Raw genomic sequence first — 55,530 nt, 5'->3', positions numbered from 1 at the left:
GCCATCATGATCGAGCAGACCGGGCAGTTGTTCACCGAGATCACGGTCGAGGTGGCGCCGTCGCCGGCCGCGATCTCCTCGAGGATCAGCGCGAGCGACACGTAGTTCAGGCCGGCGCCGCCCCACTGCTCGGGCACTGCCACGCCGTAGCAGCCGAGCTGCGCGAGTCCCTTCAGCGCCTCGGAGGGGAAGGTGCCGTCGCGGTCCCACTGCGCGGCCTTGGGGGCGATCTCGTTCGCGACGAAGGTGCGCACGGCGTCGCGGATCAGCTTCTGGTCCTGGGTCAGCAGCATCTGCCGGAATTCCTGTTGGTGCTAGACGTCGACGTGGCGCCGCCGGGCGGTGACCTCGATCTCGATCTTCATCCGCGGGTCGATCAGCCCGACCACCATCGCGGTGGCCGCCGGACGCGCCGTTCGGAAGTACTCGCCGAAGACCGGCGCCAGACGCTCGAACAGCGCGGCGTCGGTCAGCAGGTAGCGCACCCGGACCACGTCGTCCAGCGTGCAGTTGCCCTGCGACAGCGCCTTGGAGATGTTGCGAAAGCACTGGTGGACCTGGGCCACCGGATCCTCAGCGATCGTCATCCGCGCATAGTCGAAGCCGGTGGTGCCGGACACGAACACGTCGTCGCCATCCGCCACCGCGCGCGAATAGCCGGCCAGCGCTTCGAAGCTCGAGCCGGATCCGAAGGTCCGTCGTTCGCTCATCGTCTGTGATCCATTGACGACGCAGCGCGCCCGGCTATGGGCCGGGCGCGCTGCGGCGGGGTCCCTGCGGGCAGGGGGTCAGAGCATCTCGATGGCCACGGCGACAGCCTCGCCGCCGCCGATGCACAGCGCGGCCACGCCCTTCTTGCCGCCGGTCTTGCGCAGTGCGCCCATCAGAGTCACCAGGATGCGCGCACCCGAGGCGCCGATCGGATGGCCGAGCGCGCAGGCGCCGCCATGGATGTTGACCTTGTCGTGCGGCAGGTTGAACTCCTTCATCGCGGCCATGGTCACCGCAGCGAACGCCTCGTTGACCTCCCAGAGATCGACGTCGCCGGCCTTCCAGCCGGCCTTGGCCAGCGCCTTCTCGATCGCGCCGACCGGAGCGGTGGTGAACCACTCGGGCGCATGGGCGAAGGTTGCGTGGGAGACGATCCGGGCGATCGGCTTGGCGCCCTTGGCCTTCGCGGTGGAGGCGCGCATCAGCACCATTGCGGCGGCGCCGTCGGAAATCGACGAGGCGTTCGCGGCGGTGATGGTGCCGTCCTTCTTGAACGCCGGCTTGAGCCCCGGGATCTTGTCCAGCTTGGCCTTGAAGGGCTGCTCGTCCTTGTCGATGACGGTGTCGCCGCCCTTGCCCTTGATGGTGACCGGCGCCATTTCCCAGGCGAAGCTGCCGTCGGTGTTGGCCTTGATCGCGCGCTCGGTGGAGGCGATCGCGAACTTGTCCTGGTCCTCGCGGCTGAACTTGTACTTCTCGACGCAGCTCTCGGCGAACACGCCCATCGCCTTGCCGCGATCGTAGGCGTCCTCGAGGCCGTCCATCGCCATGTGGTCGTAGAGCACCCCCTGGCCGTAGCGATAGCCCTTGCGCGCGCCGGTGAGCAGGTGCGGGGCGTTGGTCATGCTCTCCATGCCGCCGGCGACCATCACGTCGTGCGTGCCGGCCAGCAGCATGTCGTGCGCGAACATCACGGCCTTCATGCCCGAGCCGCACATCTTGGACAGCGTGACTGCGCCGGCCGACGTCGGCAGGCCTGCGCCCAGCGTGGCCTGGCGTGCCGGGGCCTGACCCTGGCCGGCCATCAGGCAGTTGCCGAACAGCACCTCGCCGACGTCCTCGCCCTTGACGCCGGCGCGCTCGACCGCAGCGCGGATCGCGACGGCGCCGAGTTCATGGGCGGCCAGGCCGGAAAAGTCGCCCAGCAGGCCGCCGATGGGCGTGCGGGCGGCAGAGACGATGACGATGGGATCGCTCATTGGGAATCTCCGTGAAGGATGTTAAAAACGGGATGGACCGCCCCGGCGCCTGAGGTTTCCGGGCGGGGGCGTGCCGACAGGCACAGGTCCTTGGGCGCGTTGGAGGATGCGCCAAACCGGGGCGCTTGTCGACCCGGCGGGTTCCATGGCCTGCGCGCCGATCTCATGCCGGCAGACCCGGCCAGATCGTCGCCGGCAGGCGGTGCCGCAGGCGAAGCGTGTCCGGATAGGGGAACACGTCGTCGAGGATTCCCGCGCGCACCCGCTGCTGCTTTTCCTGCCACCAGGCCGCGTCCAGCAGGTCCGCGTGATGCTTCATGAACACCTCGCGGATCTGGGGGTCGCCCAGCAGGAAGGTGCCGAACTCCTCCGGGAACACGTCGTGCGGACCCACCGTGTACCAGGGTTCAGCGGACATTTCGTCCTCGGGCGTGCGCGGCGCCGGAATCCGGCGGAAGTTCATGTCGGTCACGTAGGCGACCTCGTCGTAGTCGTAGAACACCACCCGGCCCTGGCGGATCACGCCGAAGTTCTTGTAGAGCATGTCGCCGGGGAAGATGTTCGCCGCGACCATCTCCCTGATCGCATCGCCGTACTCGATGATCGCGCGCTCGCGCTCGGCGCGGTCGGAGCGCTCGAGGTGCATGTTCAGCGGCACCATGCGGCGCTCGATGTACACGTGCTGGATCACCAGGTTGGGGCCGTCGTCGTAGATGATCGAGGGCGCGACGTTGCGCAGTTCGGCCTCGAGCGCGGGGTCGAAGCGCGAGCGGGGGATGGACACGTCCGCGTACTCCCAGGTGTCCGCCATGCGACCCACGCGGTCATGCAGCTTCACCAGCTGGTACTGCGACCGGATGAATTCGCGGGTCATCTCCTTGCCGCGCTTGTCCTTGATGATCTTGAAGACGTAGGGGAAGGAGGGCAGCGTGAACACGGCCATCACCAGTCCCTTGATGCCGGGGGCGATCACGAAGCGGTCGCTCGAGTGCCGCAGGTGGTCGAGCAGGTCGCGGTAGAACAGCGTCTTGCCCTGCTTGTGCAGGCCCAGCATGGTGTAGAGCTCGGAGTCCGGCTTGGTCGGCATCAGCGAGCTCAGGAACTGCACGTAGGCCGACGGCACGTCCATGTCGACCATGAAATAGGCGCGCGAAAAGTTGAACAGCGCCTCGACGCGCTCGGTGCCGAACAGCACTGCGTCGATGTACAGCCGGCCCCGGGAATCCTGCAGGATGGGCAGCGCCACCGGGAGGATTTCACTGTCGTTGATCAGCCGGCCGATCAGGTAGGCGCCCTTGTTGCGCATGAAGGGCGTGCGCAGCAGCTGGAACTGGCAGTCGGCGGCCGGCGCATAGTCCGGTCCCAGGTGCTCGCGCGCCGCCTCGCGCACCAGCCGGAGGTCGCGCTCGGCGTCCACGAAGGGGCAGGCGAAGCCGACGTCGATGATCGCCTGGCGCAGCGCGGCGGCCCAGCCGGCGTGGGTCGGGTAGTAGACCCGGTACGACATCGGGTCGCTGTCCAGATACTGCGTGGACACCGCAGGCCGCACGAAGATGATCTCGTTGTGGAAGTAGGAGCGGTCCAGCAGCTTGGTGCAGACCGTGTTGAAGAAGGTTTCTGCGAGCTCGGGGCGGCGGTGCTCTGCGAGCAGCAGCACGTAGTGGCGCTTGACCAGCGGCCAGAGCGCGTGCTCGAACTCGGTGCCGAATTCGGACTTGATCCGCTCCACCGCCTCGAGCGCGCGCAGGTCGTAGAAGTCGATGCGCTCGCGCGCGAGCTTGCGGATGCGGTGCCAGTCGCCGCCCTCGTAGCGGGTCTTGGCCTGCTGCGCGTTGTAGCGGAACAGCGCATAGTGGCGGTCGAACCCGGCGAGGATCGCGCGGGCGATCGCGTTGGCCTTGTCCCTGAGCATCGCTGGCCTGTCCTGGGGAGTGTCGGGGCGCGGTTCCGGCGGGGCCGGCGCGGGGTTCAAGCGGTTTCGGCGAAGAGTTCGCGGCCGATCAGCATCCGGCGGATCTCGGAGGTGCCGGCGCCGATCTCGTAGAGCTTCGCGTCGCGCCAGAGCCGCCCGGTGGAGTACTCGTTGACGTAGCCGTTGCCGCCCAGGCACTGGATCGCCTCGCCGGCCATCCAGGTGGCCTTCTCCGCCGCGTACAGGATGGCGCCGGCGGCGTCCTTGCGCAGGCTGCGCAGGTCGACCTTGCCTTCGCGGGAGCGGTCGCACTGGCGGCCCACTTCGTACACGTAGGCGCGGCAGGCCATCATCGTCGTGTACATGTCGGCAAGCTTGCCCTGCATCAGCTGGAACTCCCCGATCGGCTGGCCGAACTGCTTGCGCTCGTGCACGTAGGGCACCACCACGTCCATGCAGGCGCTCATGATGCCCAGCGGGCCGCCGGAGAGCACCGCGCGCTCGAAGTCCAGCCCGCTCATCAGCACGTTGACGCCGCGGCCCACGCCGCCCAGCACGTTCTCGGCGGGAACCTCGCAGTCCTCGAACACCAGCTCGCCGGTGTGGCTGCCGCGCATGCCCAGCTTGTCGAGTTTCTGCGCCACCGAAAATCCCTTGAAGGTCTTCTCGACCAGGAAGGCGGTCATGCCGCGCGGGCCGGCGGCCAGGTCGTTCTTGGCGTAGATCACCATCACGTCGGCATCCGGGCCGTTGGTGATCCACATCTTGCTGCCGTTGAGCACCCAGCGGTCGCCCTTGCGGTCTGCGCGCAGCTTCATCGAAACCACGTCCGAGCCTGCGTTCGGCTCGGACATCGCCAGCGCGCCCACGTGCTCGCCGGACACCAGCTTCGGCAGGTAGCGGCGCTTCTGCTCGTCGCTGCCGTTGCGGTTGATCTGGTTGACGCAGAGGTTGGAGTGCGCGCCGTAGGACAGGCCCACCGAGGCGGAGCCGCGCGAGATCTCCTCCATCGCCACCACGTGCGCCAGGTAGCCCATGTCGGTGCCGCCGTACTCCTCCGGAACGGTCATGCCGAGCACGCCGAGCTGGCCGAACTTGCGCCAGAGATCCATCGGGAACTGGTCGTCGCGGTCGATCTCCCGGGCGCGCGGCGTGATCTCGGCAGCGGTGAACTGCTGCAGCGAGTCGCGCAGCATCTCGACGTCTTCGCCGAGGTCGAAACGGAGTCCGGGAATCGTCAGCATGGAGTGCTCTCCTGTCGGGGGTGGCCGGCCTGTGCCAGCAGGGCGCGTGCGCGCCGTTCGTGGGTGTCGATCTCTGCGAGGGTCTCGCGCAGGTCCTGCAGCTGCTGCTCGAGGGTGCGGCGGTGGCGCGCCAGCACGTCCAGGAAGGCGGTCAGCTGGGCGACGGTGTCCGACGGGGACTCGTACATGTCGACGAGCTCCCGGACCTCGGCGAGCGTCAGGCCGAGCCGCTTGCCGCGAAGGGTGAGCTTGAGCCGGGTGCGGTCGCGCTGCGAGTACGAGCGTTGCCGGCCGCCGGTGCCGGTGCGCTCCGGCGCCAGCAGGCCGTGATCCTCGTAGAAGCGGATGGCGCGCGGGGTCACGTTGAACTCGCGCGCCAGCTCGCTGATCGTGAAGGTGGGCATCCGCTCGTCCGGTCCGGTCTGGTCGGTGCTTGACGTAAACGTCAATTCTAGCCCCAACGGAGCGCCCCGCAGGCGGCCCGGAAGGCAGCCGGCGCACGGCTGCGCGGCCGCGCGCCGGCTGCCTTCCGGGCGGGAGCTCAGGCGAAGACGCCCAGCTCCTCCAGCGCGCGATCTGCGGCCTGCGCCCAGCCGCGGTTGGCCGCGGGCGAGGCCGGGCTGGGATGCAGCACCTGGCCGATGCGGGGCGGAGAATCCAGCCCGGAGAGCGCGGCCTCGAGGCGCTTGCGCGCGAAGCCGCCGATGCCGATCGCCCATTCCGGATCGAGCGCGGCGATCGCCTCGCGCAGGTGCGCATCGCAGGCGGCCTGCAGCGGCGCGAGCTCCGCTGCGGGAAGCTGCTCGGGCGTGCGGTTGCGGCCCGATGCCTCGAGGAAGACCAGGGGGCACCAGTTGAGCACCAGGCATTCCGCGAAGAAGGCCTCCGCGCTGCCGAAGCGGGCCGCAGCCCAGCCCCACAGGCGGCGGCCGCTGACCTCGGAGCGCCGGCAGGCGAAGCCCTCGATCGGGCGCTTCGGGTGCTGCAGTGCGGGCGCGCGAACCTCGTCCTCGATGCCGATCCAGTCGCGCACCGCGGCGATCTCGCCGAAGGGGATGCCGGTCTGCATCATCCCGAAGGGGCCCGGGTTCATGCCGAGGAAGACCGCGCGCTTGCGGCCCGCGCCGAAGCGGCGCAGGTAGCGCTCGTAGGGCGCCCAGGCATAGGCCAGCGGGTTGTAGACGTGGGCGACCGGCGGGGCGAAACGCAGCGATTCGCAAGCCTCGGAGAGCGTGCGCGCCGCGGCGACGAGGCGGTCGGCGACCGCGCCGTCCGGGGCGGCGTCATGGGCGTTGGCGGGGGGCATGGCCGGGATCATACGAGAGCCGGCGGCGGGTCCGCGCGCGGGCGCCGGATGCGCGCCGTTGCCGGCAAGATCGGTGCAAGGGTGGTCATCGGCGGGGGTGCGTGTTAAAATTCGACCCTGATGCAGTGAAATCCTGTGGTTTTGACAGCAATTGCCGTTACTTGGCAATGATGCCCGGATCGATGGCCAGCAGGCCGCACGCTGCACCGTTTCGTTCAACGGCCTGAGAGTCGCTTGAGTTCCTTTGTGGTCCCCTTGGTGGGGCAGGCCGGACGGACGCCGAAAGCGTCCGGACCGGTCAGGCGGGCCAGCAGCAGAAAAGCCGCTCTGGCGCGCCGCCAACAAACAACCAACGCATGACCGACACGGACCGAAGTACTCCGCACACCCATTCCTCCATCCGATTTCGAGCCGCCACTCCCGACGACGGCGCGGCCATCTGGCGACTGGTGCAGGCCACCGGAACGCTGGAGCTGAACTCAGCCTACTTCTACCTGCTCTTCGCCACCGACTTCGGCGACACCTGCCTGGTTGCCGAGCGCGACGGCCGCATGGTCGGCGCGGTGGTCGGCTACCACCCCCCGCGGCACCCGGACACCGCCTTCGTTTGGCAGGTCGGCGTGCTGCCGGAGATGCGCGGGCACGGACTGGGCCTGCGCCTGCTCCAGGAATGGCTGGAACTTCCGGCCAACCGCTCCTGCAGATGGGTCACCGCGACGGTGGCCGACGACAACCCCGCCTCCCAGGCGCTGTTCCGGCGCCTGGCGCGGGAGCACGGCACCGCCTGCGAAGAACTGCCGCATTTCCGGCCCGGGCAGTTTCCGCACGATCACCCCGCCGAGCCGCTGTTCCGCATCGGCCCGGTGGAGCGTCGCACGCCCCGCAGCTGAGGCGTCGACGCCCGCCCCCAGGCGGCGCGATCCCGATCCGTCGGCTGGAGGCCACTCCGGCAATCCAAAGGAAGAGGAAACAAGGACATGAACACCTTCGAACGCCATGAATCGGAAGTGCGCGGCTACTGCCGCAGCTTCCCCGCCATGTTCTCCACTGCGAAGGGCGCGTGGATGACCGACGACAAGGGGCAGCGCCACCTCGACTTCTTCAGCGGCGCCGGCGTGCTCAACTACGGGCACAACCCAGAGCAGATCAAGCAGGCCCTGGTCGAGTACGTGATGCGCGACGGCATCACCCACACGCTCGACATGTACAGCGAGGCCAAGGAGGCTTTCATCCGCCGCTTCCAGGAGCTCATCCTGGCGCCCCGCAAGCTCGAGTACAAGCTGCAGTTCCCCGGCCCGACCGGCACCAATGCCGTGGAGGCCGCGCTGAAGCTGGCCCGCAAGGTCACCGGGCGCCAGGACGTGGTGGGCTTCACCAACGCCTTCCACGGGATGACGCTGGGCTCGCTGTCGGTCACCGGCAACGGCTTCAAGCGCGCCGGCGCCGGCGTGCCGCTCGGCCACTCATCCTCGGTGCCCTTCGACGGCTACCTGGGCCAGGACACCGACACGCTCGACTACTTCGAGGCGATGCTGCAGGACAAGGGCAGCGGCCTGGAGGACCCGGCCGCGGTGATCGTCGAGACGGTGCAGGCCGAGGGCGGCGTCAACGTCGCCGGCGTGGAGTGGCTGCAGCGGCTGCGCAGGATCACCGAGGCGCACGGCATCGTGCTGATCGTCGACGACATCCAGGTCGGCTGCGGGCGCACCGGCAGCTTCTTCAGCTTCGAGGAAGCCGGCATCGTGCCGGACATCGTCACGCTGTCGAAGTCGCTGTCCGGCTACGGCCTGCCGCTGGCGCTGGTGCTGATCAGGCCCGATCTCGACCTGTGGGCGCCCGGCGAGCACAACGGCACCTTCCGCGGCCATTGCCCGGCCTTCGTCACCGCAGTGGCGGCGATGGAGCAGTTCTGGAGCGACGACAAGCTCGCGCGCGCCGTCGAGCGCAAGGGCGAACTGGTCCGCGAGCGTCTTGGCCGCATGCTCAAGAGCCGCGGCCTGGCGGGCGTGGTGCGCGGACGCGGACTGATCAACGGCGTCGAGTTCGGCGATCCCGAGCTTGCGGGCAAGGTCTCCAGGGAATGCTTCCAGCGCGGCCTGGTGATCGAGACCGCAGGCGTCGACGACCAGGTGCTCAAGCTTCTGCCCAGCCTGACCATCGGCGAAGAGGACCTCGCCAAGGGGCTGGACATCATCGAGACCAGCGTCGCCGCCGTGCTGGACGCAGGCCTGCGCAAGGTGGCCTGAGGCCTTCCGCGACGCAGACCGGACATTCGACGAAAACTGGAGAGGAGCAAGCATGATCGTGAAGCACCTGGACGACGTGATCGGCACCGCCGCCGACGTGGACACCGAAGGCTGGGCTGCCCGCCGCCTCATCTACAAGGACGCGGGAATGGGCTACTCGGTGAACGACACCATCATCAAGAAGGGGGCGGAACTCGAGATGCACTACCGCAACCACCTGGAGACGGTCTACTGCATCGAGGGCGAGGGCCAGATCACCGACCTGGGCACCGGGCAGACGCACGACATCCGCCCGGGCACGCTGTACGCGCTGAACAAGCACGACCATCACATCCTCCGGGCGAACAAGGGCTCGCACATGCGCATGGTGTGCGTGTTCAACCCGCCGCTCACCGGCCGCGAGGTCCATGACGAGACCGGAGCCTATCCGCTGACCGACTGAGGGGGGACGTCCCAGTGATGAAGACGACCGACACTTCCGCCATGCGCGCGCCTGCAACGGCGCGCGCCGAGGACCGCTATCCGTCGCGCGTTTCGGCGCAGGCGCAGATCACCGACCGCAAGGATCCGGTGGTCTGGGGCCGCGCCGGCGACGGCCCGTTGAGCGAGGCCGAGCTGCGGTTCTACGAGGATCACGGCTACCTGAGCTTCGAGCAGCTGCTCGGGCAGGACGAGCTCGAGGCCTGCCTGGCCGAGCTGGACTTCCTGCGCCGCGACGAGGGCGTGAAGGACGCGCCCGAGGCGGTGGTCGAGCCCGGCAGCCGCGAGCTGCGCTCGGTCTTCGCGATCCACCGGCGCAGCGAGGTCCTGCGCCGGCTCTGCGCCCACCCGAAACTGGTGGCCATCGCCCGGCAGCTGCTCGGCAGCGAGGTGTACATCCACCAGTCGCGCATCAACTACAAGGGCGGTTTTCGCGGCAAGGAGTTCTACTGGCACTCCGACTTCGAGACCTGGCACGTGGAGGACGGCGTGCCCTCGATGCGCATGGTGAGCTGCTCGATCGGGCTCACGCCGAACACGCCGCACAACGGACCGCTGATGCTCGTTCCCGGCTCGCAGCAGCGCTACGTGTCCTGCGTGGGCGAGACGCCCGACGACAATTACCGGTCGTCGCTGAAGCGGCAGGAGGTGGGCGTGCCGGACGACGCCAGCCTCACGCGGCTGGTCGAGGAGTTCGGCATCGTCGCGCCAGTCGGCCCGGTGGGCTCGGTGACCTTCTTCGAGTGCAACCTGATGCACGGGTCCAACTCGAACATCACGCCGCTGCCGCGCAGCAACGCCTTCATCGTCTACAACAGCCTGGAGAACAGGCCGGTCGATCCCTTCTGCGGCCTGCCGCCGCGGCCGGATTTCATCGCGGAGCGCCGGGACTTCACGCCCGCCGGCGAGTTCCCCCCCGGTCCGATGAGGGCCTGCGGGGAGGGCTCATGAGCACGCGCTTCGGAACCCGCAGGGGCCTGCTGGCGCTGCTCGGCGTCGGCGTCCTGGCGCCCGCGGGGTTCGCCCGGGCAGCGACGACGCTGGACCGGATCCGCGAGTCGGGCGTCATCCGGGTCGGGTTCGCCAACGAGGCGCCCTACGCGTATGCCACTGCCGGAGGCGAGCTCACCGGCGAGTCGCCCACGGTGTTCAGGCATGTGATGAAGCGCCTCGGCGTGGCGCGGGTCGACGGCGTGCTCACCGAGTGGGGCGCGCTGATCCCCGGGCTCAAGGCAGGGCGCTTCGACGCCATCGTTGCCTCGATGTACATCACGCCCAGGCGCTGCCGGCAGATCCTCTTCGCCAATCCCACCTACGGGATCGGCGAGGCGCTGGTGGTGCCGGCCGGAAATCCGGAGGGCCTGCGCGACTACGCGGACGCGGTCGCAAAGGAGGCGAAGGTCGCCTTCGTCGCGGGCACGGCGGAGATCGAGCATGCGCGGATGGCCGGGCTGTCGCGCGGGCAGCAGCTGATCGTCCCGGATTTCGCATCGGCCTTCGCCGCGGTCAAGGCCGGCCGCGCATCGGCGGCCGCGCTGACCGCGCTGACCGCGGGCGTGCTCGCGCAGAAGGACGAGGCCGTGGAGCGCGCCGAGCCCTTCACCTTCGTCCACGAGGGCCGCAGCTACCGAGGCGAGGGCTCCTTCGGGTTCCGTCCCGAGGACACGGCGCTGCGCGACGCGGTCAACGAGGAACTCGCCGGGCTCATCGGCACCGAAGAGCACCTTGCGATGGTCGCCGAGTTCGGCTTCGACGCAACGAACCTGCCGGAGAAGACCGCCGAGCAGCACTGCGCGGGCGAATGAGGACCTGGGGGCCTCCGGCGACGGCGCGATCGGTTCCGTCGCGCGCGCAGGGGCGGCGGGGCGTGCCGTGGCGGGCCGGCCTGGACAACGTCCCCAAGGGCCAGTGGGAGGCATCGGTCGCGCTCAACCTCTCGCCATGGACCGCCTTCCGCGACGTGATCCTGCCGCAGGCGATCCCGCCGGTGGTGCCCGCGCTGGGCAACTACCTGGTGGCGCTCTTCAAGGAGACGCCGCTGCTCTCGGCGATCGCGGTGCTGGAGCTGATGCAGACCGCGAAGATCCTCGGCTCCGAGAGCTTCCAGTACACCGAGCCCATCACCCTGGTGGGGCTCTTCTTCCTGGCGTTCAGCCTGCTGTCGGCCGCCGCCGTCCGGCAGGTGGAGCGCCGGCTGCAGGCACGCACGAGGCAGGGCCGATGACCGGACCGCAGGATTCCCCCCAGCCCGCGAAGCCCATGGTGCGCTTCGATCGGGTCACCAAGCGCTATGGTCCGCTGACGGTGCTGGACCGGCTCGACCTGGAGCTCGCGCCCGGCGAGAAGGTGGCGATCATCGGACCGTCCGGTTCCGGCAAGACCACCGTGCTGCGCGCGCTGATGACGCTGGAGCGGATCGACGAGGGCGTCATCCACGTCGGCGGCGAGCCGCTGACCCACATGCGTCGCGGCGATTCCCTGGTGCGCGCCGACCAGCGTCACCTGCGCCGCATGCGCGGCCGCGTCGGAATGGTGTTCCAGCACTTCAACCTCTTCCCGCACATGAGCGCGGTGAGGAACTGCATGGAGGCCCCGGTCACCGTGCTCGGGCTCGGCCGCGACGAGGCCCGCGAACGCGCCGCCGGGCTGCTGCGCATGGTGGGCCTGGGGGACAAGCTGGACCACTACCCGGCGCAGCTCTCCGGCGGCCAGCAGCAGCGCGTCGCGATCGCGCGGGCGCTCGCGATGCGGCCCCGGGTGATGCTCTTCGACGAGGTGACCTCGGCGCTGGACCCCGAGCTGTGCGGCGAGGTGCTTGCGGTGATCCGGGCGCTGGGCGACGCGCACGACCTGACGATGCTGATGGTCACCCACCAGATGGGCTTCGCGCGGGAGTTCGCCGACAGGGTCTGCTTCTTCTGCGACGGCCGGATCGCCGAGCAGGGGAGCCCGCAGGAGCTCTTCGGGGCGCCGAAGAACGAGCGCACCCGGCAGTTCCTCAGCGCGGTGATGGCGGCGAGCTGAGGTTCCCGCCGGCCGGGCCCGCGGCGCGGGGCGCGGGCTCGATGGACAGCGCGATCAGCAGCTGTGCCGGCCAGTAGAGGCCCAGCACCAGCAGCGGCGCCAGCGGCAGGTCGGTATGGAAGCGGTCGATGGCGAGCAGCGCGTCCGACGCCAGGAAGAGCGCACCGCCGAGCGCTGCGCGGCGGGTCGCGGGAGTGCGCAGCGCGGCATGGCGCGCGAAGGCCTGCGCGGTCATCGCGCCCAGCATCGCGACGTAGGCGAGCACCGGCACGCCGAGTCCGGGCGGCAGCCTGGGCCAGAGCACCGCGAGGATGCCGGCCGCGATCGCAGCCACGATCGCGAACGGTGCGGCGCGCGCCGCGAAGCGCGCATCGCGGGTGAAGGCGCGCAGGTAGGCGACGTGCGCGAGCAGGAAGGCCGCCAGCCCGCCGACGAACAGCCCCTCGGGAATCAGCAGCACGTCGCCGGCCAGCGACAGCAGCAGCCCGGCGAGCACTGCGCGGGCGTAGGGGCCGCGAGCGCGGCGCGCCGCCAGCAGCAGGATCAGCACGGTCGTCAGCGGCTTGAGCGCCCACAACAGCCAGTCGATCGTCAGCAGCCGGGCGGCGATCGCCAGCGCGGCGCTTGCCGCGATCGCAAGGACGAGCAGGCGGGTGCGGGACGGATCGCTGCAGGGCGGGCCATAGGGTGCTGCGTCAGGAGGCGTCATCGGGGCGTCCCTGCCGGCGTCGGCGTCGGCGTCGGCGTGGGCGTGGGCGTCACCGTGCGGGCCGCGCGCCAGGCGCTCAGGACCGATGCCGCCGCCAGCCCGCCGAGCCCCAGCGCGGCCCAGGCCGGCAGCGCATCGGGGCCCGGCCAGGAGATCCACACGGCCAGGAGGGCGAGGATGACGAGCGTCCTGGCGAGTTCCATCCGGGCGGCGCCGGCCCTGCCTTCGAGCAGCGCGCCGATGACGGACATCGACAGCGCGATGAAGGCGAACCAGGCCAGCAGCGCGGCGGTGGTCGCCGTCGCACCGAGCTGCAGGAAGTACACCGAGCAGCCGAGCAGCAGTGCGAACTGGAAGGACGCATGCAGGCGCACGGCCGCCGGCACGACGGGGTCGAAGCGGGCGCGGACGGCTTCGTGCATGCCGGCCGTGGCGGGCGCAGTGGTGGCGGGCGCGGCGGAGGCGGCTGCGCCGGGCGCTGCCGCGAGGTCCGCGGGCTGCCAGCCAGGCGGGCGCACCCAGAGCTGCAGCTTGTCGCGCCAGCGCCGCGTGCGAAGGCTGTCGCGCGTCAGTTGCGCGTAGACCCCGAGGTTCGCGCGCAGCGGATCGAAGCTGCGCAACGGCTTGCGGGTTCCGTAGACCGGCGGATCTTCGTCGAGCTCCTCCTGGAAGCTGCCGAACATCCGGTCCCAGACGATGAGGATGCCGCCGTAGTTGCGATCGAGGTAGCGGTCGTTCACCGCGTGGTGCACGCGATGGTTGGACGGCGAGGCGAAGACCCGGTCGAACCAGCCCAGGCGGCCGACCTGGCCGGTGTGGATCCAGAACTGGTAGAGCAGGTCGATCAGCGCCACGGTGACAAACAGCGAGGGGGGAACCCCCGCGATCGCCATCGGCAGGTAGGGGATCCAGCCAAGGAACTCCCCGGTGGCGGTCTGGCGCAGCGCGGTCGAGAGGTTGTAGTCCTCGCTCGAGTGGTGCACCACATGCGCCGCCCAGGCCACCGCCACCTCGTGCATCCAGCGGTGGTGCCAGTAGTAGCAGAAGTCGTAGAAGAGCAGCGCCGCCGGCAGCGCCCACCATGCCTCCACCGGCCACTGCGCGAGCGCCAGGGACTCATGGGCAAGCGCGTAGATGCCCAGGCCCAGCACCCGGGTGAACACCCCGGCGACCTGCGACAGTGCGCCCAGTCCGATCGAGGTGATCGCGTCGTTGAGCCGGTAGGTGTTGCGGCCCCGCCGCCAGCCCCAGGCGAACTCGAACGCGATCAGCGCGAGAAACACCGGAGTGGCCAGGGTGATCACGGTTTCCTGCATCGCGCGAATATAGTCCGGTTTCACCCTCCTGGCATGCCGCCCCTGCGCTGGACGCGGCCGCGCCCAGGTGCGAGGATGCGACCCCGATTCCGCAACGAACCCAGGAGTACGCGACATGACCCTTCCCTCCTCGATGCGCTACGTCGATCACGGTGCCGGCGGCCCGCCCTCGGTGATTTCGGTGAAGACCGGGCCGCTCCCCGAGGTGCGCGCGGGCGAGGTGCTGGTCCGGGTCGCGTTCGCCGGCGTCAACCGGCCGGACGTCGCCCAGCGCGAGGGACGCTATCCGCCGCCGCCCGGAGCATCGCCGCTGCTCGGCCTGGAAGTGTCCGGCGAGGTGGTCGCGGTGGGCGCGGGCGTCGAGCGGTGGCGGCAGGGCGACGCCGTCTGCGCGCTGTGCAACGGCGGCGGCTACGCCGAGTATGTCGCGGTCCCCGCGGGCCAGGTGATGCCGGTGCCAAAGGGGCTGTCGATGCTGCAGGCGGCAGCGCTGCCGGAAACCTTCTTCACGGTCTGGGCCAACGTCATGGAGCACGGGCGGCTGGCGGCCGGCGAGACCCTGCTGGTTCATGGCGGCTCGTCCGGAATCGGTCTGACCGCGATCCAGCTCGCCAAGGCGCGCGGCGCGAAGGTGTTCGTCACCGTGGGCAACGCGGAGAAGGCGAAGGCCTGCGTCGAGCTCGGCGCGGATCTCGCGATCGACTACCGGCAGCAGGACTTCGTCGCCGAGGTGGCGGCGGCGACCGGCAAGCGCGGCGTCGACGTGATCCTCGACATGGTCGGCGGCGACTACATCGGGCGCAACCTGCGCTGCCTGGCGATGGACGGCCGGCTGGTGCAGATCGCCTTCCTGAACGGCTCGAAGGCCGAGGCGGACTGGATGCCGATCATGGCCCGTCGGATCACCTGGACCGGCTCCATGCTGAGACCGCGTTCGGCGCAGGACAAGGCGCGCCTGGCCGAGGCGCTGCAGCGCGAGGTGTGGCCGCTGCTCGAGGCGGGGCGGGCCCTGCCCTACGTCTTCCGCGAGTACGCGATGGAGGACGCGGCCGACGCGCATGCGTTGATGGAGAGCTCGGCGCACATCGGCAAGATCATGCTCCGCGTGACGGGCTGAGCTGAGTCGCGCCGGCTGCGAGCCGCTCCCAGGCGCGCAGCGCGCGCAGCTCGCGCACCTTCGAAGCCATGCCGAACAGCGCCGCGTCGCGCGTCCAGCGCGCGGCCGCTGCCTCGTCGCCACAGGATTCCCAGAGCGGGCCGGCCTGCGCGTACAGGTTCTGGCACCAGTCGAGCGCGCCGGTGAGCGCCAGGTGGCAGGCGGGCGACGCGGGATCCATCGTGCTCACATGCTCGAGCGCCGCAAGCGCTGCGACCAGGCGTTCGGCGTACGCTGCAGGCCAGCCGCGAACGCGCGTCTCGCGCAGCAGCCAGGCCATCAGCGCCGCATTGATGTGCGTGTCCTCGATGGTTCGGAAGGGCTTCACGTAGCGGTCGTAGCCGTCACCCGGGAGCAGGCTGCCTGCGGAAACCTCCACCTCGTCGAGCCGGATGCGGGCATGCGGCACCTCAGGTACGAAGGCGGCCGGCGGCATGGCTTCCACGATCACGCCAGGGGCGTCGGCCGGCACCGGGACCACCTTCAGGTTCGAGCGCGCGGCGGGCGCGTCAGCCGCCGGGCTCGCCTGCCCGACCACCAGCAGCAGCGTGCTGCCGGGGCCCAGCGTGGACCAGCGCTTGGCGCCCGTGATGGCAAGTCGGCCATTGCCTACGTCACGGAAGGTGGTGTGGATGTCACGCGGGCGGTTGCCGGTGGCCTCGGTGACGCAGAACGCGGCGACCACGTCGTCCGCCAGTCCCGGAACCAGGGCGCGCAGTGCCGCCTGGTAGGCGCTGGCGAACGCCCAGCCGGCCCGGTCGGCGGCCAGCCCTCCGGCAACCGAGAGGGCGAAGGGCGCGCGGTGGCGTGCGGCGAGGGCGCGGTGGACCGGCCACCACTGTCCGACGTCTTCGATCGGCGCGACGGCAGTCGGCTGCGCGGCGAGCGCCGCGCTGATCGGGTCGTGGTCGGGTCGTGGTCGCGGCGTGAAGTCGAGCAAGGCGTGCATCGGAGGCATCCGTGGGGAAGCGACGCCTTGGCGTCGGATCCCCCGATGCTACCGCCTCGACTCCGGCCGGCGTTTCACCGGCCCCCCGTGCCGGCAAGCCCCGCGGCACCGGCGGCGCGCCGGGCCTTCGCCTGCTCGAGCTCTTCGGCCTCGATCCGTGACAGTCGCCTGGACTCCTTCGACATTCCGAGCATCGAATACAGCACCGGCAGCACCAGCAGGGTAAGGCTGGTCGAGGTGATCAGGCCGCCGATGACGACCACCGCCAGCGGCCGCGTCACCTCGGAGCCCGGGCCGCTCGAGAACAGCATCGGGATCAGCGCGAGCATCGCCACCGTAGCGGTCATCATCACGGGCCTGAAGCGGTGCTCGCAGCCCTCGCGGATCGCTTCGGCCAGCGGGTGACCCTGATCGAGCAGCGAGCGGATCTGGCTGATCAGCACCACGCCGTTGAGCACCGCGATCCCCCAGAGGTTGATGAAGCCCACCGCCGCCGGCACGGACAGATATTCCCCGGACAGCAGGAGCCCGAAAACGCCGCCGATCGCGGCCAGCGGCAGCACCGTGATGATCAGCGCGGCCTGGCGCACCGAGTCGAACAGCATGAACAGCAGGAAGAAGATCGCCGCGATGGTCATCGGGATGATCACCGACAGCCGCTCGAGCGCCCGCTCCATGTTCTCGAACTGGCCGCCCCACTCGAGCCGGTAGCCCTCGGGCAGCGGGACGTCGCTCGCGATGCGCGCCTGCGCCTCGGCCACGTAGCCGCCGAGGTCGCGTCCGACCACGTTGGCGCCGATCACCAGGCGGCGCCGGCCGTCCTCGCGGGCGATCTGCGGCGGGCCGTCGACCAGCCGGATTTCGGCGACGTCGTTCAGCGGCACCAGCGCCCCGCCGGGCGAGCGCAGCAGCAGGCTGGAGACCGCCTCGACGTTGTTCCGGCTGGACTCCGGGTAGCGCACGAACAGGTCGTAGCGGCGCTCGCCCTCGAACACGGTCGAGGTGACGCGGCCGCGCACCGCGGACTCGATCAGGTCGTTGACGTCCTCGACGTTGATGCCGTATCGGGCGATCGCGCTGCGGTCGATCTGCACGGTCAGGTAGTTCTGCCCGGTGACCCGCTCGACGCGCAGGTCGGTCGTGCCCTGCAGGCTGGAGAGGACCCGGGCGATCGCGTCGCCCTTCTCGCGCAGCACCGCGAGGTCGTCGCCGAAGATCTTGATCGCCACCTGCGAGCGCACCCCGGAGACCATCTCGTCGACGCGCGCCGCGATCGGCTGGCTGATGGCGACCTCCACGCCAGGCAGCACCCGCAGCTTCTCGCGGATGGCGTCGGCGATGTCGTCCTGTGTCCACCCGTCCGGCCATTGGTCGCGCGGCTTCAGCGTGGCGATGGGATCGGACTCGTGGGGCAGGCCGGGGTCGGCGGACGATTCGCCGCCGCCCAGGCGCGAGACCACCCGCGCCACGCCGGGCACGGTGGCGATCGCGGCGAGCGCCTCGCGCTCGAGCTTCAGCGACTCGTCCAGCGAGATGTTGGGCGCGCGCACGATCACCGGCGTGAGCGAGCCTTCCTTCATCGTCGGGATGAAGGCGGTGCCCAGCAGTGGGATGCAGGCGATCGCCGCGGCCATCAGTCCGAGCGCGCCGAGGATCACCTTGCGTCCGTTGCCCAGGCTCCAGTCGAGCGCGCGCAGGTAGGGGTGCTTGATCTTGCGCAGCAGCCAGGTGTCCTCCTCCTTGCCCCCCTTGAGCAGGAACGAGGACAGCGCCGGCGTGAGCGTGAACGAGAGCACCAGCGAGATCGTCAGCGCGATCGCGATGGTGAGCGCCAGCGGCGCGAACATCCTGCCTTCCATGCCCTGCAGCGACAGCAGCGGCAGGAACACCAGGATGATGATGCCCACGCCGTAGAGCACCGGCTTGCTGACCTCGCTGGCCGCCTCGAGGATGTAGTGCTCCTTGCGCAATCCCAGGCTGGTGCGCGCCTTGCCCAGGCGCGCATACGCGTTCTCGACGACGACCACCGCGCCGTCGACCATCAGGCCGATCGCGATGGCCAGGCCGCCCAGCGACATCAGGTTCGCCGACAGGCCGATCTGGCCCATCACCAGGAAGGTCATCAGCGGCGTCAGCAGCAGCGTCGCGACGACGATCACGCTCGAGCGCACGTCGCCCAGGAACACGAACAGCACCGCGATCACCAGCACCACTCCCTCGACGAGCACCTTGGAGACGTTCAGCAGCGCGGCATCGACCAGGTCGGTGCGGTCGTAGAAGGGCACGATCTGCAGCCCGCCGGGGATCTCGCTCTGCGCGTTGATCTGCTCGACGCGCGCCTTGACCCGCTGCACCACCTCGCGCGCGTTGCCGCCGCGCTGCATCTGAACGATGCCGGCAACGGATTCGGTGACGCCGTCGCGCAGGATGGCGCCGCGGCGCACCTCCTGGCCGAAGCGCACCTCGGCCACGTCGCGCACGTAGACCGGCGTGCCGTTGACTTCCTTGAGCACGATGTTGCGGATGTCGTCCAGGCTCGCGATCAGGCCCTCGCCGCGGATCAGGTACTGCTCGGCGCGGACGGGCAGCGCGCCGCCGGAGGAGTTGGCGTTGTTGCGCGCCAGGGCCCCGTAGAGGTCCCGGATGGTGAAGCCGTAGTGGCGCAGGCGTTCGGGGTTCGCGATCACCTGGTACTGCCTGACGTAGCCGCCGTGCGAGTTGACCTCGGCCACCCCCGGGATCGAGCGCAGCAGCGGCCTGACCACCCAGTCCTGGAGGTCGCGCCGCGATTTCAGCTCGTCCACCGACAGCTCCCGGTCGCCGTCGGACGGATGCTCGAGGGTGTACTGGTAGACCTCGCCGAGGCCGCTGGAGACCGGGCCGAGCACCGGCGTCGCCCCCTCGGGCATGCGGTCGGCGACCTCGATCAGGCGCTCGAGCGCGACCTGGCGGGCGAAGTAGACGTCGGTGTCGTCAGTGAACACCAGCGTGATCAGCGACAGTCCGTTGCGGTTGAGCGAGCGCATCTCCACGAGGCCGGGCATGCCGCGCATCGCGTTCTCGATCGGCACGGTGACGAAGCGCTCGACCTCCGCGGGAGCGCGGCCCGGAGATTCGGTGCCGATCTGCACCTGGACGTTGGTGACATCGGGGAAGGCGTCCACCGCCAGGCCGCGCAGGCCCAGCACGCCGAAGGCGGCGACGGCGAGCGCGACGACGGCAACGACGATGCGCTGCTTGAGCGCCCACGCGATCAGGGAACGGATCATGTTGAAGGCTCCGTTCCGTCAGTTGCCGGCCAGCGCGCGCTGCATGCGGGCGTTGTTCAGGTGGAAGGCGCCGTCGATCGCGATGCGCGCCCCCTCGGGCAGCGGCCGCGCCAGCGGCCGCACACCGTCGCGCTCCGGCTCGAGCGTCACCGGCGTCAGCCGGAACGCATCGTCGCGCACCAGCACGAACACGTGGTCGACGTCGTTCTCGCGCACGACCGCGCTCGAGGGAACCACCTGCCGTTCCGACGACCTGCCCTGCACCAGCATGGTCATCAGCATCGAGGGCTTTAGGCGCTGGTCGCGGTTCTCCAGCACCGCGCCCACGCGCACAGTGCGCGTCTGCGGGTCGACGATGTCGGCGACGTACTGGACACTGGCTTCGAGCTGCTGGTTGTCCAGCGCGGGCACCTCCAGCCGCACCTTCTGCCCGCGCGTCACGAAGCGGGCGTCCTGCTCGGGCACCTCGGCCACCGCCCAGACCGAGCCGAGGTCGGACACCACGAACAGCACATCGGAGGGGCTGACGACCTGGCCCTGCGCCACTTGGCGGTCGATCAGCGTGCCCGAGAGCGTCGCGGTGATCGAGGCGGTCTGCTGGATCTGCCCGGTTTCCTCGAGGCGCCGGATCCGCTCCCGGGACAGGCCGAGCGCGCGCAGCTGGTCGGAGACCGCGCGCTTCTCGGCCGAGAACACCGTGAGCTCGGTCTGGCGGCGCTGCAGCTCCGCCGAGCCGATCACGTCGGCGGCCAGCAGCAGCTGGGCCCGCTCGACCGCCCTGGTCAGCTGCTGCTGCTGCGAGTTCGCGCGAAGGAAGGCGAGCTGGGCCTGGGCCAGCTCCGGGCTGTTGATCTCGGCGAGCACCTGGCCTGCGCGGACGCGCTGGCCGAGCTCGGCGTCGATCTGCGAGATGCGTCCAGTGATCGGCGCACCGATCCGCGCGGTGCGGTACTGGTTGACCTCGATGCGGCCGGCGATCCGGACGGTCTCCATGACCGTGCTGGTGCCGACCGCCGCGGTGCTGACGCGCGACCGCGTGGAGTCGTCGAGCGCGATCTCCATCGGGTCGGGTCTGGCGGCAGAGGCGGCGCTCGGCGGCGCTGCACGCTCGCCGCAGGCGGTGAGGCCGAGCAGGGCGGCGGCCAGAAGCAGGGGGCGAATTCCTTGGATCGTCATGTTGTCATCTGCCGACAATGCGTTCGAGGTCGGTGCGCGCGAGCTGCAGCTCGTTGCGCGCGGAGATCAGTTCGTTCCGAACAAGGCGGAACTGGCGCTGGGCGTCGAGGAACTCGAGGATTCCGCGCTCGCCGAAGCGATACGCTGCCTCGGCGATGCCGACCGTCGCGCGGGCACCCTCGATGATTCCGCCCTCCAGTGACTCGACGCGCACCAGCGCGGCCCGGTAGGCGCGCCAGGCGGCGTCGAGTTCGGCGGAGGCTTCGTGGCGGCGCTGCTCGAGCGCCCGCCGTGCGACGGTGACCTGAGCCTGCGCCTCGGCGATCGGCCCCTGCCGGCGGTCGATCAGCGGCAGCGTGAGCTGCGCGCCGATCCGGTTCAGGGTGAACGAAGGATCGCGTTCCTGAGACGCGCGCAGCGTGACCTGCGGGAGCACCGCGTTGCGTTCCCGCTCGACCCGCCGCTGCGCCTGCTCGAGCTCGGCCCTGGCCAGCGCGATCTGCGGGTTGGCGCGCTCGATCGCCTGCGCGTACCCGCGGTAGTCCTCCTCGTCGAGAGGCCGCTGGTCCGCCGGCTCGAGCCGGATCTCGAACTCCGGCGCGACCCAGGGGCCTGTGAGCCGGCGCAGGTCGGCCTTCGCGCTGAGCCGCCGCATCTGCGCATTCTCGAGGTTCTTGCGGGCGACCGCGGTCTCTCCTTCGGCACGCACCAGGTCGAAGCGGGGCGCCTCGCCGGTGCGCACCTGCAGGCGGATCCTCTCGAGGATCTGCTCGGTCAGCTGCAGATCTTCCTGGAAGGCAGCGACCGCCTCCTCGAGCCGGACGATCTCGAAGAATCGGATGCGGATCGCGGCGATCAGCTCTGCCTGCACTGCTTCGGTGCGCGCGCGTGCGACATCCACGGCAGACTCCGCCGCCTGTATCCGGGAAGTCCGCAGCCAGGGGTTCTCGATTGGCAGCCCGACCGACAGCAGCGTGCTGCTGCCGTCGCCGTCGGCCCCGCCTCTGGCGCGCAGCCGCCCGGGCTCGAGGGACAGTTCCGGGTTGGGCCGGGCGCGCGCGGTCCGGATGCCGGCGCTTGCGAGGTCTTCCCCCGCCCGGCTCGTGGCCGTCGCCGGGCTGCCCGCGCGGGCGCCCTCGATCAGCTCGGTCAGCGTGTACTGACGCGCCGATCCGGCTGCCGCTGCCGCGGCGGCGGAGTTCGGCGAGGGCTGTTCCGCGCGGCCAGGCGCTGCAAGGGCCAGCAGCAGGACCGAGGCGGACGCGGCACGCATCCACCGGTGCGCGACGGGGCGGGCTGGCCGTCCCGGGGGCGATAGAGAAACTGGCATGGAAGCAGTCCGTTGTTTCGAAGGTTCGAATCACACACGGACTCACCGAAGCAAGGACCGTGCTTGCTGACGGTCTTGCTTGCAGGCCTGCAGGCCTGCCGCTTCGCCGGGGCGTTGGCCCGGATTGACGACGAAGACGCGGGCGGATGAACCGCCGAAGCTACTCCCCGAGAGGCGCGGATCGCAGCCGCCGGCCGTCGGTCGCTCTTGCGACCGCTGCAGCCGGCGGTAGTGATCAGCGCGTTCTCGGTCGGGCCGCCGCGGAGCGGCTTACATGGGCCCGCGAAGGGGCCGGCCCCGGCGCAGTCATCGATGCGTCGTCAGGTCTGCACGAGCCGCCGATGCCTGGCAATGCTCATCAGCATGCCGGCGCCCAGCGCGAGCGTGACCTGCGCCGTGCCGCCGTAGGACATCATCGGCAGCGGCACGCCGACCACCGGGAGGATGCCGGACACCATTCCCATGTTGACGAAGGCGTAGGTGAAGAAGATCAGCGTCAGCGAGCCGGCCAGCAGGCGCGAGAACTCGGTGGAAGCCTGCGCGGAGATCACCATTCCGCGGGAAATCAGGAGCAGGTAGAGCACCAGCAGCACGCCGTTGCCCACCAGCCCGAACTCCTCGGAGTAGACGGCGAAGATGAAATCGGTGGTGCGCTCCGGGATGAACTCCAGGTGGGTCTGCGTGCCCTGCATCCAGCCCTTGCCCCAGACCCCGCCGGAGCCCACCGCGATCGTCGACTGGATGATGTGGAAGCCCTTGCCCAGCGGGTCGCTGGTCGGGTCGATGAGGGTCAGCACGCGCTGGCGCTGGTAGTCGTGCAGCAGCGTCCACAGCACCGGCGCGGCGGCTGCGGCCCCCAGCAGCAGCGATGCAATCACCTTCCAGCTGAGCCCGGCGAGGAAGATCACCGCGCCGCCCGCGGCCAGCACCAGCAGCGAGGTGCCGAGATCCGGCTGGCGCAGGATCAGCGCGACGGGGACGGCGAGCAGCGCGGTGGCGATCGCGAAGTCGTACCAGCGCTTCACGCCCTCGCGCCGTTCGAAGTACCAGGCCAGCATCAGCGGCGCGGCGATCTTCAGCACTTCCGAGGGCTGGATCCGGGTGAAGCCCAGGTCCAGCCAGCGCCGCGCGCCCTTGGAGATGTCGCCGAACAGGGCCACCCCGATCAGCAGCAGCACTCCCAGCAGGTACAGCGGCACCGCCGAGCGCATCAGCCAGCCGGGCGGCACGTTCGACGCCACCCACATCACCACGAAGGCCACGGCGAGGTTGCGCGCATGGCCTTCGAAGCGGCCGGGGAAGCCGAGCGAGGCCGAATACATTGCGACCAGGCTCAGCCCGAAGATGACTGCCAGGACCGCGGTCAGGGTGGGATCGAACGCCGTCAGCCAGGCGCGCAGGTGCTTGCGCAGGTCCAGTGTGTCCGTCATTGGCGGTTGACCTCCGTCGGCGAGATCGGCTCGGGGCCGATGCGCTCCGGCACGTCGCGCAGATCCTGTTCGTTCTCGCCCTCGGGCTGGGCAGCGGCCGCGCCGGGCTTCGCACCCGTTGCCGCGGCGCTCGCGGCGCTCGTGGCGGCTCCCGGCGGGTCGCCGGGCAGCTTGCCGAGCAGGTAGTAGTCGAAGACCTTGCGGGCGATCGGCGCCGCCGCCTGCGCGCCGAAGCCGCCGTTCTCGACGATGATCGCCAGCGCGAGCCGCGGCGCCTCGGCGGGCGCGAAGGCCATGAACAGCGAGTGGTCGCGATGACGCTCGGCGATCCGCCGGGCGTCGTAGCGCTCGCCCTGGCGGATGCCGATCACCTGCGAGGTGCCGGTCTTGCCGGCGGCCACGTACTCGGCGCCGCGGAAGGCGATCCGCCCGGTGCCCACCCGGTTGACCTCCACCATCGCCGACCTGACCAGCGCCAGGTGCTCCGGGGAGAGGCCGATGCTGCGGCTGGGCGCGCGCACGGTGAGGTTGCGCTCGCGGCTGACGGGGTCCTCGATCGAGCGCACGACGTGCGGCCGCATCACCACGCCGTCGTTGGCCAGGGTGGCCGTTGCGTGGGCGAGCTGCAGGATCGTGAAGGCGTTGTAGCCCTGCCCGATGCCTACCGACGGCGTCTCGCCCGGATGCCACTTCTTCTTGTAGCGCTTGAGCTTCCACTGCGACGACGGCAGGATCCCGGTGGCCTCGTGTTCCAGGTCGATCCCGGTGAGCTGGCCGAAGCCCCAGGGCGCCATGAAATCGTGGATCGCGTCCACGCCCATCTCGTAGGCCAGCTTGTAGTAGTAAGTGTCGCTGGAGACGACGATCGACTTGTGCAGGTTCACGGTTCCGTGGCCCGAGGGGCGGGAGTCCCGGAAGCGGTGATTGCCGAGCAGGAAGTAGCCGGGATCGCTGATCGTGAACTCGGGAGTGCGTGCGCCGGTGGTCAGCGCCGCCAGCGCCATGAAGGGCTTGTAGGTGGAGCCCGGCGGGTAGGTGCCGCGCAGCGGGCGGTTCAGCAGCGGGTTGTCCGGGTCCTCGTTCAGCGCCTGCCAGGTCGCCACGTCGATGCCGTCGACGAACAGGTTGGGGTCGAACACCGGCTTGGACACCATCGCGATCACGTCGCCGGTGCGCGGCTCGATCGCCACCAGCGCGCCGCGGCGGTCGCCGAACCACTCTTCGGCCAGCTGCTGCAGGCGGATGTCGAGCGAGAGGATCAGGTTCGCGCCGGCCACCGGCGGCGTGTGCGACAGCGAGCGGACCGTGCGGCCGCCGGCGGATACCTCGATCTCCTCGAAGCCGGCGCGGCCGTGCAGCTGGCGCTCGTAGGAGGCCTCGACGCCGATCTTGCCCATGTGCGTGCTGCCCGCGTACTCGGAGAGCCGTTCGCTCTCCTCGAGGCGGCGCTTGTCGTCGACCGAGATGCGCCCGATGTAGCCGATCACATGGGCGGCGGTTTCGCCCATCGGATAGGTGCGGAAGAGCCGGGCACGGATCTCCACGCCGGGGAAGCGATAGCGCATCGCGGCGAAGCGCGCGAGCTCCTCGTCGCTGAGCCGCGTGCGGATCGGGACGCTGTCCTGGTTGCGCGCCTCGGCGAGCAGCCGCTTGAAGCGCCGCCGGTCGAAGGCGGTGACCTCGAGGATCTGGGCGAGGTCGTCGATGGTGCGCTCGACGTCGGCCACCCGGCGCGGCGAGATCTCCAGCGTGTAGTCCGGCACGTTGTCGGCGAGCAGGACGCCGTTGCGGTCATAGATCAGTCCGCGCCGGGGCGGCACCGGCACCAGCGCAATGCGGTTGTCCTCGGCCTGCGCGTGGAAGTCCGGGTAGCGCACCACCTGCAGGTAGAAGAATCGTGCGCCCAGGATGCCGAAGCAAACCAGTACGATCACCCACGCGACACCCAGCCGGATCCGCAGCCGGTGGATGTCGCGCTCGGGGTTGCGCACCTCGATGTTCGCCATGTGCGTGGCTTCAGAGCGGGCGGTTCTCGTCGCGCTCGATGGCGCGGCGCTGCGGCGCCAGCAGCAGCAGTTCGGCGATTGGCCACAGCAGCGTCGTCGTGAAGCTCGACAGCAGGATCGGCCAGCCCGGCAGGCCGCTGCCGACCAGGATACGCACCAGGATCGCGATGAGCTGCGCGGCCAGGAAAAGCGGCAGCACGTGCAGCATCTTGCCGAAGGGGCCGAACCAGGGGACGCGGCGGTGCATGCTGAGCGCGCCGTAGGAGAGCAGGCTGTACGCCAGCGCATGCTCGCCGAGCAGCGCCGCGTCGTGGACGTCCATCAGCACGCCGAAGAGGAAGGCGATGCCGATGCCGACCTTGCGCGGCTGGTGGATGTTCCAGAACACCAGCACCAGCGCGAGGAAGTCCGGCGCCCAGGCGATCCTGCCCCAGGGGAGCAGGTCGAGGATGAACGCGAACACCAGCGAGAACGCGATGAACGCACGGTTCGCCGGCAGCAGCAGGTATTCGGGATCGGGACGCATGCCTCAGGAGCCCTTGCGCGAGCGCGCGTCGGCGGCCGGCTCGGGCGGCGGCGGGGGCAGTGCGCTGCGGTCGACCTGCAGCACCAGCAGCGCCCGATTGCGCTCGAGCCGCGACAGCGGGGCGACCAGCACCCGCGACAGCGTCGCAGACGATCCGGTCGGCTCCACGCGCAGCACCTTGCCCACCGGCAGCCCGGGCGGATAGACGCCGTCAAGCCCCGAGGTGACGATGGCGTCGCCCTCCTGGACGTCGCTGTCGACGCTGAGGAAGCGCAGTTCGAGCAGGCCGGGCGTTGCGCTCGCGAAGGCGATCGAGCGCTGGGCAGTCCGGGCGATCTCGACCGGGATCGCGGCGTTGCGGTCGGTCAGCAGCGTCACCTCGGCAGAGAGTGGCAGCGCGCGGGTGACCTGGCCGGCCACGCCGAGGGCGTCGAGCACCGGCTGGCCGGCGAGCACCCCATGCTGGACGCCGCGGTCGACGATCAGGCGGCGGGTGTAGGGATCGCGGGCGTCGTAGAGCACCTCGGCCATCACGGAGGGGATGGCGGAACGCTCGCGCGCGCCCAGCAGGGCCCGCAGCTGTGCGTTCTCCGCGGCGAGGTGGTCGGCCTGCAGCAGCGCCCGCGCGTTAGCGATCTCGATCCGCCGCAGTTCGGCGTTCTCGACGCGCATGCGATCGACGTCGCCGAAGTATTCGCTGGTCAGCCTGAGCAGGTCGCGCGGCACGAGGAGGGTCCGCTGCAGCGGGTAGAGGACGGTGCCGATGCCCTGGCGCAGCGCGCCCAGCGTGCCCATCCGCGCATCGGTCACCAGCAGCGCGATCGCCAGCAGGGCGAAGAAGGCGAGGCGAGCGTGCGCTGAGGGGCCCTGGTTGAAGAACGACGGGGGGCTGCGGTCCATCGGTCAGCCGGGTGTCCGGGACGGCCCGGGCACGTTCACTCGTTGGTGAAGATCGTGCCGAGCTTGTCCATGCGCTCCAGCGCCATGCCGCAGCCGCGCACTACGCAGGTGAGGGGGTCGTCGGCCACCAGCACCGGCAGGCCCGACTCCTCCATCAGCAGGCGGTCGAGGTCGCGCAGCAGCGCGCCGCCTCCGGTGAGCATGATGCCGCGCTCGGTGATGTCTGCGCCGAGCTCGGGCGGCGTCTGCTCCAGCCCGATCTTGACCGCGGAGACGATCTGGTTGAGGGGGTCGGTCAGCGCCTCGAGGATCTCGTTGCTGGAGATGGTGAAGCTGCGCGGGATGCCCTCCGAGAGGTTGCGTCCCTTGACTTCCATTTCCTTGACCTCGGAGCCGGGGAAGGCCGAGCCGATGGTCTTCTTGATGTTCTCTGCGGTCTGCTCGCCGATCAGCATGCCGTAGTTGCGGCGGATGTAGTTGACGATGGCTTCGTCGAACTTGTCGCCGCCGACCCGCACGGAGCCCTTGTAGACCATGCCGCCCAGCGAGATGACGCCCACTTCCGTGGTGCCGCCGCCGATGTCGACCACCATGCAGCCCGTGGGTTCGGACACCGGCAGGCCGGCGCCGATCGCGGCCGCCATCGGCTCTTCGATCAGGTAGACCTGCGATGCCCCTGCGCCCAGCGCCGACTCGCGGATGGCCCGGCGTTCGACCTGGGTGGACCCGCAGGGCACGCAGATGATGATCCGGGGGCTGGGCGAGAACAGCCGCGACTCGTGCACCATCCGGATGAACTGCTTGAGCATCTGCTCGGTGACGGTGAAGTCGGCGATCACGCCGTCCTTCATCGGCCGGATGGCCTCGATGTTGCCGGGGACCTTGCCGAGCATCTGCTTGGCTTCGGTGCCGACCGCCGCGATGCTGCGCTTGCCGCTGGGACCGCCTTCCTGGCGGATGGCGACGACCGAAGGTTCGTCCAGGACGATGCCTTTGCCGCGCACGTAGATCAGGGTGTTCGCGGTGCCGAGGTCGATGGCGAGATCGGTCGAGAAATACTTGCGCAAAAACCCGAACATCGCGGTTCCGTAGGTGGGTGAGAGACTGGAGGGAGACGCGCGCGAACGACGTTGCCGAGACGCGGGGGACTGCCGGAGAAAGTCAGGGATGATACCGTATAATTCGTCGACAACCGGGCTCCTGCCAGAGGGCATTCGTCGACGCGAGGTCGGCGTTCCGTCGCCCGGCCGCGGGTCGCCCGCATCCCGATTCCCCCGCTCCGCTCCGATCATGTCGCTATCCGTCGCCGACGTCCGTCGCATTGCACGTCTCGCCCGCCTCGCCCTGTCGGACGAGGAGGCCGTCGCCGCCCAGGCGAAGCTCAGCTCGATCTTCGGCCTGATCGAGCGTCTCCAGGCGGTCGACACCGAGGGGGTCGAACCCATGACCCACCCGCAGCCGATGACATTGCGCCTGCGCGCCGACGAGGTCACCGAGTCCGACCGCCGCGCCGATTTCCAGGCCGTGGCGCCGGCCGTGGAACAGGGCCTCTACCTCGTGCCCCGGGTGATCGAGTGAGCGTCGCACCGATGGACGTCGCGGGACTTGGGCTCGCCCGGCTGCGCCAGGCGCTGGACGCCGGCGAGACCAGCGCCGAAGCGCTGGCGGCCGCCTATCTCGAACGGATCGCGGCCAGCGAGCTGAACGCATTCATCGACGTGCGCCCCGATCTCACCCTGGCGCAGGCCCGCGAGGCGGACCGGCGACGCGCAGCGGGCGAGCGCGGGCCCCTGCTCGGGGTGCCGGTGGCCCACAAGGACATCTTCGTCACCCGCGGCTGGCGCTCGACCGCCGGCTCGCGGATGCTCGCCGACTACGTCAGCCCCTTCGACGCCGCAGTGGTCGAGCGGCTCGAGCGCGCCGGCGCGGTCTGCCTGGGCAAGACCAACTGCGACGAGTTCGCGATGGGCTCCGCCAACGAGAGTTCGCATTTCGGCCCGGCGCGCAACCCCTGGGACCCGTCGGCCATTCCGGGCGGCTCCTCGGGTGGCGCCGCGGCGGCCGTGGCCGCGGGGCTTGCGCCGCTGGCCACCGGCACGGACACCGGCGGCTCGGTTCGCCAGCCGGCGGCCATGTGCGGCATCACCGGAATCAAGCCGACCTACGGCCGGGTGTCGCGTTACGGGATGATCGCCTACGCATCCAGTCTCGATCAGGGCGGCGCGATGGCGCGCTCGGCCGAAGACTGCGCAGTGCTGCTGTCGGCGATGGCCGGCTTCGATTCCCGCGATTCCACCAGCCTCGACCGTCCCGACGAGGACTTCTCGGCCTCGCTCGAGCGCCCGCTGGACGGCCTGCGCATCGGCCTGCCGCGTGAATTCTTCGGTGCGGGCCTGTCCGCTGACGTGCGCGCGGCGGTCGACGCGGCGCTCGGCGTGCTGCGGGAGCAGGGCGCGCGGCTGGTCGAAATCTCGCTGCCGCGCACCGAGCTCGCCATCCCCGCGTACTACGTGATCGCGCCGGCCGAGGCCTCGAGCAACCTGAGCCGGTTCGATGGCGTGCGCTACGGCCATCGCGCGCAGCAGTACGGCGACCTGCTCGAGATGTACGAGAAGACCCGCGCCGAAGGCTTCGGCGCCGAGGTGCGCAGGCGGATCATGGTCGGCGCCTACGTGCTGTCGCACGGCTACTACGACGCCTACTACCTGAAAGCGCAGAAGCTGCGCCGCCTGATCGCAGACGACTTCGCCGCGGCCTTCGGCCAGGTCGACCTGATCGCCGGCCCGGTCTCGCCGACCGTGGCCTGGAAGCTCGGCGAGCATGGCGACGACCCGGTGCGCGACTACCTCTCCGACATCTACACGCTGCCTGCCTCGCTGGCGGGGCTGCCGGGAATGTCGGTGCCCGCGGGTTTCGGCGAGGGCGGCCGTCCGGTCGGCCTTCAGCTGATCGGCAACTACTTCGACGAGGCGCGGCTGCTCAACGTCGGCCATCGCTTCCAGTCGGTCACCGACTGGCATGCGCGCCGCTCGCCGGCGGCCGCGGCGTGATTCGCCGGGCGCGCTGGCTCTGGCTGCTCGCGCTGGCCTGGGCCGGGGGCTGCTCGATGCTGCCGCCGGTGATGCGGCCCGGCGTTCCTTCCGCGCCGATCGCCGACCGCGCCATCCACCTCGACGGCAGCTGCGCGCAGGCCGAGGACGACGGTTTTCGCGAGCGGGCCGTGCTGCGGGTCCGGGACAACCTCGTGCAGGCGCTGTCCTGGCAGCTCTGGGTGGGCCGGCAGGGCAGTTGCAGCTTCGAGCTCGCGGAGTTCCAGCAGACGCGCCGGCGCCCGCACGTGGAGCTGGCTGCGCGCGACGGCGGCAGCTGCCGGCTGATGATCTGGCAGGATCCGCGCCGCGTCACGCTGGCGCATGCCGGCTGCGAGCGGCGCTGCACGCCGGGAATCTACGACAAGGCCTGGCCGGTGATGTTCGACCCCGCCACCGGCGGCTGCGCCCGGCCCTGAGGGCGATGGCGCAGGCGCACCCGGCTGACCGCCGGGTCGGGCAAATGGATCTGGCAAATGGATCGCCGCGCTGGCGCGGCTTTCAGGGGCGACGCGCCCCGGATGCAAAGGGAACCTGACATGCAGTGGGAAGTCGTCATCGGGATCGAGACCCACGTCCAGCTCGCCACGCGCTCGAAGATCTTCTCGGGCGCTTCCACGGCCTTCGGCGCAGCGCCCAACACCCAGGCCTGCGCGGTGGATCTCGCGCTGCCCGGCGTGCTGCCGGCGATGAACCGCGCGGCGGTCGAGTGCGCGATCCGGCTGGGCCTGGCGGTGGGCGCGCAGATCGCGCCGCGCTCGGTGTTCGCGCGCAAGAACTACTTCTATCCGGACCTGCCCAAGGGCTACCAGATCAGCCAGTACGAAATCCCGGTGGTCGCGGGCGGCACGGTGCCGATCGCCTGGGAGCAGGACGGCCAGCTGCGCGAGAAGGCGGTGCAGCTGACGCGCGCGCACCTCGAGGAGGATGCCGGCAAGTCGCTGCACGAGGATTTCCACGGCATGAGCGGCATCGACCTCAACCGCGCCGGCACCCCGCTGCTGGAGGTGGTCACCGAGCCCGACATGCGCTCGGCGAAGGAGGCGGTGGCCTACGCCAAGGCGCTGCACGGGCTGGTGATGTGGCTGGGCGTGTGCGACGGAAACATGCAGGAGGGCTCGTTCCGCTGCGACGCCAACGTGTCGGTGCGCCCGTTGGGCCAGGCCGAGTACGGCACCCGCTGCGAGGTCAAGAACCTGAATTCCTTCCGCTTCCTCGAGCGCGCGATCGACTTCGAGGTGCGCCGCCAGATCGAGCTGATCGAGGACGGCGGGCGCGTGGTCCAGGAGACACGGCTGTACGACCCGGACCGCGACGAGACCCGCTCGATGCGCAGCAAGGAAGACGCGCATGACTACCGCTACTTCCCCGATCCCGACCTGCCGCCGCTGGTCATCGGGCCGGAGTGGATCGAGCGGGTGCGCGGATCGCTGCCCGAGCTGCCATCGGCGCTGCGCGCGCGCTTCGAGGCCGACCACGGCCTGTCCGCCTACGACGCCGCCACGCTGTCGGTCTCGCGCGGGGTCTCGAGTTACTTCGAAGACGTGCTGCGCGCGCTCGCGCCGGCCGGCGCGGACAAGGCCGCGGCCAAGCTCGCCGCCAACTGGGTGATGGTCGACGTGGCCGCGGCGCTGAACCGCGACGGCCTCGAGATCGAGGCCTGTCCGGTGCCGGCCGAACGCCTGGCGGCGCTGCTGCGCCGGATCCAGGACGGCACGGTCTCGGGCAAGCAGGCCCGGGAGGTGCTGCAGGCGCTGTGGGAGGGCGCGGCCGACGTCGATCAGGTGATCGAGTCGCGTGGACTGCGCCAGATCAGCGATGCGGGCGCGCTCGGCAAGATTGTCGACGAGGTGCTCGCGGCCAACCCGAAGTCGGTCGAGGAGTTCCGGGCCGGCAAGGAGAAGGCCTTCAACGCGCTGGTGGGCCAGGTGATGAAGGCCAGCAAGGGCAAGGCGAACCCGCAGCAGGTCAACGAGCTGCTGCGGTCGAAGCTGGAGGGGTGAGCGGATTCCCTCCGCTGCGGTACTTCTCGTCCAGCTCCACCTGCACGCCGGCGGCGACCTTGTTGAGCTGGTTGGCCAGGCCGACCACGGCCAGCAGCTCGCCGAACTGGGCGTCGGTCATGCCCTTGGCGCGGGCCGATGCGGTGTGGGTGCCCACGCAGTAGCCGCAGTCGTTGGTCATCGACACCGCCACGTAGACCAGTTCCTTGGTCAGCGGATCGAGCGCGCCCGGGCCCATCACTGCCTTCACCTGCGACCAGCTGCGCTCGAGCAGGGCCGGGTCGTTGGCCGGCACCTTCCAGATGTCGTTGACGTAGTCGGTGTTCCGGGCGGCGCGGATGTCGTCGTACACGGCGCGCACGCGCGCATTCGCTTGCCCGTATTCGATCTTCGGCCAGAGTGCCATCGCTGTCTCTTTATGAAGTGCTCGCGCCGTAGCGCATCCGGTACTCTGCGACGCGCTGCCTGTAAGGCGCCAGCGCCGAAGCCGCCTCGGAGCCGGAGTCGAGGAAGGTGAGCACGTCGTCCAGGCCGGCGATTGCGAACACCGGCAGGCCGTACTTCTGCTCGACCTCCTGCACCGCGGACAGCTCGCTCACGTTCTCGGCGTTGCCGCCGCGCTCCTGGCGGTCGAGCGCGATCAGTACGCCGACGGGTTCGCCGCCGTGGGCGCGGATCATCTCCACCGATTCTCGCACCGAGGTTCCCGCGGAGATCACGTCGTCGACGATGACCACGCGGCCGCGCATCGGCGCGCCGATCAGCACCCCGCCTTCGCCGTGGTCCTTGGCCTCCTTGCGATTGAAGGCGAAGGGCACGTTGCGTTCCTTGCGGGCGAGCGCAACCGCGGTGGCGCTGGCCAGCGTGATGCCCTTGTAGGCGGGGCCGTAGAGCATGTCGAACCGGACGTGCCCGTGGCGTTCCGCGTCGAGCAGCGTGCGAGCGTAGAACTCGGCGAGCGCGCCCAGCGTGGCGCCGTCGTTGAACAGCCCGGCGTTGAAGAAGTAGGGGCTGAGGCGGCCCGCCTTGGTGGTGAACTCGCCGAAGCGCAACACGCCGGCGCTGTGCGCGAACCGGATAAACTCGGCGCGCAACTCCCTCCGCAATTCCTGGGTCACTCGATCTCTCCGCTGAATCCTCAATGATACGGATCATCTCGCTTAACCTGAACGGCATCCGCTCGGCCGGGCGCAAGGGCTGGCTGGACTGGGCCGCGGCCCAGCAGGCCGACGTGCTCTGCGTGCAGGAGCTCAAGGCGCAGGACGCCGACCTCGACGACTCGATGCGCGTCGTCGACGGAATGCACGGCGCTTTCCACTTCGCGCAGAAGAAGGGCTACAGCGGCGTGGGGCTGTACGCGCGCCGCGCGCCGCTGGCGGTGCGGTACGGCTTCGGCCACGAGGAGTTCGACGCCGAGGGGCGCTACATCGAGGCCGACCTGGGAGCGTTCACCGCGATCTCTCTTTACCTGCCGTCGGGGTCGAGCTCCGACGAGCGCCAGCAGGCGAAGTTCCGCTTCATGGACGCCTTCCTGCCGCACATGGCGCAGCTTGCCGCGAGCGGGCGCGAGATCGTGCTGTGCGGCGACTGGAACATCGCGCACATGGAGCGCGACCTGAAGAACTGGCGCAGCAACCAGAAGAACTCCGGCTTCCTGCCCGAGGAGCGGGCCTGGCTCACGCGTCTGTTCGACGAGGTCGGCTGGGTCGACGTCTACCGCCGCCTCCATCCGGAGGCCACCGACGAGAGCTACACCTGGTGGAGCAACCGCGGCCAGGCCTGGGCGAAGAACGTGGGCTGGCGGCTGGACTACCAGATCGCCACGCCGGGCCTCGCGGCGGCGGCGCGGCGCGCGGCGGTCTACAAGGACCAGCGCTTCTCCGACCACGCGCCGCTGACGATCGACTACGACTTCGGGACTTGAGAGGGCGAGCTGCCGGGCTGCCGGGCTGCCGGGATGTCTGCGACCCGCGCCTGGGCCGGGACCGCGTAGCTCAGCGGCGCCAGCGCGGCCTCAATGTGCGTCAGCTGCGCCGCGCTGATCATCCCGCGCAGCAGCTTCTGGAAGCGCGGCTCCAGCGTTCCGGAGACGATGTATTGCCAGCGGTAGGCCTTGAGCAGCGTGGCGTTCACCTGCTCGGCGCGGGCGCCGTCCCGGGCCATGCCGCAGACATCCAGGAAGTACGCGGCATCGGCCTTGGCCTGCCCTTGCAGGATGCCGTCGACGCCGGCGACCAGCGCAATGAGATCGTCCACCGCCGCGTCTCGCTGTGCATCGTCCAGACTGGCGTCTTCACGTCCCCACTCGAGCTCGTCGATGATCGCGTGCTGGGACTCCTCCTTCCAGTGGAACAGGAACACGTCCTTGAACAGCGGCGACAGGTCCGTGGCGGCGTCGATGCTGGCGCGGTAGTGCGCCTGCGAGAACAGCTCGATGTTGCAGGTCAGCGCCAGGACGGCCCAGGTGCACTTGCCCAGCACGAACGCGGCCACGTCGTTGGGCGGCACTTCGAAGAGGTAGCCCGGCGGCATGCCGGCGCCCGCCAGCAGTTCGATGCGGCGGAACAGCTCCTGGTGCTTCAGCTCCTCGTCGGTGAAGCGAACGATGGCCTCCAGCGCGGTCTGGTCGCCGAGCCAGTGCTCGCGGCTCACGTCCAGCATCTTCGCGCTGATGAAGCGCTCGACCAGCCCGAACATGTTCGCGTAGGTGCGGCCCTGCACCTGGCTCAGGAAGCGGTGCTCGGCCGGGCTCAGGAACGGCAGCTCGTCGGCCAGCGACAGGCCGTCCGGAAGGAAGGCGTGGGACAGGTCGAAGGTGCGGCCTCGGATCACGTCGCGGTCGATGTCCCACCGGATGCGCTTGGAGACTTCGATGGTCCTGGCGTAGCGGGGGACGTCGAGGGTGTAGGGGGTGGCTTCCATGGTGTCTCCTTTCTGGTCGGATCCGTCTCGTCGACGTGTTCCAAGGATTCACCCTTGCGCGCGGCCGCGCATGAGGCGGATGCCCCACGCGCCCGGCGGGCGGAGATCGCAGGCGAAAAAACGTGGGACCGACGACCCAGGCGCGCGACAATTGCGCATGGCTGCCACACGGAGTCCACTCCGTAACCTGCATCAGAGCCTGCGCTTCTGCACTGCGGCCGATGGTGTCCGCATCGCGATCGCTTCGATCGGATCCGGCCCGCCGCTGCTGCGTGCCGCGCACTGGCTGAGCCATGTCGAGCACGACCTGAACAGCCCGGTATGGCGGCCCTGGCTGGCCGAACTCGCGCGCGATCACCGCTACATCCGCTATGACCAGCGCGGCTGCGGCCTGTCCGACAGTGCGGTGGCCGATTTCTCGCTCGAAGCCTGGGTCGGCGACCTCGAGGCCGTGATCCGCAGCCTGGGCCTGCGACGCTTCCCATTGATCGGCATGTCGCAAGGCGGTGCGGTGGCGATTGCCTACGCGGTGCTCAACCCAGACAAAGTGTCGCGCCTGGTGCTGCTCGGCGCGTACGCGCGCGGCGCGCTGCGGCGCGCCACCAGCGACGCCCACCGGCTGGAAGCCGAGACCCTGGTGAACCTGATCCGCCTGGGCTGGGGGCGCGACAACGCCGCCTTCCGCCAGGTGTTCACCAACCAGTTCATCCCCGGCGGCACCCCGGCGCAGCACCAGTGGTGGAACGACCTGGAGCGCCTGACGGCGAGCCCGGAGAGCGCCGCGCGCACGCTCGAGGCGTTCCATCGCATCGACGTTACCGAACTGGCGCGCCGGCTTCGAGTGCCCACGCTGGTGCTGCACGCACGCGGCGACGCGCGCGTGCCGTTCGACGAAGGGGTGCGCCTGGCGGCACTGATCCCTGAGGCGCGCTTCGTGCCGCTCGACAGCGACAACCACGTGCTGCTGGACACCGAGCCCGCGTGGCCCGTCTTCCTGGACGAAATGCGGTCGTTCCTGGGCCCCGTGACGGCCGATGGCGCCGATGGCGCCGGTGATGCGACGCTGACGCCGGCCGAACGCGAAGTGCTGCACCTCGTGGCCCTCGGCCTAGACAACACGGCCATCGCGCAGCAGTTGGGCAAGAGCGAAAAGACGGTTCGCAACCAGGTGTCGAGCATCCTCGAGAAGCTGGGCGTGCACACGCGGGCCGGCGCGATCGTGTACGTTCGCGACCGGGCGCCCTGAGTTGCCGGGTGGCCGCATGCAGGCAGTCCCCGGTTCAGCCGCTACCTGCAGTCAGACGCACCATTCCATGGGGCCGGCCATTCCGGGCATCGACGATCCACATCCAGGCATGTCTATCCTCCGAACCACGCTCCTCGTCCTCCTGCTGGCCCTGCCGCTGGCGATCGCCGCCGTCGCCTGGGCGGTGCTGTCCGATCGCCCGGCGGTGGACCGACCGGTCGCGTTCACGCCGGCGCACGTCGAGCGCGCCCGGGAGATCCTTCGTCGCCACGACCCGCGCTGGCTGCCGGTCGGCGTGCCGCGCACGATCGGGCTCGCCGCGGAGGACGTCGACCTGGCGCTTAACTACCTTGCGGATCGCCATGCCGGTGCCAGTGCGCGCGTCGTGCTGCGCGCAGGGACGGCGGTGCTCACCGCCACCCTGCCGGTGCCGCCCAATCCGCTGGGGCGCTTCCTCGACGTGACCATGGTGCTGCGCGAGGGCGCGACGCTGCCGGTGGTCGAGTCCATGCGCCTGGGCCGGCTGCCGGTGCCCGCCAGGCTGGCCCGGCCGGTGTTCGACGAGGCACTGCGACGCCTGGTGACGCCCGAGGGATACCGGGTCGCCGTCGAGGCGGTGCGCAAGGTGGCGATCGCCGACCGCGGGCTCGCCGTGACCTACGTGTGGCAGGAAGGCCTGGCATCGCGCCTGCGGGCCGAGCTGGTTCCGGCGGCCGAGCAGGCGCGGCTGCGCGCGCACCACGAGCGGCTCGCGGCCATCGTCGGCGCCGGCCCGCGCGGGCGGCCCATCGGGCTCGACGCGCTGCTGGGCCCCCTGCTGGGCTTCGCCGCGCAGCGCAGCGAGGCGGGCGACGCGGTGGCGGAGAACCGGGCGGCGCTCCTCGTGGCGGCCTTCTACGCGAACGGCCGCGGGCTGCAGGTGCTCGTGCCGGCCGCACGCGGCTGGCGGCCGTCCGCAGCGCGCGCGGTGACGCTGGCCGGCCGCGAGGATCTCGCGAAGCACTTCGCGGTGTCCGCCGCGATCGCCGCGCACGCCGGCGTGCCCCTGTCGGACGCGATCGGTCTCTACAAGGAGCTGGAGGACTCGCGCAACGGCAGCGGCTTCGCCTTCGACGACCTCGTGGCGGACCGGGCGGGAACGCGTTTCGGCGAGCTCGCCGCCGGCGACCGGGCCTCCGCAGCCGAACTGCAGCGGCGGGTCGCGGCGGGCCTGGGCGGCGCCGACCTGCTGCCGCCGGTGGACGACCTGCCGGGGCCGATGCCGAAGGACGCCTTCGAGCGGCTCTTCGGCGGTGTCGATTCCCCGGCGTACCGGGGCGTGATGGACGACGTCGAGCGGCGCATCGCGGCGCTGCCGCTGTACCGCTGAGCCCGGGCCTCGCCGGAAGAAGACCCGCTCCAGGGCAGGGAGCGGGGCGGGTCGGCGCCGATCGGCGGCTGACCTCAGGCGGCTGCCAGGAAGTCCAGCAGGTGCCGTACCACTGCCTCGGGCTGCTCCTGCTGCACCCAGTGCCCCGCGGCATCGATGAGATGGCAGCCGAGCATCCGCGAGCACGCGCTGCGCTGCATCCGCTCCAGGCCGCCGGGGCGCTGGTGGATGCCCCAGTCGCTGGCCCCGGCGATGAACACTGAAGGCACGTCGATGCTGCGGCCAGAGAACAGCTGCAGCTCCGTCGCTTGCGCGGGGTCGAGCGAGCACCGGTACCACTGCAGCCCGCCCTGGAAGCCGGTGCGACCGTATTCATCGGCGTAGACCCCGAGCTCGTCGTCGGGCAGCCAGCGGCACGCGGCGATCGCCTCGGGCGTGGGCATGTGCGGCGCCACCGTCTGCGCCATGTCCAGCGCCCGGTCCATCACGTAGTAGTCGGGCAGCAGCGCATAGGCCTCGGCGCCGGTCGAGGCCAGGGGATGCGGCCGGTTGTGCGGCCAGTCGGCGCTCTTGACGTGGTAGTAGGCGCGCAGGAAGGCATGCAGGCCCTGCGGGCAGTCGAGCATGTCGCGCTCCGCCTCCCGCGTCGAGTAATAGGCCTGGTAGTGTTTGCGGGGCCGTGGCAGCGCGGCCAGCGCAGGGTCGAGCGCGGCGAGGGTGGCCGGCGGCCGGATGTCCGCGTCTTCGCGCCCGGCGGTGTCGAAGGGCAACGGCGGAGGGCCGGCGAAGGGCGCGCTCATCAGCGCCACCGAGCGGAACACGTCCGGGCGCACCAGGGCGCACCAGGCCGCCACCGGCGAGCCGAAGTCGTGGCCGATCACCGCCGCCACCTCGCGCAGCCCCAGCGCGCTGACCAGCGCCAGCGCATCGCGCACCAGGTTCAGCGTCCTGAACGACGCGAGGTCACCGTCGTAGCGTCCGTCCCAGCCGGTGGTTCGTCCGTAGCCGCGCTGGTCGGGGGCGATCACGCGGTAGCCGGCGGCGGCCAGCGGCAGCATGACCTGGCGCCAGCTCCAGGCCAGCTCCGGGAAGCCGTGCAGCAGCAGCAGGCATGGCCGGCCGGGCTCCTCGTGACCGGCCTCGAGCAGGTGCATCGTCAGGCCGTTGACGCCGTGCACATGGCGCGAGCGGATGCCCGTGGGAAGCGGAAGCGGCGGCAAGGCAGGGGAGGGGGTCGGTTCGGGCATCCGGGGATTCTCCCGCGAACCCGGCGCCGGAGCGCGGCGCCCCCCGCCATGCCGTTCCGATCCGGCGGCGCTAGACTGGGACAGGGCGTCCATGAACAGCCGCCCCGAAGGGCGGATGGTGTCCGCGGCCACCCACGACTACGTCACCGCGGTTGCTGCCTGGCGTGTCGGTGCCGGTGTCCGAGGCGGTCGGCCAGGGGCGCTGGACGCCTTTCGACGCGGCTTGTTTCGTGCGCGCCAGCGGCGCGACCTTACTGGCGCCTGCCGGTTCAGCGCACCGCCTGCCCCATGTTGGATCGGTATGGCGGCAGCGACCCCAGCGCGCGCCCGGTGGCCTTGGCGTAGAGCGGCATCACCTTGTCGAGGTTGCGGCGGATCTCCTCGATCCGGGTATCGTGCGCCGGGTGGGTGGACATCCACTGGGGCGGCTGGCTCTTGCCGGCCGCGGCCATCTTCTCCCAGAGCGTGACGCCGGCGCGCGGATCGAAGCCGGCGCGGGCCGCCAGGTCCATGCCGACCAGGTCGGCTTCGGTCTCGTCCCCGCGCGAGAACTTGAGCATCGTGTACTTGGCGCCGGTCTGCGCCACCATGCCGCCGAGGTCACCGTAGCCCAGCCATTGCGACAGGATCGAGGCGCCGATCGTCACCCCCTGCGCGATCGCGGACTTGGCCGCGCGCTCGCGGCCGTGCTCGCGCAGCGCGTGGGCCACCTCGTGGGCCATCACCATGCCCACCTCGTCGTCGGTGAGCTTGAGCGTGTCGAGGATGCCGGTGAAGAAGGCGATCTTGCCGCCTGGCATGCAGAAGGCGTTCACCTGCTTCGAGCCGATCAGGTTGACCTCCCACTTCCACTGCGGCGCCCGCTCGTTGAAGCGCGCTGCGTGCGGCGTGATCCTGGCGGCGATCCGGCGCAGCCGCTGCAGCTGCGCATGGCCGTCGGGCGCAAGCGCTCCCTGGGAGGCCGCTTCCGAGAGCAGGCTGCGGTACTGCGTGGCCGCTTCGCGCTCGAGCCGTTCGGCGGAAACGAGGCGAGAGACCGTGCTCTGCCCGCCCACCGCGATGCCGTCGCGGGTCTCGGCGCCGGCCTGCGCGCGCGCCACCGGCGCGACCGACACCAGAGAGGCGAGCGCGAGTGCGGCGACGCGGATTCGGAGGGCTTTGCGGATCATCCTGCCGGGGCCTGCAATGGGGAGGGCATTGGCCCGATGGTAGCGGATCGGCCGGCTCAGGGCCGCTGCTAAACTGGCCCGGATGCCGCCCCCGACGACCAACCCGTCCGCCACACCGTCCCCGCAGCCGCGCGCCCCGCGCAACCCCTACCTGGACGTCTTCGCGAACCGGCGCATCGCGGCGATGCTGCTGCTGGGCTTCGCCAGCGGCCTGCCGCTGGCGCTGTCGGCGGGCAGCCTGCAGGCCTGGCTCACGGTGGAGGGCGTCGACATCGCCACCATCGGCTTCTTCGCGCTGGCCGGACTGCCCTACACCTTCAAGTTCGTCTGGGCGCCGCTGGTCGACCGTTTCGAGCCGCCGGGGCTGGGGCGCCGCCGCGGCTGGCTGGTGCTCACGCAGATCGGGCTCGCGCTGGCCTGCCTGGTGATGTCGGGGCTGGATCCGGGCCGGTCGGTGATGGCGATGGGTGTCTGCGCAGTGGCGATCGCCTTCCTGTCCGCCTCCCAGGACGTCGCCTTCGACGCCTACCGCAGCGACCTGCTCGGCGATCGCGAGCGCGGCGCGGGCGCGGCGGTGTCGGTGCTCGGCTACCGGCTCGCGATGCTGGTGTCCGGCGGGTTGGCGCTGATCCTGGCCGATCAGTGGCTGGGCTGGCCGGGCACCTATCGGCTGATGGCGGCGCTCTTCGCGCTGATGGCGGTGGTCAGCGCGTTCTCGCCGCGGGTCGCGCCTGCGCAGGGCGTGGCGAGCGACGTGCGCCGCGAGCTCGTCGGCTTCGTCTCGATGCTGGTCGCTGGCGGCGTGGTCTGGTTCGCGCTGCGCGCCCTGCCCTGGGGGGCGCTCGAGGCGGATCGCTTCGGCCGCCTCGCAGTGCTGTCGTTCTGTCTGCTCGCGTCGTTCGCGGCCGCGCTGAAGGCCGCGCGCTGGGCCGGCTTCCCCTCGTTCATCGCGCCCTGGGATGCGTTCTTCTCCCGCGATCGCGCTGTGGCGCTGCTTGCGCTGATCGTCCTCTACAAGCTGGGCGACGCGTTCGCGGGCACGCTGTCCACCGCCTTCCTGATCCGCGGCGCCGGCTTCAGCCAGACCGAGGTGGGCGCAGTGAACAAGGTGCTCGGGCTGGGCGCGACCATCGTCGGCGCGCTCGCCGGCGGCGCCTGGCTGGCCCGGCACCCGCTCTACACCGCGCTGATGGTCTTCGGCGTGCTGCAGGCGGTATCCAACCTCGGTTACTGGCTGCTGTCGGTGGCGCCCAAGAACTTCACGCTGATGGCGGCGGCGATCGGCCTGGAGAACCTCTGCGGCGGCATGGGCACCGCAGCCTTCGTCGCCTTCCTGATGGCGCTCACCGACCGGCGTTTCTCGGCGGCGCAGTTCGCGTTGCTCTCCGCGCTCGCGGCCGTGGGGCGCGTGTACGTGGGCCCGGCCGCCGGCGTGATGGTGGAGGCGCTCGGCTGGCCCACCTTCTTCATGTGGACCGTGGTGGCCGCGCTCCCCGGTCTGTTGCTGCTGCGGTGGCTTCGCCGCACAATCGACACGCTGTCACGACCCGCCGGGTCGTCGGAGGAGACGACATGAACGATCTGACCCGGGGCGCAGCGCTCGCCCCCGAACAGGCATCGGCCGGAATGGATGCCTTCTGGATGCCCTTCACCGCCAACCGCCAGTTCAAGGCGGCGCCGCGGCTGCTGGCGCGCGCCGAGGGCATGCACTACTACACGCCCGAAGGGCGCCAGGTCCTGGACGCCCAGGCCGGCCTGTGGTGCGTCAATGCCGGCCACTGCCGCAAGCCGATCGTCGACGCCATCGCCCAGGCCGCCGCGTCGCTCGACTTCGCGCCCACCTTCCAGATGGGCCATCCGATGGCCTTCGAGCTGGCCGAGCGGCTGGTGGCGCTGGCCGGCAAGCCCTTCGACCACGTGTTCTTCTGCAACTCCGGCTCCGAGGCGGTCGACTCCGCGCTGAAAATCGCGCTCGCCTGGCACCGGCTGCGCGGCGAAGGCCAGCGCACCCGCCTGATCGGCCGCGAGCGCGGTTATCACGGCGTGGGCTTCGGCGGCATCTCGGTCGGTGGCATCGTCGGCAACCGCAAGATGTTCGGCCCGCTGCTGCCAGGGGTCGACCACCTGCCGGCCACATTCAACCTGAAGGAGCAGGCGTTCTCGCGCGGCCAGCCGCAGTGGGGCGCCCACCTCGCCGACGAGCTCGAGCGCATCATCGCGCTGCACGACGCCTCCACCATCGCCGCGGTCATCGTCGAGCCGGTGGCGGGCTCGGCCGGCGTGCTGGTGCCGCCGGTGGGCTATCTGGAGCGCCTGCGCGAGATCACTTCGAAGCACGGCATCCTGCTGATCTTCGACGAGGTCATCACCGGCTTCGGCCGGATCGGCAAGCCCTTCGGCTGGCAGCGTTTCGGCGTGATCCCCGACCTGGTCACCACGGCCAAGGGCATCAACAGCGGCACGGTGCCGCTTGGTGCCGTGTTCGCGCGCGAGGGCATCTACGACGCCTTCATGCAGGGCCCGCAGGGGGCGATCGAACTCGCCCACGGCTACACCTACTCGGCGCATCCGCTGGCCTGCGCTGCAGCGCTCGCCACGCTGGACGTCTACCGCGACGAGGGCCTGCTGACCCGGGCCGCCGAACTCGAGACCTGCTGGGAGGACGCGCTGCACTCGCTCAAGGACGTGCGCAACGTGATCGACATCCGCAACATCGGCCTGATGGGCGCGGTCGAACTCGCCCCGCGGCCCGGCGCGCCGGGCGCGCGTGCCTACGAGGCGCACGTGAAGGCCTTCTTCGAGGAAGACCTGCTGGTGCGCTACACCGGCGACATCGTCGCGCTCTCGCCGCCGCTGATCGTCAGCCGCGAGCAGATCGACCGGATCGCGGCGGGACTGCGCAGCGTCCTCGAGCGCATCGACTGAACATCCACCAATCCGTTTCCCTGAACGAGGCAAGCTTTTCCATGATCGATGACCGGGCGCTCGACGTCCTCTTCCGCAACGCACGCACCGCCAATTCCTTCCTCGACACCCCGGTCACCGACGCCCAGCTTCGCCAGGCCTTCGACCTGATGAAGATGGCGCCCACCTCCGCCAACTGCCAGCCGGCGCGCTTCGTGTTCCTGCGCAGCGCCGCCGCCAGGGAGCGCCTGCGCCCGGCGCTGTCGGCCGGCAATCTTGCCAAGACCATGTCGGCGCCGGTGACCGCGATCATCGCGCACGACATGCAGTTCCAGGAGCACCTGCCGAAGCTGTTCCCGCACGACCAGACCGCCAAGTCCTGGTTCGACGGCGACGCGAAGAAGGCCGGGCGAGAGCTCACCGCGTTCCGCAACGGCACCCTGCAGGCGGCCTACTTCATGCTTGCCGCGCGCGCGGTCGGCCTGGACTGCGGGCCGATGTCCGGCTTCGACAATGCCGTGGTCGACGCCGAGTTCTTTCCGGACGGCCGCTTCCGGTCGAACTTCCTCTGCAACCTCGGCCAGGCCGACCACTCGAAGACCTTCCCGCGCAGCCCCCGCTTCGCGTTCGACGAGATCTGCCAGGTCCTGTAGGCCCCGGAGGGGCGCCCGCGCCGCGGCCTGCGCGTCCCCTCTTGAAAGCTCGCGCCATCGCTCCAAGATTGAGGTCATCGGTTCGTGCAACCGTAATCCTGAAGGAGAGATGAAGATGAGCCGCCTGTCCGTCTACGATCCGTTCGCCGAAGTGTTCCCCGAGCTGTTCCGTGGTCTCGTGGCCCCTGCCAAGGCCGCAGCCGGCCAGGCCCTGGAGGTCAGGGTCGAGGTGAAGGAGTCCCCCTCCGAGTACAACGTCAGCGCCGAGCTGCCGGGCGTCGCCAAGGAGGACATCCACGTCGAGATCGACGGCAACCGGGTGTCGATCAGCGGCGAGGTCAAGCGCGAGAGCGAGCAGAAGGAAGGCGAGCGCGTGCTGCGCAGCGAGCGCTACTACGGCTCGGTGGCGCGCAGCTTTTCGCTGGCCAACGAGATCGACGAGTCCAAGTCCGAGGCGAAGTTCGACAACGGCGTCCTCACGCTGAAGCTGCCCAAGAAGGCGGCCGCCGGCGGCCGCAAGCTCTCGATCAGCTGATCCCGGGCGGGGGCCGCCGACGATCCTGGCGGCGGCCCCGTTCCGCCGCTTTCGCGCATCGGGAGTAAAGTCGGGCGCCACCAGCCTGCAGAGGAAGCCCCGACCATGAGCGCAGCCACCCTGAGGCAAGAGGCGCATGCCTCGCCCGGCGCGCCGCTTCCGCCGCCGCTGGAAGCGGTCGCCCTGTCGATCACCGGAATGACCTGCGCGGCCTGCGCGGGCCGGGTCGAAAAATCGCTGAAGAAGGTGCCCGGCGTGAGCGACGCCGCGGTGAACCTGGCCACCGAAGTGGCCACCGTGCGCTTTGGCGCCGGTACGGTCGATGCGGCCGCGCTGGTCGCCGCGGTCGAAAAGGCCGGTTATGGCGCAGCGCTGCGCGACGAGAATGCGAAGCCCTCAGCGCAGGAGGGCGGACGCGGCGGCCTCGCGGTGCTGGTGGCCGCGCTGCTATCGGCGCCGCTGGTGCTGCCGATGCTGCTGCAACCCTTCGGAATCCACGCGATGCTGCCCGGCTGGTGGCAGCTGCTGCTCGCCACCCCGGTGCAGTTCGTGCTCGGTGCACGCTTCTATTCGGCCGGCTGGAAGGCGCTGCGGGCCGGCTCCGGGAACATGGACCTGCTGGTGGCCATCGGCACCACCGCCGCCTACGGGCTCTCGGTCTACCACCTGCTCCAGTGGACATTCCCGAGCGCACACGCGGCGCACAGCGCAATGGCGCCCCACTACTACTTCGAGGCCTCGGCGGTCGTCATCACGCTGGTGATGTTCGGCAAGTGGCTGGAGGCGCGCGCCAAGCGCAAGACCACCGAGGCGATCCGCGCATTGCAGGCGCTGCGCCCGGACCGCGCGACGCTGCTGCGCGACGGCGTCGAGCAGGCCGTGCCGGTGGCGGTGGTGATGGTCGGCGACTCGGTCGTCGTGCGGCCCGGCGAGCGGATTCCGGTCGACGGCGAGGTGCTCGATGGCAGCACCCACGTCGACGAATCCTTCATCACCGGCGAAAGCAACCCGGTGGCGAAGTCGCCCGGCGACCGCGTCACCGGCGGTTCGATCAACGCCGACGGTCTGCTGCTGCTGCGCACCACCGCGGTGGGCGCGGAGTCGGTGCTCGCGCGGATCATCCACATGGTGGAGGAGGCGCAGGCGAACAAGGCGCCGATCCAGCGCCTGGTCGATCGCGTGAGCGAGGTCTTCGTGCCGGCGGTCGTGCTGGTGGCGCTGGTCACGCTGCTGGGCTGGGGCCTGGGCGGCGGCGACTGGACCCGCGCGATCCTCAACGCGGTGGCAGTGCTGGTCATCGCCTGCCCCTGCGCGCTCGGCCTGGCGACGCCCACCGCGATCATGGCCGGCACCGGCGTGGCCGCCAAGCACGGCATCCTGATCAAGGACGCGCAGGCGCTGGAAACCGCGCACGCGGTGTCGGTGGTGGCATTCGACAAGACCGGCACGCTGACCGTGGGCCGTCCGTCCCTGGTGGCGCTGGTGCCGGCGCAGGGGATCGACGAGATCGGCGTGCTCCGCCTGGCGGCGGCGATCCAGGCCGGCAGCGAGCATCCGCTGGCGCGCGCAGTGCTGGAGGCCGCGGCCACGGCGCAGGGGGCAGGCGCGGGGGCCGGGGCGGGCGGGGCGCTGGCGGCGCGCGAGATCCGCGCGATCCCGGGGCGCGGCGTGCGTGGCGAGGTGCAGGGCGTCGAGGCCTGGGTGGGCAGCCGGCGCCTGATGGATGAGATAGGCGTGGCGGTCGGACCGCTGGAGGAGGCGGCCCGGGTGCTCGAGGCCGAGGGCCGGACCGTCTCCTTTGTCGCCTGGCGGGCCGCCCAGGGTGACGGCGAGGCCGCCCCGGCGGGCCTGCTCGCCTTCGGCGACGCGCTCAAGCCCGGTGCGCGGCTTGCGATCGAGCGGCTGCGCCGGCGCGGCATCCGCACCGTGATGCTCACTGGCGACAACCCCGGCGCTGCAGCAGCGGTGGCGAAGGAACTGGGCCTCGACGAGGTGCGCGCGCAGGTGCTGCCGGAGCAGAAGGCCGAGGCGGTGGCTGCGCTGCGTGTCGGCGCGCACGGCGGCCGGCCGGCGGTGGTCGCGATGGTTGGCGACGGCGTCAACGATGCGCCCGCGCTGGCTGCCGCCGACGTCGGCATCGCCATGTCCACCGGCACCGACGTTGCGATGCACACCGCGGGCATCACCCTGATGCGCGGCGACCCTTCGCTTGTGGAAGATGCGATTGCGATTTCACAGCGAACCTACTCTAAAATCCGCCAGAATCTCTTCTGGGCGTTCGTCTACAACGTGATCGGTATCCCGCTTGCCGCGTTCGGCAAGCTCGATCCGGTGCTGGCGGGCGCAGCGATGGCGTTCTCGAGCGTCAGCGTCGTGAGCAACGCGCTGCTGCTCAGAAGGTGGAAGCCGGGCGGCACCGCAGGCGCGGGGGCGCGGCAATCAGGCTCGATGACAGACAAGGAGAACACGGTGGGGGACACTCGATGAAGCACAAGGCGTTGAAGATCGTTCACGACGAGCACCAGGCCATCGGGGCCATGCTCCAGACCTTGCGGATCCTCAGCTCGCGGCTGAGCGAGAAGGCGAAGGCCGAGGATTTCGAGCTGGTCCGGGCGATCCTCTTCTACATCGACGAGTTCCCCGAGAAGCGGCATCACGCCAACGAGACCAATGCGCTGTTCCCCCGCCTGCGCTTGCGCTCGCCGGAGGCGGCCGAGGTGCTCGACCGCCTTGAAAGGGAGCACTCCCATAGCCAGGCCTCGGTGCGCGAGATCGAGCACCTGCTGCTGGCGTTCGAGCAGATGGGCGAGTCCCGTCACAAGGCCTTCTCGGACGCGCTCGAGCACTTCATCGAGTTCTACGCGCACCACATGCAGGTCGAGGAGACGGAAGTGCTGCCGCTGGCGGACCGTCTGCTCAATGGCGACGACTGGGATGCCGTCAACGCGGCCTTCGAGGAGCACCGCGATCCTCTCACCGGGCACAAGCCCTCCGAGGAGTACCAGGCGCTGTTCGAGAAGATCCTCGAGCGCGCGCCGGCCCCCATCGGGCTGGGCAAGCCGGCCTGAGCCTCAGGCCGCCGCCGCCGCCGCCCGGCCGGGCGCGCGGCGGCGCACCCGCAGCCTGAAGCCGTCCGGCTTCAGCGTCAGGGTTTCGCGGATCGCTGCCGTCGGCCGGCCGTCCGCGCACTCGAATTCCAGCCTCTGCAGGATCAGCGCCAGCGCGAGCTTGGCCTCCATGATCGCGAACTGCCGTCCGATGCAGGAGCGTTGGCCGTTGCCGAAGGGCTTGTAGGCCGCCGACGGGATCTTCGCCTCGTTCTCCGGCAGGAAACGGTCGATGTCGAAGCGCTCCGGGTCCGTCCAGACCTTGGGGTCGCGATGCAGCGACGGCAGCAGCACGGTCACCTGGCGGTTGCGCGCGATCGGGTAGCGGCCGCCCAGCAGCGTGTCCTCGAAGGGCGCCACCGCGAAGGCGGGCGCGGTCGGCCACAGCCGCAGCGTCTCCTTCAGGATGCGGTCGATCACGTCGAGGCGGCCCAGGTCGTCGTACTCCGGAGTCCGCCCGCCGGCCAGCACCGCGTCCACCTCGTCGCGCGCCTGCGCGAGCACTTCGGGGTGCTCGAGCAGCAGGCGCAGCACGAAGGACAGCAGGCCGCTGGTGGTCTCGTGGCCGGCGATCAGGAAGGTGATCACCTGGTAGCGGATGTTGGCGTCGTCCAGCCCTTCCTTGCTCACCGGGTCCACCGCTTCGAGCATCAGTCCCAGCAGGTCGCGCGACTGCACCGGATGCGCGCGGCGCTCGCGGATCACTTCGTCGACCAGCGCGTGCATCTCGGCGATGTCGCGGTCGTAGCGGCGATTGCTCATGAAGCGCGCGCGCGTCAGCCACCGGTGGCGGGTGAGCCGGCCCATGGTCTCGTCGAGCACCCGCCCCATCGCCTGCAGGAAGGGATGCAGCTCCGCGCTGGCGAAGGACTCGAAGCGGTAGCCGAAGCCGCACAGCGCGATCGTGTCCAGCGTCAGCCGGGTCATGTCCTCCGAGACCTCGATCGGCGCGCCGGCGCTCGCCTCCCACTTCGCGACCAGCTGGCCCGCGACGTCGAGCATCGCGTCGAAGTAGGCGCGCCGCGCCCGCTGCGCGAAGGCCGGCACCAGGATGCGGTGCGCCTTGCCCCAGTTCGGCTCGTCCTGGTGGGCGGTGAACAGGCCATCGCCGGCCAGCGCGCGCAGGATGGACAGCGGCGGCTTGACGATCTTGCGGAAGCGCTTCTCGTCGCAGAGTTCGGCGGCCAATGCAGCGGAAGTGACGAAGGGCACCCGGAAGCCGGCGAAGTCGATCTCGAAGATGCCGTCGAAGTCCGGCGCCACGCCCATCAGGTGCTGGGTGAGCCGTCCGCGCGGCAGCTGCAGCAGGTTGCCCAGCACCGGCAGGCGCGGCGGGGTGGGGATGGGCTCGGCGGCGACGTGCAGGGAGGGCGTGGCCCCGGAAGTGCTCGATTGCATCGATTGGCTCTTGGCGTGCGGTGTTGGGGGAGCGGCCGGGCAGCGCTCGACGCGATGGAATCTATCCTACGGTGTAGGGGTGGTCAATCGACCCGCAAAGGCCACGGTGGCACAATTCTGGCCGACATGAATCCGCCCGACCCCATCCCCGCGCCCCGCGCCCCGCTCACCCCGGCGCGCATCCACGAGGCGGCGCTGGCGCTGATCGACGCGCACGGCATCGAGGGGCTCAGCATGCGGCGCCTGGCCGCGGCGCTGGGCGTCGACCCGATGTCGATCTACCACCACGTCCCGGGCAAGCAGGCGCTGCTGCAGGGCGTGTTCCAGGCGGTGCTGGAGGAACTGGCGATCCCGCGCCGCGGTGCGGGGGGATGGCAGTCCGTGCTTCGGCAGCTCGCCAGGCGATTCCACGCGCTGGCCCGCCGCCATCCGCGGGTGGTGCGCGCGCTGCTATCCAGCGCGCAGGCCACCGCGCGCGAGCGCGAAATCCACGCCGTCATCGACGCCTGCCTGGCCGAGGCCGGGTTCGAGGTCGACGACCGTACCCGGCTCGCCTGGTCGATCTACACCTATGCCACCGGGCTGGCCGGCGTGTCGGCCCGCGAGCCCGCGGCCGACCTCGAGTTCAGCATCGACCTGATGATCGCGGGAATCGAGACCCTCGCTGCGCGGCGCAGGGGGCACGCGGGCCCGGTGGCCGATCACGAGGCCGCCGGCCGCTAGGCCGGCGCCCGCCGGACCCCGAGCCAGGCCATGCCCGACGCCACCATTGCGCCAGCGAACCAGGGCGAGCCCGAGACTCCCGTGCCGACCTCGAGCCAGGCCATGCCCGACGCAGCCCCCGCGCCGACGAGCCCATCCAGCGCCCCGCCGCGGGGCAGCGTCGCCGAGGTGTTCCTCGCCTTCCTGCGGCTGGGGCTGGTCTCCTTCGGCGGTCCGGTGGCGCACCTGGGCTACTTCCGGGAAGCCTTCGTCGAGCGCCGCCGCTGGCTGTCCGCGCAGGCCTACGCTGACCTGGTCGCGCTGTGCCAGTTCCTGCCCGGTCCGGCGAGCAGCCAGGTGGGCATCGCGCTGGGCCTGTCGCGAGCCGGAGTTCCCGGCGCGTTGGCCGCCTGGGCCGGCTTCACGCTGCCGTCGGCGATCGCGCTGGCGCTGTTCGCGCTGGGCATCGCGGCCTGGGGCGGGGGGCCGGCGCCCGGCCTGCTCCAGGGACTGGAGCTCGCGGCCGTCGCGGTGGTCGCGCTGGCGGTCTGGGCGATGGGGCGCACGCTGTGCCCGGATGCGCCGCGCGCCACGCTGGCTGCCGCGGCGGCGGCGGCAACGCTCGCCTGGCCGGGCCCGATGGCGCAGGTTGGCGTGATCGTCCTGGCGGCCGCGCTGGGGCTGCTGCTGTTCCGCCAGCCGGCCGCGGAGGATTCCGGCCATGAGCTGCCGGTCAGCGTGGGCCGCGGGCTGGCACTGGCGTCGCTCGCGCTGTTCGCCGCGCTGCTGTTCGGGCTGCCGCTGCTGGCGGCGGCGCGCCCCGGCTGGGCGATCGAGATGCTCGACGCCTTCTACCGCAGCGGCGCGCTGGTGTTCGGCGGCGGCCACGTGGTGCTTCCGCTGCTGCAGGCGGAGGTGGTGCCGACGGGCTGGGTCGGCGCCGAGGACTTCCTGGCCGGCTACGGCGCCGCCCAGGCGGTGCCCGGTCCACTGTTCACCTTTGCCTCCTACCTGGGGGCTGTCGCCCACGGCTGGGCCGGGGCAGCCGTGGCGCTGATCGGCATCTTCCTGCCCTCCTTCCTGCTGGTGTTCGGCGTGCTGCCTTTCTGGGAAGGGCTGCGCCGCCGTCCGGGGGCGCGCGCGGCGCTTGCCGGGGTGAACGCGGCGGTGGTCGGCCTGCTGCTGGCGGCGCTCTACGACCCTGTCTGGACCGGCGCGGTGCGCGGCCCGGGGGATTTCGCGCAGGCGCTGGGCGCCTTCGTCGCGCTGGCCTGGTGGCGGGCGCCGCCCTGGGCGGTGGTGCTGGGCAGCGCGCTGCTCGGCTGGCTCCGGGTGGCCTGGGCCTGACCGCCCGGGAGCGGATCGAACCCTGCGCGGCTCACGGCGCCGCGGCACGTGTCGAAAATCATCGCTATGGACGATGACCGGGGCGGGGCTCTGCCGGACAATGCCCGTCCAATCCTTCCACCCACTGGCGGTTCGATCCCGCCATCAACGAGAGCCGAACACCGATGGATTTCAACCTTCCCACCGAGCTCACCGAGTTCCTGAAGAACCTCGACCGGTTCATCGACCAGGAAATCCGGCCCTTGCAGGCCAAGGACGACAACGAGCGCTTCTTCGACCATCGCCGGGAGTGGGCGCGCACCGACTTCGACAATGACGGCCTGCCGCGCCCCGAGTGGGAAGCGCTGCTGGTCGAGTGCAAGAAGCTCGCCGACAAGGCCGGCTTCTGGCGCCTGCCGCTGCCCAAGGAATTCGGCGGCCAGGAGATCGGCAACCTGTGGATGTCGGTGATCCGCGACCACCTCGCGTCGAAGGGACTGGGCCTGTTCAACGACCTGCAGAACGAGCACTCCGTGGTCGGCAACTTCCCGATCATCGTGATGCTGCGCGACTTCGGCACGCAGGAGCAGAAGGACAAGTTCATCACCGGCCAGCTGAACTTCGAGACCCGCATCACCTTCGGCCTGACCGAGCCGAACCACGGCTCGGACGCCACCCACATGGAGACGAAGGCGGTCCGCGAGACCCGCAACGGCGTGTCCGGCTGGCTGATCAACGGCGAGAAGATGTGGACCACGGGCATGCACACGGCGACGCATTGCGCGCTGTTCGCACGCACCTCTGGCAAGGCCGGCGACGCGCTGGGCATCACCTGCTTCCTGGTGCCCACCGAAACCCCGGGGGTGAAGATCGAGGAGTACATGTGGACCTTCAACATGCCCACCGATCACCCGCGCGTGAGCTTCACCGGCGTCTGGGTGCCGGACACCACCATGTTCGGCAAGGAAGGCCACGGCCTGCCGCTGGCGCAGTCCTTCGTTCACGAGAACCGCATCCGCCAGGCTGCCAGCTCGCTGGGCGCAGCGCAGTTCTGCGTCAACGAGAGCGTGAAGTACGCCCGTGAGCGCAAGCCCTTCGGCGAGGAGCTGGCCCGCAACCAGGGCATCCAGTTCCCGCTGGTCGAGCTGGCCACGCAGTGCGAGATGCTGCGCCTGCTGATCCGCAAGACCGCCTGGGAAATGGACCAGATGCCGCACCCCGAGGTCGCCAAGAAGCTCTCGGACAAGGTGTCGATGTGCAACTACTGGGCCAACCGCCTGGTGTGCGAGGCGGCCGACCGCGCGATGCAGGTCCACGGCGGCATCGGCTACTCGCGTCACAAGCCCTTCGAGCACATCTACCGTCACCATCGCCGCTACCGGATCACCGAGGGCTCCGAGGAGATCCAGATGCGCAAGGTCGCGGGCTTCCTGTTCGGCTACATGGGCCCGAACAAGTTCTGAGCCTTGGCTGACTGATGCGTGCGCGGGCGCCTTCGGGCGCCCGCGCCGTTTCTGCGCCCCTGGTCGCCCCGCAGTCTCCGCGCAGTCTCCGCGCAGTCTCCGCGCAGTCGTCAGCGCAGTCGTCAGCGCACCAGTCCCAGCCGCCGTCCGATCGCCACCGCCTGGGTGCGGCTGCGCGCGCCCAGCTTGGCGTTGATGTTGCGCAGGTGCGAGCGCACCGTGTTCTCGGACACGAACAGCTTCTCGGCCATCGCGTTGTTGGAGTAGCCCTCGGCCAGCAGCTGCAACACGCGGATCTCGCCCCGGGTGAGCGGATCCGCGGGCGGCGCCTGCGCAGCTGGCGGCTCTTCTTCCGGCAGCGGCCCGAAGGCCTGCAGCAGCCGGTCCAGGTACTGCCCGAAGAGGGGCGATGCGCCCTGCGCCCGGCCAGCGACGGACTGCGCATGACGCTGCACCAGCAGCCCGGCGCCCGGGCCTTCGTCGACCACCAGCCGGATGAATCCTTCGGGCGCCGCCTGCGCCAGGACCTCGCCGATGGCGGCCAGTGCCGCCGCCTCGCTTCCCGAGCGCAGCAGCGCCATGGCGCGCAGCAGCCGCAGCTTCAGCACGCGGCGCAGCCGGTTTGCCGACAGCGCGGTGGCGATCTCCCGCTCGAGCCCGGCCAGCGCGCGCTCGGCCTCCGCGCCCGAGCCCGCCACCGCCTGGCGCAGCCGCGCGAGCGCCAGGTAGTCGGTGTCGTGCGCCAGCAGCCGCATCCGGTCCACCCGCTCCCACAGCCCGGGCGTGCCGGCCCGGTCCAGCTCCATCCCCGCGGCGCTGGCGTTCCCCTGCAGCATCAGCATCCGCGCCCGCTCCAGCCGCGCGCTGGCGACCACGCGCGGCAGCGTCTTGCGGTGCCCCAGGTACTCCAGTTCGGTGAGCAGGTGCAGCGCCTGGTCGACGTCGCCGCGATGGAACAGCAGACGCGACAGCAGCACGTGTCCGAGGATCATCTGGTCGGGCAGAGCGATGTCGCGGATCAGCGGCACGTAGATGTGCAGCAGGTGCGCAGCCTGGTCCAGCTCGCCGGCCTCGTAAAGCGTGCTCGCGTACAGCACGCTGGCCATCGCGTTGCTGTTGGCGTGGGTGCCCGGCAGCCTGCGCGTCCCGGTCACTGCGAGGTGGAAGCGCGCCGTCGCCTGGCGCAGCCGCCCCTCCATCAGGTCGATGATCCCCTCCACCGACTCCGAGTACATCATCCCGAACGCGCTGGCTTCGCGTCCCTGCGCTGCGCGGGCCCGGTCGAGCAGGCGGCGCGCTTCCTCCTGGGGCCCGGTGACCGACAGCACCGATGCCATCGTGTTGATCAGCACGCCGTCCGCGAAGGGGCTCGACGAGGGCAGCCGGGCCAGGCAGGCCTGCCCAACGTCGCGCGCCTGCTCCATCTCGTCCATGTTCGCCAGCAGCACCGGCCGCAGCACCGCGAGCTGGGCGGCGATCCCGGGGTCGGTGGCATCGGCGGGGTCGATCCGGTCGAGCAGCGCGAAGGCCTCGGTGGGGCTGCGCGTGAAGGCCTGCGCCCAGGCGCGCGCCAGCTGCAGATCGGCCCGCCCGCGCAGCTGCTCCTCCGGCAGCGCATCGAACCAGCGCGACAGCAGCCGCATGCGGCCCTGGCCCAGCAGATCCTGCGCATGCCGGGACAGCAGCGCCGCTGCGCGCGAATGCTCGCCGCCTTCGAGCGCATGGTCGATCGCGGCGACGAAGCGGCCATTGGCTTCGTACCAGCGCGAGGCCGCGTCGTGCATCCGCGGCGCCTCGTCCGGCAGCTCGCGCGCGAGCCGGTCGCGCAGGAAGTCGGCGAACAGGCTGTGGTAACGGTACCAGCGCTCGGGGCGCTCCAGCCGGGTGAGCGGGATGTCCGCCGACTCCAGCGCGCGCAGCATCGCGTCGCTGTCGATTCCGGGCACCAGCGCGTCGCAGACCGGCGCGCCGAGGTGGCGCAGCACGCTGGTGCGCAGCAGGAAATCCCGCACCGCCGCCGGCTGCCGCGCCAGCACGTCGTCGGCGAGGTAGTCGGCCAGCGCGCGGTCGCTGCCCGAGAAGCGCTCGATGAAGGCCTCGCTGCCGGCGCCGCGGCCGATCGCAATCGACGCCAGGCGCAGAGCAGCGGGCCAGCCTTCGGTCTTGCGGTGCAGCGAGAACAGCTGCTCCGGCGGCAGCGGCGCGCCGCGCTGCAGGCTCAGGAACTCGGCGGTCTCCTCCAGCGTGAAGCGCAGCCCTTCGGCATCGACCTCGAGCAGATGGCCCTGGGCGCGCAGCCGGCCGAGCTGCAGGTCGGGGAGGTCGCGCGCGGCGATCACCAGCTGTCCGCGCCGCGGCAGTTGCTCGACGATCTTGCGCACCAGCCGCAGGACCGCGGTCTCCTGGATCGTCTCAAATTCGTCGAGGAACAGCGCGAAGGGCACATCGAGCGCGGTGAGGCGATCGATCGCCTGCAGCGCCGCGTCGCTGGCGGGCGGGCCGGAGTCGATGCGGCCGCCGGCGTCGGGCGCGGGGTCGTCCTGGGCGATCTGGCCGACGGCCGCCACCAGGTACTGCAGGAAGCGGGAGACGTCGTTGTCGCTGCTGTCCAGCGTGAGCCAGGCGGTGGCCACGTCGCGGCTGCGCAGCAGCGCGTGGTACTGGGCCAGCGCGGTGGTCTTGCCGAAGCCTGCCGGCGCGCGCACCAGGATCAGCCGCGCGGCGGCGGCGCCCTCGAACAGCTCGCGCAGGCCGTCGCGCCGCACCTGCACGGGCAGCGAAGGCGGGTCGAGCTTTGCCGACAGCAGGGGGCCGGCCGGCGGGCGCATTGGATTCATCGGTGCTGTCGCGGACGCCGCCGCGGGCGGTGACGGGCAGGGCAGGATGCGCGCATGCCGGGCGCGCAGGCGGGGACGACCGGTCCATTTTCGCATCGCCGCCAGCGGCGCCCGCCGCCCGCGGGTCCGGAAGCGGCGGCATGCGCCGCCTCGCTTGGTTACCATCGGACGCATCGACATCGACATCGACGCCACCGGCCGCCGCTCGCGCAGCGCAGGCCAGGGGCGCGCCAACCAACGCAAACAAGGAGCAACCCACATGCCGATCGATCTCGACTGCATTGGCCGCGAGGCCGGACCCGCCGAAGTGGCCTGGACCTCGCGCGACGCGATGCTCTACGCGATCGGCGTGGGTGCGGGGCAGGACGATGCGTTCGCCGAGTTGGCCTTCACCACCGAGAACACGGCCGGCGTCGCCTTGCGCATGCTGCCGGCCTATGCGGTGGTGGTGGTGCAGAACGCGGTCACCGCGCGGCCCGCCTTCGGCGACATCGACCGCACGAAACTGGTCCACGCGGAGCAGGGCTTCGTGCTGCACCGGCCGCTGCCGGTGGAGGGCCGCGCACGGGTCACCGGCAAGGTCACCGCCATCCAGGACAAGGGCTCCGGCG

49 protein-coding genes and 1 pseudogene (2 of these 50 cut by a window edge) are annotated in these 55,530 nt (G+C 70.6%); 25 read left to right on the top strand and 25 right to left on the bottom strand.

What is annotated here, in order from left to right; all coding sequences use genetic code 11:
• The 7 genes from HNQ70_RS16895 to HNQ70_RS16865 all read right to left on the bottom strand — a co-directional run.
• Window positions 1-293, bottom strand: the 5' end (the start) of a protein-coding gene (locus tag HNQ70_RS16895; RefSeq protein ID WP_183969840.1) for an acyl-CoA dehydrogenase family protein. Its footprint begins 844 nt before the window's first position; the window shows 293 of its 1,137 coding nt (coding positions 1-293); its start codon is at window positions 291-293; the stop codon falls past the left edge of the window.
• Between the two features lie 21 nt (window positions 294-314).
• Complete coding sequence (locus HNQ70_RS16890) at window positions 315-710, bottom strand: RidA family protein (protein ID WP_183969838.1); 396 nt, start codon at window positions 708-710, stop codon at window positions 315-317.
• A gap of 78 nt (window positions 711-788) precedes the next feature.
• Window positions 789-1,970 carry an acetyl-CoA C-acyltransferase gene (locus tag HNQ70_RS16885; protein ID WP_183969836.1) on the bottom strand — a complete coding sequence of 394 codons (1,182 nt, stop codon included), beginning with the start codon at window positions 1,968-1,970 and terminating at the stop codon, window positions 789-791.
• A 163-nt stretch (window positions 1,971-2,133) separates the two neighbouring features.
• Window positions 2,134-3,882, bottom strand: coding sequence for a bifunctional isocitrate dehydrogenase kinase/phosphatase (gene aceK, locus HNQ70_RS16880; RefSeq protein WP_183969834.1), 1,749 nt, complete (start codon window positions 3,880-3,882; stop codon window positions 2,134-2,136).
• 56 nt (window positions 3,883-3,938) lie between these two features.
• Window positions 3,939-5,126 (bottom strand): isovaleryl-CoA dehydrogenase, encoded by a 1,188-nt coding sequence (locus HNQ70_RS16875; protein WP_183969832.1) that lies wholly within the window; start codon window positions 5,124-5,126, stop codon window positions 3,939-3,941.
• Window positions 5,120-5,530, bottom strand: a complete 411-nt coding sequence (locus tag HNQ70_RS16870; protein ID WP_183969830.1) for a MerR family transcriptional regulator — start codon at window positions 5,528-5,530, stop codon at window positions 5,120-5,122. Before HNQ70_RS16870 ends, HNQ70_RS16875 begins: the two co-directional genes overlap by 7 nt.
• Window positions 5,531-5,667: 137 nt before the next feature.
• Window positions 5,668-6,432: a uracil-DNA glycosylase family protein gene (locus tag HNQ70_RS16865; RefSeq protein ID WP_183969828.1), complete on the bottom strand. Its 765-nt coding sequence runs from the start codon at window positions 6,430-6,432 to the stop codon at window positions 5,668-5,670.
• Between the two features lie 356 nt (window positions 6,433-6,788).
• Here HNQ70_RS16865 and ectA point away from each other — a divergent pair, with 356 nt between their 5' ends.
• The 7 genes and pseudogenes from ectA to ehuA all read left to right on the top strand — a co-directional run bounded on the left by ectA (window position 6,789) and on the right by ehuA (window position 12,182).
• Window positions 6,789-7,322, top strand: a complete 534-nt coding sequence (ectA, locus tag HNQ70_RS16860) for a diaminobutyrate acetyltransferase (RefSeq protein ID WP_183969826.1) — start codon at window positions 6,789-6,791, stop codon at window positions 7,320-7,322.
• 87 nt (window positions 7,323-7,409) lie between these two features.
• Window positions 7,410-8,678: a diaminobutyrate--2-oxoglutarate transaminase gene (gene ectB, locus HNQ70_RS16855; RefSeq protein WP_183969824.1), complete on the top strand. Its 1,269-nt coding sequence runs from the start codon at window positions 7,410-7,412 to the stop codon at window positions 8,676-8,678.
• Between the two features lie 52 nt (window positions 8,679-8,730).
• Window positions 8,731-9,120, top strand: a complete 390-nt coding sequence (locus tag HNQ70_RS16850; protein WP_183969822.1) for an ectoine synthase — start codon at window positions 8,731-8,733, stop codon at window positions 9,118-9,120.
• Between the two features lie 17 nt (window positions 9,121-9,137).
• Complete coding sequence (thpD, locus tag HNQ70_RS16845) at window positions 9,138-10,109, top strand: ectoine hydroxylase (RefSeq protein WP_246435018.1); 972 nt, start codon at window positions 9,138-9,140, stop codon at window positions 10,107-10,109.
• A complete protein-coding gene (ehuB, locus tag HNQ70_RS16840; protein WP_183969820.1) occupies window positions 10,106-10,963 on the top strand; it encodes an ectoine/hydroxyectoine ABC transporter substrate-binding protein EhuB in 858 nt (285 codons plus the stop codon). The genes thpD and ehuB overlap by 4 nt, the downstream gene beginning before the upstream one ends.
• A gap of 68 nt (window positions 10,964-11,031) precedes the next feature.
• Window positions 11,032-11,382, top strand: a pseudogene (locus tag HNQ70_RS16835) (ABC transporter permease subunit); the annotation flags it as partial.
• Window positions 11,379-12,182 (top strand): ectoine/hydroxyectoine ABC transporter ATP-binding protein EhuA, encoded by an 804-nt coding sequence (gene ehuA, locus HNQ70_RS16830; protein ID WP_183969818.1) that lies wholly within the window; start codon window positions 11,379-11,381, stop codon window positions 12,180-12,182. The pseudogene HNQ70_RS16835 and the gene ehuA, both read left to right, overlap by 4 nt.
• Here the strand turns inward: ehuA and HNQ70_RS16825 are convergent.
• Both HNQ70_RS16825 and HNQ70_RS16820 read right to left on the bottom strand, forming a co-directional pair.
• Entirely contained in the window at window positions 12,157-12,891 is a 735-nt protein-coding gene (locus HNQ70_RS16825; protein WP_183969816.1) for a lysoplasmalogenase, read from the bottom strand. The two genes, ehuA and HNQ70_RS16825, sit on opposite strands and share 26 nt — an antisense overlap.
• Window positions 12,888-14,231: a sterol desaturase family protein gene (locus HNQ70_RS16820; protein WP_343060815.1), complete on the bottom strand. Its 1,344-nt coding sequence runs from the start codon at window positions 14,229-14,231 to the stop codon at window positions 12,888-12,890. Before HNQ70_RS16820 ends, HNQ70_RS16825 begins: the two co-directional genes overlap by 4 nt.
• A gap of 109 nt (window positions 14,232-14,340) precedes the next feature.
• Between HNQ70_RS16820 and HNQ70_RS16815 the strand changes: the two genes are divergently transcribed.
• The gene (locus tag HNQ70_RS16815) at window positions 14,341-15,324 is read left to right on the top strand and encodes an NAD(P)H-quinone oxidoreductase (protein ID WP_221302873.1); all 984 of its coding nucleotides are present in this window, start codon (window positions 14,341-14,343) and stop codon (window positions 15,322-15,324) included.
• Here HNQ70_RS16815 and HNQ70_RS16810 read toward each other — a convergent pair.
• The 9 genes from HNQ70_RS16810 to HNQ70_RS16770 form a co-directional block, all read right to left on the bottom strand.
• Complete coding sequence (locus tag HNQ70_RS16810; protein WP_183969812.1) at window positions 15,302-16,312, bottom strand: acyl-CoA dehydrogenase middle domain-containing protein; 1,011 nt, start codon at window positions 16,310-16,312, stop codon at window positions 15,302-15,304. The genes HNQ70_RS16815 and HNQ70_RS16810 overlap by 23 nt on opposite strands.
• Before the next feature lie 74 nt (window positions 16,313-16,386).
• Window positions 16,387-19,581, bottom strand: a complete 3,195-nt coding sequence (locus HNQ70_RS16805) for an efflux RND transporter permease subunit (protein WP_183969810.1) — start codon at window positions 19,579-19,581, stop codon at window positions 16,387-16,389.
• An 18-nt stretch (window positions 19,582-19,599) separates the two neighbouring features.
• Entirely contained in the window at window positions 19,600-20,757 is a 1,158-nt protein-coding gene (locus HNQ70_RS16800) for an efflux RND transporter periplasmic adaptor subunit (RefSeq protein ID WP_183969808.1), read from the bottom strand.
• Between the two features lie 4 nt (window positions 20,758-20,761).
• Entirely contained in the window at window positions 20,762-22,030 is a 1,269-nt protein-coding gene (locus HNQ70_RS16795) for a TolC family protein (protein ID WP_183969806.1), read from the bottom strand.
• A 377-nt stretch (window positions 22,031-22,407) separates the two neighbouring features.
• On the bottom strand, window positions 22,408-23,517 hold the full coding sequence (gene rodA / locus HNQ70_RS16790; RefSeq protein ID WP_183969804.1) for a rod shape-determining protein RodA: 1,110 nt from the start codon (window positions 23,515-23,517) through the stop codon (window positions 22,408-22,410).
• Window positions 23,514-25,523 (bottom strand): penicillin-binding protein 2, encoded by a 2,010-nt coding sequence (mrdA, locus tag HNQ70_RS16785; protein ID WP_183969802.1) that lies wholly within the window; start codon window positions 25,521-25,523, stop codon window positions 23,514-23,516. The genes rodA and mrdA overlap by 4 nt, the downstream gene beginning before the upstream one ends.
• Before the next feature lie 10 nt (window positions 25,524-25,533).
• Complete coding sequence (gene mreD, locus HNQ70_RS16780; protein WP_183969799.1) at window positions 25,534-26,049, bottom strand: rod shape-determining protein MreD; 516 nt, start codon at window positions 26,047-26,049, stop codon at window positions 25,534-25,536.
• A 3-nt stretch (window positions 26,050-26,052) separates the two neighbouring features.
• Complete coding sequence (mreC, locus tag HNQ70_RS16775) at window positions 26,053-26,949, bottom strand: rod shape-determining protein MreC (RefSeq protein ID WP_183969797.1); 897 nt, start codon at window positions 26,947-26,949, stop codon at window positions 26,053-26,055.
• A gap of 35 nt (window positions 26,950-26,984) precedes the next feature.
• Window positions 26,985-28,028 (bottom strand): rod shape-determining protein, encoded by a 1,044-nt coding sequence (locus HNQ70_RS16770; protein ID WP_183969795.1) that lies wholly within the window; start codon window positions 28,026-28,028, stop codon window positions 26,985-26,987.
• A 211-nt stretch (window positions 28,029-28,239) separates the two neighbouring features.
• On the opposite strand from HNQ70_RS16770, the gene gatC reads away from it, so the two are divergent.
• The 4 genes from gatC (at window position 28,240) to gatB (ending at window position 32,041) form a co-directional block, all read left to right on the top strand.
• Complete coding sequence (gene gatC, locus HNQ70_RS16765) at window positions 28,240-28,527, top strand: Asp-tRNA(Asn)/Glu-tRNA(Gln) amidotransferase subunit GatC (protein WP_183969793.1); 288 nt, start codon at window positions 28,240-28,242, stop codon at window positions 28,525-28,527.
• A gap of 11 nt (window positions 28,528-28,538) precedes the next feature.
• Window positions 28,539-29,999 (top strand): Asp-tRNA(Asn)/Glu-tRNA(Gln) amidotransferase subunit GatA, encoded by a 1,461-nt coding sequence (gene gatA, locus HNQ70_RS16760; RefSeq protein ID WP_183969991.1) that lies wholly within the window; start codon window positions 28,539-28,541, stop codon window positions 29,997-29,999.
• Between the two features lie 56 nt (window positions 30,000-30,055).
• Entirely contained in the window at window positions 30,056-30,457 is a 402-nt protein-coding gene (locus HNQ70_RS16755; RefSeq protein ID WP_246435053.1) for a hypothetical protein, read from the top strand.
• Between the two features lie 120 nt (window positions 30,458-30,577).
• Complete coding sequence (gatB, locus tag HNQ70_RS16750; protein WP_183969791.1) at window positions 30,578-32,041, top strand: Asp-tRNA(Asn)/Glu-tRNA(Gln) amidotransferase subunit GatB; 1,464 nt, start codon at window positions 30,578-30,580, stop codon at window positions 32,039-32,041.
• On the opposite strand, the gene HNQ70_RS16745 is transcribed toward gatB, so the two are convergent.
• Entirely contained in the window at window positions 32,007-32,447 is a 441-nt protein-coding gene (locus HNQ70_RS16745) for a carboxymuconolactone decarboxylase family protein (protein WP_183969789.1), read from the bottom strand. The two genes, gatB and HNQ70_RS16745, sit on opposite strands and share 35 nt — an antisense overlap.
• Before the next feature lie 10 nt (window positions 32,448-32,457).
• Complete coding sequence (gene pyrE, locus HNQ70_RS16740) at window positions 32,458-33,159, bottom strand: orotate phosphoribosyltransferase (protein ID WP_343060814.1); 702 nt, start codon at window positions 33,157-33,159, stop codon at window positions 32,458-32,460.
• Between the two features lie 23 nt (window positions 33,160-33,182).
• Between pyrE and HNQ70_RS16735 the strand changes: the two genes are divergently transcribed.
• The gene (locus tag HNQ70_RS16735) at window positions 33,183-33,965 is read left to right on the top strand and encodes an exodeoxyribonuclease III (RefSeq protein WP_183969787.1); all 783 of its coding nucleotides are present in this window, start codon (window positions 33,183-33,185) and stop codon (window positions 33,963-33,965) included.
• Here HNQ70_RS16735 and HNQ70_RS16730 read toward each other — a convergent pair.
• Window positions 33,947-34,963 carry a hypothetical protein gene (locus HNQ70_RS16730; protein WP_246435017.1) on the bottom strand — a complete coding sequence of 339 codons (1,017 nt, stop codon included), beginning with the start codon at window positions 34,961-34,963 and terminating at the stop codon, window positions 33,947-33,949. The two genes, HNQ70_RS16735 and HNQ70_RS16730, sit on opposite strands and share 19 nt — an antisense overlap.
• A gap of 157 nt (window positions 34,964-35,120) precedes the next feature.
• Here HNQ70_RS16730 and HNQ70_RS16725 point away from each other — a divergent pair, with 157 nt between their 5' ends.
• On the top strand, window positions 35,121-36,209 hold the full coding sequence (locus HNQ70_RS16725) for an alpha/beta fold hydrolase (RefSeq protein ID WP_183969785.1): 1,089 nt from the start codon (window positions 35,121-35,123) through the stop codon (window positions 36,207-36,209).
• A 109-nt stretch (window positions 36,210-36,318) separates the two neighbouring features.
• Window positions 36,319-37,578, top strand: a complete 1,260-nt coding sequence (locus HNQ70_RS16720; protein ID WP_183969783.1) for a hypothetical protein — start codon at window positions 36,319-36,321, stop codon at window positions 37,576-37,578.
• 74 nt (window positions 37,579-37,652) lie between these two features.
• On the opposite strand, the gene HNQ70_RS16715 is transcribed toward HNQ70_RS16720, so the two are convergent.
• Complete coding sequence (locus tag HNQ70_RS16715) at window positions 37,653-38,732, bottom strand: alpha/beta hydrolase (RefSeq protein WP_246435051.1); 1,080 nt, start codon at window positions 38,730-38,732, stop codon at window positions 37,653-37,655.
• Between the two features lie 362 nt (window positions 38,733-39,094).
• Window positions 39,095-39,994 carry a M48 family metallopeptidase gene (locus tag HNQ70_RS16710; RefSeq protein ID WP_183969779.1) on the bottom strand — a complete coding sequence of 300 codons (900 nt, stop codon included), beginning with the start codon at window positions 39,992-39,994 and terminating at the stop codon, window positions 39,095-39,097.
• Window positions 39,995-40,178: 184 nt separating this feature from the next.
• On the opposite strand from HNQ70_RS16710, the gene HNQ70_RS16705 reads away from it, so the two are divergent.
• From HNQ70_RS16705 to HNQ70_RS16680, 6 genes are all read left to right on the top strand, one after another.
• Window positions 40,179-41,570 (top strand): AmpG family muropeptide MFS transporter, encoded by a 1,392-nt coding sequence (locus HNQ70_RS16705; RefSeq protein ID WP_183969987.1) that lies wholly within the window; start codon window positions 40,179-40,181, stop codon window positions 41,568-41,570.
• Complete coding sequence (aptA, locus tag HNQ70_RS16700) at window positions 41,567-42,919, top strand: omega-aminotransferase AptA (protein ID WP_183969777.1); 1,353 nt, start codon at window positions 41,567-41,569, stop codon at window positions 42,917-42,919. Before HNQ70_RS16705 ends, aptA begins: the two co-directional genes overlap by 4 nt.
• Before the next feature lie 41 nt (window positions 42,920-42,960).
• Window positions 42,961-43,551, top strand: a complete 591-nt coding sequence (locus tag HNQ70_RS16695; RefSeq protein ID WP_183969775.1) for a malonic semialdehyde reductase — start codon at window positions 42,961-42,963, stop codon at window positions 43,549-43,551.
• A gap of 115 nt (window positions 43,552-43,666) precedes the next feature.
• Window positions 43,667-44,086: an Hsp20/alpha crystallin family protein gene (locus HNQ70_RS16690; protein WP_183969773.1), complete on the top strand. Its 420-nt coding sequence runs from the start codon at window positions 43,667-43,669 to the stop codon at window positions 44,084-44,086.
• Window positions 44,087-44,191: 105 nt separating this feature from the next.
• The gene (locus tag HNQ70_RS16685; protein ID WP_183969771.1) at window positions 44,192-46,573 is read left to right on the top strand and encodes a heavy metal translocating P-type ATPase; all 2,382 of its coding nucleotides are present in this window, start codon (window positions 44,192-44,194) and stop codon (window positions 46,571-46,573) included.
• Complete coding sequence (locus tag HNQ70_RS16680; RefSeq protein WP_183969769.1) at window positions 46,570-47,154, top strand: hemerythrin domain-containing protein; 585 nt, start codon at window positions 46,570-46,572, stop codon at window positions 47,152-47,154. The genes HNQ70_RS16685 and HNQ70_RS16680 overlap by 4 nt, the downstream gene beginning before the upstream one ends.
• Before the next feature lie 3 nt (window positions 47,155-47,157).
• Here the strand turns inward: HNQ70_RS16680 and HNQ70_RS16675 are convergent, their stop codons facing one another.
• The gene (locus tag HNQ70_RS16675; protein ID WP_183969767.1) at window positions 47,158-48,591 is read right to left on the bottom strand and encodes a cytochrome P450; all 1,434 of its coding nucleotides are present in this window, start codon (window positions 48,589-48,591) and stop codon (window positions 47,158-47,160) included.
• Between the two features lie 126 nt (window positions 48,592-48,717).
• On the opposite strand from HNQ70_RS16675, the gene HNQ70_RS16670 reads away from it, so the two are divergent.
• The 3 genes from HNQ70_RS16670 (at window position 48,718) to HNQ70_RS16660 (ending at window position 52,082) form a co-directional block, all read left to right on the top strand.
• Window positions 48,718-49,314 (top strand): TetR/AcrR family transcriptional regulator, encoded by a 597-nt coding sequence (locus HNQ70_RS16670; RefSeq protein WP_221302851.1) that lies wholly within the window; start codon window positions 48,718-48,720, stop codon window positions 49,312-49,314.
• Between the two features lie 102 nt (window positions 49,315-49,416).
• Window positions 49,417-50,640: a chromate efflux transporter gene (gene chrA, locus HNQ70_RS16665; RefSeq protein ID WP_183969985.1), complete on the top strand. Its 1,224-nt coding sequence runs from the start codon at window positions 49,417-49,419 to the stop codon at window positions 50,638-50,640.
• A gap of 164 nt (window positions 50,641-50,804) precedes the next feature.
• Window positions 50,805-52,082 carry an acyl-CoA dehydrogenase family protein gene (locus HNQ70_RS16660; RefSeq protein WP_183969763.1) on the top strand — a complete coding sequence of 426 codons (1,278 nt, stop codon included), beginning with the start codon at window positions 50,805-50,807 and terminating at the stop codon, window positions 52,080-52,082.
• Between the two features lie 122 nt (window positions 52,083-52,204).
• Here the strand turns inward: HNQ70_RS16660 and HNQ70_RS16655 are convergent, their stop codons facing one another.
• On the bottom strand, window positions 52,205-54,919 hold the full coding sequence (locus tag HNQ70_RS16655) for a winged helix-turn-helix domain-containing protein (protein ID WP_343060813.1): 2,715 nt from the start codon (window positions 54,917-54,919) through the stop codon (window positions 52,205-52,207).
• A 259-nt stretch (window positions 54,920-55,178) separates the two neighbouring features.
• Between HNQ70_RS16655 and HNQ70_RS16650 the strand changes: the two genes are divergently transcribed.
• Window positions 55,179-55,530 carry the 5' portion of a MaoC family dehydratase gene (locus HNQ70_RS16650; RefSeq protein WP_183969761.1) on the top strand. Its footprint extends 503 nt past the window's final position, so only the first 352 of its 855 coding nucleotides appear in the window; it begins with the start codon at window positions 55,179-55,181; its stop codon lies beyond the right edge, outside the window.

The organism is Quisquiliibacterium transsilvanicum, from assembly GCF_014202215.1.
GTDB classification, from domain to species: domain Bacteria; phylum Pseudomonadota; class Gammaproteobacteria; order Burkholderiales; family Burkholderiaceae_E; genus Quisquiliibacterium; species Quisquiliibacterium transsilvanicum.
The sequence above is the reverse complement of the archived record's forward strand: the minus strand, read 5'-3'. Positions and strand labels throughout refer to the sequence as shown.

What these genes read in the sequence shown, in the direction of transcription:
- HNQ70_RS16890 (WP_183969838.1), bottom strand. Translation starts at nt 710, where the DNA reads ATGAGCGAACGACGGACCTTCGGATCCGGCTCGAGCTTCGAAGCGCTG.
- HNQ70_RS16885 (WP_183969836.1), bottom strand. Translation starts at nt 1,970, where the DNA reads ATGAGCGATCCCATCGTCATCGTCTCTGCCGCCCGCACGCCCATCGGC.
- aceK (WP_183969834.1), bottom strand. Translation starts at nt 3,882, where the DNA reads ATGCTCAGGGACAAGGCCAACGCGATCGCCCGCGCGATCCTCGCCGGG.
- HNQ70_RS16875 (WP_183969832.1), bottom strand. Translation starts at nt 5,126, where the DNA reads ATGCTGACGATTCCCGGACTCCGTTTCGACCTCGGCGAAGACGTCGAG.
- HNQ70_RS16870 (WP_183969830.1), bottom strand. Translation starts at nt 5,530, where the DNA reads ATGCCCACCTTCACGATCAGCGAGCTGGCGCGCGAGTTCAACGTGACC.
- HNQ70_RS16865 (WP_183969828.1), bottom strand. Translation starts at nt 6,432, where the DNA reads ATGCCCCCCGCCAACGCCCATGACGCCGCCCCGGACGGCGCGGTCGCC.
- ectA (WP_183969826.1), top strand. Translation starts at nt 6,789, where the DNA reads ATGACCGACACGGACCGAAGTACTCCGCACACCCATTCCTCCATCCGA.
- ectB (WP_183969824.1), top strand. Translation starts at nt 7,410, where the DNA reads ATGAACACCTTCGAACGCCATGAATCGGAAGTGCGCGGCTACTGCCGC.
- HNQ70_RS16850 (WP_183969822.1), top strand. Translation starts at nt 8,731, where the DNA reads ATGATCGTGAAGCACCTGGACGACGTGATCGGCACCGCCGCCGACGTG.
- thpD (WP_246435018.1), top strand. Translation starts at nt 9,138, where the DNA reads ATGAAGACGACCGACACTTCCGCCATGCGCGCGCCTGCAACGGCGCGC.
- ehuB (WP_183969820.1), top strand. Translation starts at nt 10,106, where the DNA reads ATGAGCACGCGCTTCGGAACCCGCAGGGGCCTGCTGGCGCTGCTCGGC.
- ehuA (WP_183969818.1), top strand. Translation starts at nt 11,379, where the DNA reads ATGACCGGACCGCAGGATTCCCCCCAGCCCGCGAAGCCCATGGTGCGC.
- HNQ70_RS16825 (WP_183969816.1), bottom strand. Translation starts at nt 12,891, where the DNA reads ATGACGCCTCCTGACGCAGCACCCTATGGCCCGCCCTGCAGCGATCCG.
- HNQ70_RS16815 (WP_221302873.1), top strand. Translation starts at nt 14,341, where the DNA reads ATGCGCTACGTCGATCACGGTGCCGGCGGCCCGCCCTCGGTGATTTCG.
- HNQ70_RS16810 (WP_183969812.1), bottom strand. Translation starts at nt 16,312, where the DNA reads ATGCACGCCTTGCTCGACTTCACGCCGCGACCACGACCCGACCACGAC.
- HNQ70_RS16805 (WP_183969810.1), bottom strand. Translation starts at nt 19,581, where the DNA reads ATGATCCGTTCCCTGATCGCGTGGGCGCTCAAGCAGCGCATCGTCGTT.
- HNQ70_RS16800 (WP_183969808.1), bottom strand. Translation starts at nt 20,757, where the DNA reads ATGACGATCCAAGGAATTCGCCCCCTGCTTCTGGCCGCCGCCCTGCTC.
- HNQ70_RS16795 (WP_183969806.1), bottom strand. Translation starts at nt 22,030, where the DNA reads ATGCGTGCCGCGTCCGCCTCGGTCCTGCTGCTGGCCCTTGCAGCGCCT.
- rodA (WP_183969804.1), bottom strand. Translation starts at nt 23,517, where the DNA reads ATGACGGACACACTGGACCTGCGCAAGCACCTGCGCGCCTGGCTGACG.
- mrdA (WP_183969802.1), bottom strand. Translation starts at nt 25,523, where the DNA reads ATGGCGAACATCGAGGTGCGCAACCCCGAGCGCGACATCCACCGGCTG.
- mreD (WP_183969799.1), bottom strand. Translation starts at nt 26,049, where the DNA reads ATGCGTCCCGATCCCGAATACCTGCTGCTGCCGGCGAACCGTGCGTTC.
- mreC (WP_183969797.1), bottom strand. Translation starts at nt 26,949, where the DNA reads ATGGACCGCAGCCCCCCGTCGTTCTTCAACCAGGGCCCCTCAGCGCAC.
- HNQ70_RS16770 (WP_183969795.1), bottom strand. Translation starts at nt 28,028, where the DNA reads ATGTTCGGGTTTTTGCGCAAGTATTTCTCGACCGATCTCGCCATCGAC.
- gatC (WP_183969793.1), top strand. Translation starts at nt 28,240, where the DNA reads ATGTCGCTATCCGTCGCCGACGTCCGTCGCATTGCACGTCTCGCCCGC.
- gatA (WP_183969991.1), top strand. Translation starts at nt 28,539, where the DNA reads ATGGACGTCGCGGGACTTGGGCTCGCCCGGCTGCGCCAGGCGCTGGAC.
- HNQ70_RS16755 (WP_246435053.1), top strand. Translation starts at nt 30,056, where the DNA reads ATGCTGCCGCCGGTGATGCGGCCCGGCGTTCCTTCCGCGCCGATCGCC.
- gatB (WP_183969791.1), top strand. Translation starts at nt 30,578, where the DNA reads ATGCAGTGGGAAGTCGTCATCGGGATCGAGACCCACGTCCAGCTCGCC.
- HNQ70_RS16745 (WP_183969789.1), bottom strand. Translation starts at nt 32,447, where the DNA reads ATGGCACTCTGGCCGAAGATCGAATACGGGCAAGCGAATGCGCGCGTG.
- HNQ70_RS16735 (WP_183969787.1), top strand. Translation starts at nt 33,183, where the DNA reads ATGATACGGATCATCTCGCTTAACCTGAACGGCATCCGCTCGGCCGGG.
- HNQ70_RS16730 (WP_246435017.1), bottom strand. Translation starts at nt 34,963, where the DNA reads ATGGAAGCCACCCCCTACACCCTCGACGTCCCCCGCTACGCCAGGACC.
- HNQ70_RS16725 (WP_183969785.1), top strand. Translation starts at nt 35,121, where the DNA reads ATGGCTGCCACACGGAGTCCACTCCGTAACCTGCATCAGAGCCTGCGC.
- HNQ70_RS16720 (WP_183969783.1), top strand. Translation starts at nt 36,319, where the DNA reads ATGTCTATCCTCCGAACCACGCTCCTCGTCCTCCTGCTGGCCCTGCCG.
- HNQ70_RS16715 (WP_246435051.1), bottom strand. Translation starts at nt 38,732, where the DNA reads ATGCACCTGCTCGAGGCCGGTCACGAGGAGCCCGGCCGGCCATGCCTG.
- HNQ70_RS16710 (WP_183969779.1), bottom strand. Translation starts at nt 39,994, where the DNA reads ATGATCCGCAAAGCCCTCCGAATCCGCGTCGCCGCACTCGCGCTCGCC.
- HNQ70_RS16705 (WP_183969987.1), top strand. Translation starts at nt 40,179, where the DNA reads ATGCTGCTGCTGGGCTTCGCCAGCGGCCTGCCGCTGGCGCTGTCGGCG.
- aptA (WP_183969777.1), top strand. Translation starts at nt 41,567, where the DNA reads ATGAACGATCTGACCCGGGGCGCAGCGCTCGCCCCCGAACAGGCATCG.
- HNQ70_RS16695 (WP_183969775.1), top strand. Translation starts at nt 42,961, where the DNA reads ATGATCGATGACCGGGCGCTCGACGTCCTCTTCCGCAACGCACGCACC.
- HNQ70_RS16690 (WP_183969773.1), top strand. Translation starts at nt 43,667, where the DNA reads ATGAGCCGCCTGTCCGTCTACGATCCGTTCGCCGAAGTGTTCCCCGAG.
- HNQ70_RS16685 (WP_183969771.1), top strand. Translation starts at nt 44,192, where the DNA reads ATGAGCGCAGCCACCCTGAGGCAAGAGGCGCATGCCTCGCCCGGCGCG.
- HNQ70_RS16680 (WP_183969769.1), top strand. Translation starts at nt 46,570, where the DNA reads ATGAAGCACAAGGCGTTGAAGATCGTTCACGACGAGCACCAGGCCATC.
- HNQ70_RS16675 (WP_183969767.1), bottom strand. Translation starts at nt 48,591, where the DNA reads ATGCAATCGAGCACTTCCGGGGCCACGCCCTCCCTGCACGTCGCCGCC.
- HNQ70_RS16670 (WP_221302851.1), top strand. Translation starts at nt 48,718, where the DNA reads ATGAATCCGCCCGACCCCATCCCCGCGCCCCGCGCCCCGCTCACCCCG.
- chrA (WP_183969985.1), top strand. Translation starts at nt 49,417, where the DNA reads ATGCCCGACGCAGCCCCCGCGCCGACGAGCCCATCCAGCGCCCCGCCG.
- HNQ70_RS16660 (WP_183969763.1), top strand. Translation starts at nt 50,805, where the DNA reads ATGGATTTCAACCTTCCCACCGAGCTCACCGAGTTCCTGAAGAACCTC.
- HNQ70_RS16655 (WP_343060813.1), bottom strand. Translation starts at nt 54,919, where the DNA reads ATGAATCCAATGCGCCCGCCGGCCGGCCCCCTGCTGTCGGCAAAGCTC.